Annotated in this window: 51 protein-coding genes and 2 pseudogenes (2 of these 53 cut by a window edge); 25 read left to right on the forward strand and 28 right to left on the reverse strand. The window is 49.1% G+C overall.

The genetic code is table 11. The features are described 5' to 3' along the window. The 8 genes and pseudogenes from E5354_RS06950 to E5354_RS06985 form a co-directional block, all read right to left on the reverse strand. Positions 1-69: the beginning of a HEPN domain-containing protein gene (locus E5354_RS06950; RefSeq protein WP_123394755.1), read on the reverse strand. It extends 1,260 nt beyond the left edge of the window; the window shows 69 of its 1,329 coding nt (coding positions 1-69); the start codon lies at positions 67-69; its stop codon lies beyond the left edge, outside the window. Positions 70-126: 57 nt separating this feature from the next. Next, positions 127-936 (reverse strand): hypothetical protein, encoded by an 810-nt coding sequence (locus E5354_RS06955; RefSeq protein WP_123394756.1) that lies wholly within the window; start codon positions 934-936, stop codon positions 127-129. A gap of 9 nt (positions 937-945) precedes the next feature. Then, positions 946-2,916 carry a site-specific DNA-methyltransferase gene (locus tag E5354_RS06960; protein WP_123394757.1) on the reverse strand — a complete coding sequence of 657 codons (1,971 nt, stop codon included), beginning with the start codon at positions 2,914-2,916 and terminating at the stop codon, positions 946-948. Next, positions 2,903-5,617 carry a DEAD/DEAH box helicase family protein gene (locus E5354_RS06965; protein WP_123394758.1) on the reverse strand — a complete coding sequence of 905 codons (2,715 nt, stop codon included), beginning with the start codon at positions 5,615-5,617 and terminating at the stop codon, positions 2,903-2,905. Before E5354_RS06965 ends, E5354_RS06960 begins: the two co-directional genes overlap by 14 nt. Before the next feature lie 23 nt (positions 5,618-5,640). After that, positions 5,641-5,856, reverse strand: a complete 216-nt coding sequence (locus tag E5354_RS06970) for a helix-turn-helix transcriptional regulator (protein ID WP_123394759.1) — start codon at positions 5,854-5,856, stop codon at positions 5,641-5,643. Between the two features lie 815 nt (positions 5,857-6,671). After that, positions 6,672-7,304 (reverse strand): flavodoxin family protein, encoded by a 633-nt coding sequence (locus tag E5354_RS06975; protein ID WP_123394760.1) that lies wholly within the window; start codon positions 7,302-7,304, stop codon positions 6,672-6,674. Between the two features lie 125 nt (positions 7,305-7,429). Then, positions 7,430-7,987, reverse strand: coding sequence for a sugar O-acetyltransferase (locus E5354_RS06980; RefSeq protein ID WP_135946887.1), 558 nt, complete (start codon positions 7,985-7,987; stop codon positions 7,430-7,432). A 109-nt stretch (positions 7,988-8,096) separates the two neighbouring features. Then, positions 8,097-8,222 (reverse strand): annotated as a pseudogene (locus tag E5354_RS06985) (nitroreductase); the annotation flags it as partial. A gap of 122 nt (positions 8,223-8,344) precedes the next feature. On the opposite strand from E5354_RS06985, the gene E5354_RS06990 reads away from it, so the two are divergent. The 3 genes and pseudogenes from E5354_RS06990 to E5354_RS07000 all read left to right on the forward strand — a co-directional run bounded on the left by E5354_RS06990 (position 8,345) and on the right by E5354_RS07000 (position 10,166). Next, the gene (locus tag E5354_RS06990; RefSeq protein WP_123394762.1) at positions 8,345-8,839 is read left to right on the forward strand and encodes a hypothetical protein; all 495 of its coding nucleotides are present in this window, start codon (positions 8,345-8,347) and stop codon (positions 8,837-8,839) included. Between the two features lie 88 nt (positions 8,840-8,927). After that, positions 8,928-9,242 (forward strand): annotated as a pseudogene (locus E5354_RS06995) (helix-turn-helix domain-containing protein); the annotation flags it as partial. A 150-nt stretch (positions 9,243-9,392) separates the two neighbouring features. Beyond that, positions 9,393-10,166: a M48 family metallopeptidase gene (locus tag E5354_RS07000; protein WP_369699068.1), complete on the forward strand. Its 774-nt coding sequence runs from the start codon at positions 9,393-9,395 to the stop codon at positions 10,164-10,166. Between the two features lie 54 nt (positions 10,167-10,220). Here E5354_RS07000 and E5354_RS07005 read toward each other — a convergent pair whose 3' ends face one another. From E5354_RS07005 to mscL, 6 genes are all read right to left on the reverse strand, one after another. Then, positions 10,221-11,288, reverse strand: a complete 1,068-nt coding sequence (locus E5354_RS07005) for a lysylphosphatidylglycerol synthase transmembrane domain-containing protein (RefSeq protein ID WP_168353841.1) — start codon at positions 11,286-11,288, stop codon at positions 10,221-10,223. A 149-nt stretch (positions 11,289-11,437) separates the two neighbouring features. Continuing rightward, positions 11,438-12,409 carry an AEC family transporter gene (locus tag E5354_RS07010; protein WP_135946889.1) on the reverse strand — a complete coding sequence of 324 codons (972 nt, stop codon included), beginning with the start codon at positions 12,407-12,409 and terminating at the stop codon, positions 11,438-11,440. A 46-nt stretch (positions 12,410-12,455) separates the two neighbouring features. After that, positions 12,456-14,183, reverse strand: coding sequence for an oxalyl-CoA decarboxylase (oxc, locus tag E5354_RS07015; RefSeq protein WP_135946890.1), 1,728 nt, complete (start codon positions 14,181-14,183; stop codon positions 12,456-12,458). Positions 14,184-14,282: 99 nt separating this feature from the next. Next, a complete protein-coding gene (frc, locus tag E5354_RS07020; protein ID WP_135946891.1) occupies positions 14,283-15,578 on the reverse strand; it encodes a formyl-CoA transferase in 1,296 nt (431 codons plus the stop codon). Between the two features lie 248 nt (positions 15,579-15,826). Next, positions 15,827-17,035 carry a saccharopine dehydrogenase family protein gene (locus tag E5354_RS07025; RefSeq protein ID WP_123394766.1) on the reverse strand — a complete coding sequence of 403 codons (1,209 nt, stop codon included), beginning with the start codon at positions 17,033-17,035 and terminating at the stop codon, positions 15,827-15,829. Positions 17,036-17,063: 28 nt separating this feature from the next. After that, on the reverse strand, positions 17,064-17,495 hold the full coding sequence (gene mscL, locus E5354_RS07030; RefSeq protein ID WP_135946892.1) for a large-conductance mechanosensitive channel protein MscL: 432 nt from the start codon (positions 17,493-17,495) through the stop codon (positions 17,064-17,066). Positions 17,496-17,776: 281 nt separating this feature from the next. Between mscL and gap the strand changes: the two genes are divergently transcribed. Together gap and E5354_RS07040 are read left to right on the forward strand one after the other, a co-directional pair. Then, positions 17,777-18,787: a type I glyceraldehyde-3-phosphate dehydrogenase gene (gene gap / locus E5354_RS07035; RefSeq protein WP_135946894.1), complete on the forward strand. Its 1,011-nt coding sequence runs from the start codon at positions 17,777-17,779 to the stop codon at positions 18,785-18,787. Between the two features lie 195 nt (positions 18,788-18,982). Beyond that, positions 18,983-19,663, forward strand: coding sequence for an SGNH/GDSL hydrolase family protein (locus E5354_RS07040; protein ID WP_135946896.1), 681 nt, complete (start codon positions 18,983-18,985; stop codon positions 19,661-19,663). A 10-nt stretch (positions 19,664-19,673) separates the two neighbouring features. Here E5354_RS07040 and E5354_RS07045 read toward each other — a convergent pair whose 3' ends face one another. Further along, on the reverse strand, positions 19,674-21,260 hold the full coding sequence (locus tag E5354_RS07045) for a mechanosensitive ion channel family protein (RefSeq protein WP_135946897.1): 1,587 nt from the start codon (positions 21,258-21,260) through the stop codon (positions 19,674-19,676). Positions 21,261-21,354: 94 nt separating this feature from the next. On the opposite strand from E5354_RS07045, the gene E5354_RS07050 reads away from it, so the two are divergent. From E5354_RS07050 to E5354_RS07080, 7 genes are all read left to right on the forward strand, one after another. Then, positions 21,355-21,846, forward strand: coding sequence for a hypothetical protein (locus tag E5354_RS07050; RefSeq protein ID WP_168353842.1), 492 nt, complete (start codon positions 21,355-21,357; stop codon positions 21,844-21,846). 51 nt (positions 21,847-21,897) lie between these two features. Further along, positions 21,898-22,200 carry an FtsB family cell division protein gene (locus E5354_RS07055; RefSeq protein ID WP_123394772.1) on the forward strand — a complete coding sequence of 101 codons (303 nt, stop codon included), beginning with the start codon at positions 21,898-21,900 and terminating at the stop codon, positions 22,198-22,200. Positions 22,201-22,233: 33 nt separating this feature from the next. Beyond that, positions 22,234-22,617, forward strand: coding sequence for a hypothetical protein (locus E5354_RS07060; protein WP_135946900.1), 384 nt, complete (start codon positions 22,234-22,236; stop codon positions 22,615-22,617). Positions 22,618-22,746: 129 nt separating this feature from the next. Then, positions 22,747-23,478 (forward strand): type III pantothenate kinase, encoded by a 732-nt coding sequence (locus E5354_RS07065; protein ID WP_123394774.1) that lies wholly within the window; start codon positions 22,747-22,749, stop codon positions 23,476-23,478. Then, positions 23,465-24,724 (forward strand): hypothetical protein, encoded by a 1,260-nt coding sequence (locus E5354_RS07070; RefSeq protein WP_135946902.1) that lies wholly within the window; start codon positions 23,465-23,467, stop codon positions 24,722-24,724. Before E5354_RS07065 ends, E5354_RS07070 begins: the two co-directional genes overlap by 14 nt. A gap of 4 nt (positions 24,725-24,728) precedes the next feature. Continuing rightward, complete coding sequence (lptC, locus tag E5354_RS07075) at positions 24,729-25,526, forward strand: LPS export ABC transporter periplasmic protein LptC (protein ID WP_246863760.1); 798 nt, start codon at positions 24,729-24,731, stop codon at positions 25,524-25,526. Next, the gene (locus tag E5354_RS07080) at positions 25,523-26,803 is read left to right on the forward strand and encodes a hemolysin family protein (protein ID WP_135946903.1); all 1,281 of its coding nucleotides are present in this window, start codon (positions 25,523-25,525) and stop codon (positions 26,801-26,803) included. Before lptC ends, E5354_RS07080 begins: the two co-directional genes overlap by 4 nt. 30 nt (positions 26,804-26,833) lie before the next feature. Here E5354_RS07080 and E5354_RS07085 read toward each other — a convergent pair whose 3' ends face one another. After that, positions 26,834-29,632, reverse strand: coding sequence for a sugar-binding domain-containing protein (locus tag E5354_RS07085; RefSeq protein WP_135946905.1), 2,799 nt, complete (start codon positions 29,630-29,632; stop codon positions 26,834-26,836). A 641-nt stretch (positions 29,633-30,273) separates the two neighbouring features. Here E5354_RS07085 and E5354_RS07090 point away from each other — a divergent pair. From E5354_RS07090 to E5354_RS07120, 7 genes are all read left to right on the forward strand, one after another. Next, on the forward strand, positions 30,274-30,882 hold the full coding sequence (locus tag E5354_RS07090; RefSeq protein WP_135946906.1) for a riboflavin synthase: 609 nt from the start codon (positions 30,274-30,276) through the stop codon (positions 30,880-30,882). 4 nt (positions 30,883-30,886) lie between these two features. Continuing rightward, positions 30,887-31,447, forward strand: coding sequence for a TIGR00730 family Rossman fold protein (locus tag E5354_RS07095; protein WP_123394778.1), 561 nt, complete (start codon positions 30,887-30,889; stop codon positions 31,445-31,447). A 13-nt stretch (positions 31,448-31,460) separates the two neighbouring features. Next, complete coding sequence (locus E5354_RS07100) at positions 31,461-32,258, forward strand: DUF4271 domain-containing protein (protein WP_135946908.1); 798 nt, start codon at positions 31,461-31,463, stop codon at positions 32,256-32,258. A gap of 24 nt (positions 32,259-32,282) precedes the next feature. Further along, positions 32,283-33,035: a uroporphyrinogen-III synthase gene (locus E5354_RS07105; RefSeq protein WP_135946910.1), complete on the forward strand. Its 753-nt coding sequence runs from the start codon at positions 32,283-32,285 to the stop codon at positions 33,033-33,035. Positions 33,036-33,140: 105 nt separating this feature from the next. Beyond that, positions 33,141-33,530: a ribonuclease P protein component gene (locus E5354_RS07110; RefSeq protein WP_135946911.1), complete on the forward strand. Its 390-nt coding sequence runs from the start codon at positions 33,141-33,143 to the stop codon at positions 33,528-33,530. Next, positions 33,527-33,751: a membrane protein insertion efficiency factor YidD gene (yidD, locus tag E5354_RS07115; protein WP_135946912.1), complete on the forward strand. Its 225-nt coding sequence runs from the start codon at positions 33,527-33,529 to the stop codon at positions 33,749-33,751. The genes E5354_RS07110 and yidD overlap by 4 nt, the downstream gene beginning before the upstream one ends. Then, a complete protein-coding gene (locus E5354_RS07120; RefSeq protein ID WP_168353843.1) occupies positions 33,748-34,377 on the forward strand; it encodes a TatD family hydrolase in 630 nt (209 codons plus the stop codon). The genes yidD and E5354_RS07120 overlap by 4 nt, the downstream gene beginning before the upstream one ends. Positions 34,378-34,769: 392 nt before the next feature. On the opposite strand, the gene serS is transcribed toward E5354_RS07120, so the two are convergent. Both serS and E5354_RS07135 read right to left on the reverse strand, forming a co-directional pair. Then, the gene (gene serS / locus E5354_RS07130) at positions 34,770-36,041 is read right to left on the reverse strand and encodes a serine--tRNA ligase (RefSeq protein WP_135946918.1); all 1,272 of its coding nucleotides are present in this window, start codon (positions 36,039-36,041) and stop codon (positions 34,770-34,772) included. Positions 36,042-36,070: 29 nt separating this feature from the next. Then, positions 36,071-36,520 (reverse strand): GatB/YqeY domain-containing protein, encoded by a 450-nt coding sequence (locus E5354_RS07135; RefSeq protein WP_135946920.1) that lies wholly within the window; start codon positions 36,518-36,520, stop codon positions 36,071-36,073. 318 nt (positions 36,521-36,838) lie between these two features. Between E5354_RS07135 and E5354_RS07140 the strand changes: the two genes are divergently transcribed. Further along, the gene (locus tag E5354_RS07140) at positions 36,839-38,128 is read left to right on the forward strand and encodes an ATP-binding protein (protein ID WP_135946922.1); all 1,290 of its coding nucleotides are present in this window, start codon (positions 36,839-36,841) and stop codon (positions 38,126-38,128) included. 3 nt (positions 38,129-38,131) lie between these two features. On the opposite strand, the gene E5354_RS07145 is transcribed toward E5354_RS07140, so the two are convergent. Together E5354_RS07145 and E5354_RS07150 are read right to left on the reverse strand one after the other, a co-directional pair. Continuing rightward, positions 38,132-40,648 (reverse strand): glycoside hydrolase family 2 protein, encoded by a 2,517-nt coding sequence (locus tag E5354_RS07145; RefSeq protein WP_135946924.1) that lies wholly within the window; start codon positions 40,646-40,648, stop codon positions 38,132-38,134. A 24-nt stretch (positions 40,649-40,672) separates the two neighbouring features. Beyond that, positions 40,673-42,325, reverse strand: coding sequence for an alpha/beta hydrolase (locus E5354_RS07150; protein ID WP_135946925.1), 1,653 nt, complete (start codon positions 42,323-42,325; stop codon positions 40,673-40,675). 122 nt (positions 42,326-42,447) lie between these two features. Between E5354_RS07150 and E5354_RS07155 the strand changes: the two genes are divergently transcribed. The 3 genes from E5354_RS07155 to E5354_RS07165 are packed head-to-tail and all read left to right on the forward strand — an operon-like array spanning position 42,448 to position 45,263. Further along, entirely contained in the window at positions 42,448-43,197 is a 750-nt protein-coding gene (locus E5354_RS07155; protein WP_123394789.1) for a 4-hydroxy-tetrahydrodipicolinate reductase, read from the forward strand. A gap of 60 nt (positions 43,198-43,257) precedes the next feature. Then, positions 43,258-44,661, forward strand: a complete 1,404-nt coding sequence (gene lepB, locus E5354_RS07160; RefSeq protein WP_210433139.1) for a signal peptidase I — start codon at positions 43,258-43,260, stop codon at positions 44,659-44,661. Beyond that, the gene (locus tag E5354_RS07165) at positions 44,658-45,263 is read left to right on the forward strand and encodes a WbqC family protein (protein ID WP_135946929.1); all 606 of its coding nucleotides are present in this window, start codon (positions 44,658-44,660) and stop codon (positions 45,261-45,263) included. Before lepB ends, E5354_RS07165 begins: the two co-directional genes overlap by 4 nt. Here E5354_RS07165 and E5354_RS07170 read toward each other — a convergent pair. The 8 genes from E5354_RS07170 to E5354_RS07205 form a co-directional block, all read right to left on the reverse strand. After that, positions 45,260-46,030 carry a hypothetical protein gene (locus E5354_RS07170; RefSeq protein ID WP_123394792.1) on the reverse strand — a complete coding sequence of 257 codons (771 nt, stop codon included), beginning with the start codon at positions 46,028-46,030 and terminating at the stop codon, positions 45,260-45,262. The two genes, E5354_RS07165 and E5354_RS07170, sit on opposite strands and share 4 nt — an antisense overlap. Positions 46,031-46,164: 134 nt before the next feature. Further along, entirely contained in the window at positions 46,165-47,598 is a 1,434-nt protein-coding gene (locus E5354_RS07175) for an alpha-amylase family glycosyl hydrolase (RefSeq protein WP_123394793.1), read from the reverse strand. Positions 47,599-47,842: 244 nt separating this feature from the next. Further along, positions 47,843-50,344 (reverse strand): hypothetical protein, encoded by a 2,502-nt coding sequence (locus E5354_RS07180; RefSeq protein WP_135946930.1) that lies wholly within the window; start codon positions 50,342-50,344, stop codon positions 47,843-47,845. Positions 50,345-50,363: 19 nt separating this feature from the next. After that, positions 50,364-51,314 (reverse strand): FimB/Mfa2 family fimbrial subunit, encoded by a 951-nt coding sequence (locus tag E5354_RS07185; RefSeq protein ID WP_123394795.1) that lies wholly within the window; start codon positions 51,312-51,314, stop codon positions 50,364-50,366. Between the two features lie 157 nt (positions 51,315-51,471). Then, complete coding sequence (locus E5354_RS07190) at positions 51,472-52,644, reverse strand: fimbrial protein (RefSeq protein ID WP_135946932.1); 1,173 nt, start codon at positions 52,642-52,644, stop codon at positions 51,472-51,474. Positions 52,645-52,697: 53 nt separating this feature from the next. Continuing rightward, positions 52,698-54,188, reverse strand: coding sequence for a DUF3868 domain-containing protein (locus E5354_RS07195; RefSeq protein WP_123394797.1), 1,491 nt, complete (start codon positions 54,186-54,188; stop codon positions 52,698-52,700). Positions 54,189-54,201: 13 nt separating this feature from the next. Further along, complete coding sequence (locus E5354_RS07200; protein WP_123394798.1) at positions 54,202-54,777, reverse strand: DUF3575 domain-containing protein; 576 nt, start codon at positions 54,775-54,777, stop codon at positions 54,202-54,204. A 109-nt stretch (positions 54,778-54,886) separates the two neighbouring features. Next, the gene (locus E5354_RS07205; RefSeq protein WP_135946933.1) at positions 54,887-55,084 is read right to left on the reverse strand and encodes a DUF3575 domain-containing protein; all 198 of its coding nucleotides are present in this window, start codon (positions 55,082-55,084) and stop codon (positions 54,887-54,889) included. 647 nt (positions 55,085-55,731) lie between these two features. On the opposite strand from E5354_RS07205, the gene E5354_RS07210 reads away from it, so the two are divergent. Beyond that, positions 55,732-56,316: a DUF3575 domain-containing protein gene (locus E5354_RS07210; protein ID WP_135946935.1), complete on the forward strand. Its 585-nt coding sequence runs from the start codon at positions 55,732-55,734 to the stop codon at positions 56,314-56,316. 49 nt (positions 56,317-56,365) lie between these two features. After that, positions 56,366-57,671: the 5' portion of a hypothetical protein gene (locus E5354_RS07215; RefSeq protein ID WP_246863761.1), read on the forward strand. Its footprint extends 92 nt past the window's final position; the window shows 1,306 of its 1,398 coding nt (coding positions 1-1,306); it begins with the start codon at positions 56,366-56,368; its stop codon lies off the right edge, out of view.

A 57,671-nucleotide genomic window follows, 5' to 3' on the forward strand; every position in this document is an offset into this window, starting at 1 on the left:
TCCGGCAACAGCTGTATCCGGAGAAGAAGGAAGCCACCAATACCCTTTAATTATAATTTGTTCCGTCATTTCAGTAAATCTCAAATATTAAATTTTCCGATTTTATGACTCTAATGTACATTCACTTTACCCACAATCATCCGATAAACAATCCTTTTCCCTCGAACATTCATTATTCCGCTGACCGGGAGAAAACATCTGACTCATTTGATTTACAAGCATATTCTGATTTTGCATATTTTGATATGCAACGTAATCCCAAAATAGGCAGTTATCCCATAACCCTATTTCTATCTCGTTTATTAGATTTTCAATTATACCCGATTTCAAGTTGCCATTATCTTCATAGAACATATTATCGTGTACCCTAAAATAAAACACTAAAATTGCCTGAAGTTCTCCCGGAGTAAAATATGAAATCCAGTTATTAGGGTCGGAAATTTTATCATTTATGTACCGACTATGCTTCATCACACAATTGACATAACGTTTTGCCAATTCACGTAATGTATTCAATCGCAAATTAGAGGAAAAATGATTCTCTGCATCTTCATAGAATAAATAGTCACAGTTGCCTTTATTCAACTGAGCTATTATACTATCCATTTCCTCGTTCAAAATCGTACTATCTGAGAATTTAATATTCGATATCTGGAAAGATGATGAAGCTGGAACTATTATAGGTACTCCAAGTTTATGAAGCGCAACTATTACAGCACGTTTCTCTGATATACTTAATGTTGTATTGAAATCGTGTTGGGCATTGGAGAATGGTTGACCAACATATTTTTTTAATAATTCAATAGCTTTTATTGCAGTTTTACGAGTGGCAATTTTTCCTGATTGTTGAAACTCATAGAGTTTCTTGGAACCGTACATAGTTCCTATAAAAGCTCCAATTGCGGTGGTTAATATTGTTATTATAGCTGTTTCCATATTATCGAATTAGAAGGCGAAGAACTTGTCTTGCATTCGGTTTTTGAGGTTGAACTTTTGGGTAGAGTTGAGGGCGCGCTCAATGCAGATGAACTTGGTGTCGGTGTTCTGCATAAAGTAGTCAACTGTAGAATCACTTAGTGAGTTGTCAACACAGATATATGCTTCTTTTGTGCTATCAGTAGCGAGATATACTGTGTTATCAGTAAATGATGGTTGCAATTCCAGTTTGTATGTAAGCATAAATCCACGGGAAATGAGTATTTCTGTGATTAGCTCTTGGTCATCAAAACCCATAGAGAGCTGTTGCTCCTTTTCCGCAACATATTTGCGGAAAAGTTCAAGATTCTCTTCCTCTGACTTCTCCGGGTCGGGGGCAAAATCAGTCCGGGGGAAAGAAGATTTTGCAAGAGTAAATACCTTGAAACCGAGTTGATTCAACTGTTGCTGATCTTCAGTGGTGAGAATCCTTCCATTAAAATCTGCTTTAACCTTTTCTGCGACAGCCTTGTTTCGTGCAATCGTAATATCACTGATTTTCTTGAATCCTCGATTAATAGCTTCTTTATTTTCAGGAGATAAGGCAACTGGGAACTGAACAAGAATAAACTCTCTTGACCCACCATCTCTAAGATTAAGATTAGTTACAGCATGACCAGTCGTTCCAGTACCCGCATAAAAATCGAGTATAATACTATCTTTGTTGTTGTTAAGTTTTAGTATATATTCTAAAAGTTGTGTAGGTTTGGGATATCGAAATCCATAAATACCAAGACTCTCGAGTTCAGATGTAGCAGTCTGAGTCCCTCCTAAGTTTTGAAGGACAGAAATGACATGACTCTTGATTCCTCTATCTTTAATACAGTCAATTCCTCCTGCATTGGTCAGCACGAATCTTGTATTTTGATTTTTAGTATCTTTAACCGGTTCCCAATTATTGTCTTCACTCATGAATTGGTCAAGCTGCGCACGGGCTGCCCAACCACTAGTGATTTCGACATCATTTTTGACCTTAAAGTTTTCTACTACTATATCTACATCGTGGTGGGGCCAATGATTAGATTGAGCTTTAAACACCATATTTTCCACTTCTGCAGGGAAACCGGCTCTAAGTGTCAAAGTCTGAATCGGATTTTTGGGACCATTTTTTACAATCGTATTACGTATAAATTGGTTATTTAGTTTACTCCCATCTCCGACATTTGGATCCACAAGGTCTGGGAAGTCAAATTTATTCGCATCCTTAGCGTATAACAACACATACTCGTGGCAACTCTTGATTTTTGCTTGATTATCAAAGTTCCCGTCTGTAATCCATACGAATTGAGCAATAAAATTCTCTGGCATAAAGACTTCTTCGCATATCTTTTTTAGATGCGCGACCTCTTTATCATTAATCGAAATAAGTATTATGCCATCTTCTGAAAGTAAATCCCGCGCCTTTAGTAGGCGCGAGTAAATATCACTCATCCAAACACTATGTTTTCTTCCTTCTGGGACGGACATTGAGTCAATGAGAACGCCATCTTCAGTAATATTGGCATCTTCCCAATATTGCGTACGACTTTCTGAATAATTGTCATTATATGCCGTGAGTGCATCTGCATTATACGGAGGATCTATATAGATGACTTTTATTTTATTACGATAAGATGATGTGAGTATCTTTAAGACTTCAAGATTATCTCCCTCAATTACCACATTTTTGGTTGTATCGGCATTTACACTGCGTTCTTCATCATAATGCAGTGTAGCGCGAGTAGGCATAAAGGCGTTTCGTTTGGCCTTCGATTTGCCAAACCATCGGAATTCATAGCGTTCTGTCTCGTCAACGCTATCGGGATTTACTGCCTTTTTGACTTCATTGAGGTCAAGTTTACCTTCTTGCGTAAACCAGTCCGGAAACATTTTGCGTAATGTTTCAAGACGTTCAGCATTGATGTCTGGCGACTGTATGATGTGGTCTTTATATGTTTCCATTGTTGTTTATTGTCTGGTTGGCTTGCGCCTTGAAAGTATCATATTCTTTAATCGGTGCTTTATAGTAAGCCTCGATTCCGAGTGATTTAAAATGTTTGACAGCACACTTTATACGTCCGATTTCATGGGGCGTCAAAGCTCGCGTGTCATTAATATCATCTGTGCCTTTTATCTCGACAACGAAATAATATTCTTTATCTTCATTAGGGCTGCTCAATAGTCTTTTGTGCAAAACCACCCCAAAATCAGGTTCATAGTTCCCTATAGGGGTCGGTATTTTATACCATGACGGGAATTTGAGAAAACACAGAACTTCAGTATTTGTGATTTTGTCTGCCTCTTTCGCAAATTCCTTCTCGTATAGACTGTCATAAAGGGACTTATCCCATACTCCATGATTGGGAGTGGCTATCCAATCTTCGCATCCGTCTTTGGAAAAATCATCGAACTTAAACTCATAGATGTTTCCGGTAGGAGTGTATTCTATACAACGCACCAATTCGTCAAGCTGGACCTGCCGAATCTTAAAGACAGCCTGCTCCATGAAAACAGGCGGATTCTTGATATATTGACCCTGATTGTTGATTCCAGCAACAATCTTGAGGACAGATGTGTAACAGAGTCCCGTCTTTTCGCTGATTTCCTCAACAAGATCATGAGGATTGAATCTTGCTCTACCTGCATAAGATTCAGAACCATAATACTCGGCATTATTCAGATTACTGATATCAGTTATCCTCATGCTTTGGACCTCAAGGATATAGTCATTGATTCGTATTTCATTCAGAGATTCTATACTTCTTCTGATTAACTCATCCTCGTCCATGTGGATTCGGTAAACGGTTTTCTGCGCAACGACATTCCAAAAGCGACGGAACACGCTCATGAAAGTTTTATCTCTTTTTAATTTGAATGTCACACGGTTTAACCGTTTACCCTTATGGGTATGTTTCGGTTTTGGAATGTTGCCTCCTATTCCATATTGTTCCTCGTATTCTTGTTGATAGCTACGAGCAAAAGTCTCGTAAGTTTCATTTGGGACAATTGTGAGTTGGTTAATTTGCTCTTCTTCTGGCGTTTCAGCACTATCGTAAACACGCTCTCCGCTTTGGTTTACGCAAATGCGAAGTCCTCTGCCAATTTCCTGACGTTTTTTGTTTTCAGAATAGCTTTCATTAAGCGTTGCAATACCAAACACGTTGGGATTATCCCAGCCTACACCTAAAGCGGAATGGGAAAAGATAAAATCAATCGGACTTTCAAAAGAAAGAAGTCTCTGCTTGTTATGCAGAATCTCATCAAAAATCTCTTTGTTCTTTCTGCAAGCATCCTCTTTATCGGTATATTCGCCTTGTGTGGTCTTGGCAAAATAAAAACCTTGTGCAGCCAGTACATCGGAATCAGCCGGCTGTTTGCCATCATTAAATTCAGCATAGACTTGGCGATACTTCTGCTCAAAAAGTTGCTTTATTATCGGTCGTTCAGGACTCATATAGTTAGCAACTCTATCAATGAATATCAATGATAGATTTTTAATGCCCTGCGGTCTTAGCCTATTTCGATTCTCAAAATGGCGTCGAATTAACCATTCAAGCTGCAATGCCCAAACTTGTTCTTTATTTGAAGATGATGAACCCTCAATAATTTCAGACCCATTTGTAAATACAACGTGCCATTTACGGTCGGTCATTGATTTATAGATGCGGCTTATGGTATAGTCTCGATAAGACTCATTGCCGGATTTGTCGGCAAGGTTATCATCTTTTTTCAACAAGCCAGACTCTTTGAACTCAAAGCGACCTTTGGATTTATTCAGCTTCCATAGTTTTAACTTGACCTTTACCTGAGTTGCTGTTGATTGCACCTGACTAATCTCTAATTTCAAGGTTGCCTCATCATTGCTTTCCGATACGGTTAAGACTTCCAACTTTTTTACCAATCCGAGTCGGTAACTTTCAGCCGGAGTAAGTTGGTACAGCACATTCTTTTTAACGGCATGGGTAGCTGAATAACGAAGTTTAAACAGAGGCTGGAGTTTGGCTATCCATTGTTTAGAATTGTCAGTATCCATACCCTCCTGAGGCTCATCCATCAATATTATCGGATGTGTCTGAGCAAGAGACTCAAGATGTGGAAGATTGTTGAACATGTCTTCACGATCAACCTGATTCAATATATTATTCTCAGAGTTGAATGATGCCATTGTAAGCACCATAATCTGAAGATTGTCAGAGGTGATAAAATCGTGAAGTAAGCTTATTTTTGAACTATCATAAACAAATACATCAGGGGTTACATCATACTTATCCGATAGTTGTTCTTTGAAATTCTCAAAAGTATCAATAACGCCCTGGCGGATGGGGACAGAAGGAACAAGGACAATAAATTTGCTTAGACCATATTGCCTAAATAGTTCATATGCAGTTTGAAGATATGTAAGCGTCTTTCCCGTGCCTGTCTCCATTTCAATACAAGCATCATTCTCATTTACCAAAAATGCCTGTGTATCTGAAACGCCATTCTCATGGATGATACTTTGTATGTTATCAAGTATTTGTTGGCTTGATAAGGAGCATACATTCATGTGAATATCCTCATTATGGGCATTATCGTAAGTATTACGTTCCATGCCACGAAAGATGTCAGCCACACTTTGTATGGCCGTTATCTGGTGTTGAGGATTTTCAAGTTTGAATTTCATAAGATACTATAAAGAATAAACGACTATATAGATTCTACGAATTCCTTATTCAGCAATTCATCTAATTCAACATCAAGCAGTTTCGCAATCTTCACCAATAATGCAATATCAGGCTGTGAAGAGTTGGTACACCACTTGGAAACAGTCGATGGATTTATGCCTAACTCCGAAGCCAGCCATTTATTCGTTTTTTGTTTTTCTGCCAAAACTACTTTTATTCGATTTATCCTTTCAATCATAACATAAATTCTTTGACTGCAAAATTAATGAAAAATTTTCAGTCCACAATAGCCAGATGAAGTTTCAGCCTATTATAAGTGCCTAAAAACCGATTTTTTACTGAGTAGCGAAGTAATGGTAAGATAATCGAAATAATGGCAAGACAATATAGGTAGGGAAATCTGAAGTGGGAGGTGTCTAAAAATGAAGATAAGGAGGATAAAAGGCGCAAATCAACGCAGTTAAAAATCTCTAACGGATAACAAATATCTCAAATCCATTTGCTCCGAATGGCCGCCATCTTCTCTCAAAGTACACTGTTAGTACACTGCAATCTGTAGATATTACTGATAATCAGCACGGTTAATGTCGTATATGGAAATTTACCAGATTTCACCGTATCAAACAAAAGCCGTAGGCATATAGCATTTTGCAAATGGTTATGTTCCCGGACTCTTCCGTGAAGATTGACATTATGTCCTAATTGCAACAAAATTATCAATAAATTATGAGTTCGTTGCAATTGTTTGCTATGTTTTATAGCATATCGGGCCATTTAGCCTTACGGCTTATAATGGCGTAGACTTTCCCAACGCCCAAAGTTAACAACGAGGTCGCCAGTGTTTTTGGCGACCTGCCAATTTTATTGTCAATTATTATCAGGGGTGGTGGATAGAGGTTATTGGGCAACTACGTAGCCCTTTTTCTATGATACGTTATACCCTGTGCCCTGTACCCGTGCTGCGGACGCCTAACGGCGGCCTTGCGCGGGCCTAACATTATTAAGCTGCTCTGCAGCTTTGGCGCTAACGCGGGGATTTGGGTGGAGCGTTTGTTACTGCTCGGTGTGGAAGCTTGTGAAGGACTCTCTTTCCTGCGTCGGCAGGCCGTCAGTTTGGGCTGCTGCCTTTATTGCCTTTATAAGGAATGCCATATTTCTTCCGAGATTTCGCATTGTCTGGAGCCCTTCAAGATCGTCCTCTACATCGGTGGCGGTGAAGCCGTGCACTTCATTCCAATAGGTGGATGAAACAATCGGCATGGCACTGATGGTAAAATATTTGTTGATTTCGTCAAAGGCTGAAGTCGAGCCGGCTCTTCGGGATGAAACAACGGCTGCTCCCACTTTCATGGTTTTATTCACAACACCGCTTGTGCTGTAGAAGAGGCGGTCAAGGAATGAAAGCACCTGTCCGTTGCACCCGGCGTAATATACCGGACTTCCGATTACAATACCGTCAGCCCCGGCAAGCTTGGGAGCGGTTTCATTTACAATGTCATTGAAAACGCAATGCCCGTGCTGACGACAGAAATTGCAGCTTATGCATCCTCTGACATCTTTACTACCGATGTTGACTCTTTCGGTAGCAATACCATTGTCGTTAAGAGTCTTTTCAACCTCTTTCAGTGCGCGGTCAGTGCAGCCTCCCTCAATATGGGGACTGCCGTTAACGATAAGAACTTTCATAAGATAATATTTACATATTGCAAATATACTATTTTTTGACATATCTCTCCGAGTCAGCCTACATGGAAGCGCCCCCATCCCCTGAGCCTCATGCTAATATAGGCTATTTCACTTTAACATATTTGCTATTTAATTTTCTTTATTACTTTACACGGATTTCCGACGGCTACCGAGTGAGGCGGAATATCTTTCACCACGACGCTACCGGCTCCAATTACACAATCATCGCCGATGGTCACTCCCGGCAGAACGCATACATTGCCACCAATCCACACATCATTGCCGACAGTTATCGGACGAGCATATTCGAGGCCCTTGTTTCTCTCGGCGGCATCGATCGGATGACCTGCCGTATAAAAGCCACAATTAGGAGCGACAAACACGTTGTCCCCAAATTTTACAGTAGCCCCGTCAAGTATCACTAAATTATGATTGGCGTAGAAATTATCACCTATATGTATGTTGTAGCCATAATCGCATAGGAACGGCTGCTCTATCAAGAAGTTTCCTTTTACACTGCCCAACAGTTCCATGATAATTTTTCTTCTTCCCACGACATCCTTTGGCCGAAGATGATTGTAATCGTGACACAATTCCTTGCATTCGGCTCTCTCGGCTATAAGTCGGGGGTCGTTGTTGGCATCATATATCATGCCTTTCAGCATCTTTTCTTTTTCTGTCATATTGAATAACCATATCTTATATTTAATTTTACAAAGTTAATTACTTGCAACATAGTGTGCAATGATTATAAATAACTCTCCAAAACGAAATACTCGCCAAACTGCAAGCAAGATGGTCGTTGGTCGGAGCCTTGAAAGCTGCCGAGATTACTTTGTCGAGGATTTCATCATTCACTTCACGGTCAGAGTAGTCGCGGTAGGTGCGGCGACGATCCAATACTTCTGAAAATTCCATATTCTATGTATATTTTTGATGTTTATGTTTTGTAATGCAAAATTAAGGCGTCTGTTTGTCGGTCATTTGTTGAATTGTTTCAAATATTTGTTGTTTATTTGCGCAAATAAAATTACGATAATATGAAGTCCCTTGGTATTACGGGCCAGAAATGGCTTAAAACATTTCATCTTTTTGCTGCAATTCTTTGGATTGGTTGCGGAGTCGCTATGAATTTACTCCGAGTTGCAGTAACTCCAACCTCGCCTGAAGGAATGTCCACACTTTCCCTGGCAATAAAAATATTGGATGATTTGCTGATTTTCGGTGGAGTTATTGGCATATTGGTTACAGCTATAGTGTATGGCATTTGGACAAAATGGGGATTCTTCCGACAACGATGGCTGAGTGTCAAATGGTTGTTGACAATTGTCATGGTACTCATAGGATGGATAATAATGGGTCCGGCTGTCAAAGGTAATGTACAGTCGCCTGAATGGTATCTCTCAAACATGGATACCTACGATGCCAACCTTGCAACAAGTGCGGTATGGGGGCCTGTTCAGTTGCTGTTGCTGACCGTGGTATTGATAATCTCTGTATTCAAGCCCTGGAAAGCAAAAATAAAGCGCCCATAAGCTAATAACATACGCCATAATGGACGATGCAGTAATTCCCTATACATTGCCCGAGGTGAAATTGCCGTCGGAGGCATTGAAATACGGCTCCGGCAGCTCCGTTGAAATCAAGCATTCGCTTATGCGGATGAAAGACCTCGATGACATAGCCGCCCATATAGGCATGAACCGCTCGGCGTTCTGCACTTTCTTCAGGCGCAACAAAGGTATGACCTTTTCGCAGTTTGTCACACAATATCGGCTGGAAACAGCCTGCGAACTGCTCAAAACCTCACAAAAACAGGTGTCAGAAATATGCTTTGCAGTGGGCTTCAATGACCTGCCGCATTTTATACGTGTATTCAATAAAGAAACGGGGCTCTCTCCTACAAAATACCGAAAGCAGGCAAAAAAAATGAGCTGACAGCCTTTTTAAGAGCCGGCTCGACAATAAATATGTGAAATTAAAAATTTTGTCATGCAAGGGAAATTCGCTTACTTTGCAGTACAATTTGAATTCCTAAATCAACTATTTAACCATATTATGAAGACTATCAGCAAATTAATTTGTGTAATGTTGTGCGTTTTCGCCACAACCCCGGCATTTGCTCAGTTCAACCTTAAGAAAGCCGTAGGCGGAGCCGCAAAGGCTGTTCAAGCAGCCACGTTAACCGACGAACAGATGACTGCCTATGTAAAGGAGTATATCGACTGGATGGATACCCACAACAAGGTGTGCGAACCTGACCACCCCTATACCCAGCGTCTTAACCGACTCACCGAGGGACTTACCGATGTTGAAGGAATACCCTTGAACTTCAAGGTCTACTGGGTAGTCGATGTAAATGCATTTGCTTGTGCCGACGGAAGCGTGCGTGTATTTGCCGCTCTTATGGATATAATGTCTGACGAAGAGCTGCTCGGCGTAATCGGTCACGAAATAGGCCATGTAGCCCACAAGGATTCAAAGAAAGCCTTCCGCACCGCACTGCTCACTTCGGCACTGAAAGACGGCATTTCGGCAAACGGCGGTACAATCGCAGCCCTTACCGACTCGCAGATCGGCGACCTCGGAGAGGCTCTCGCCAACGCCAAATATTCACAAAAGCAGGAGAACCAGGCCGACGACTACGGCTATGAATTCCTTAAGAAATCGGGCAAGAACCCCTGGGCCATGGCTCTTTCGTTCAAGCGCCTCAAGGAGATTCAGGGCGAAGGAAAGCAGAGCAAAATCAACCAGCTCTTCTCATCGCACCCCGACCTCGACAAGCGCATCCAGCGCATGGAGAAGCGTGCCACCGACGAAGGCATAACACCTCCCGAGGTAAAAGCCGAGGAGAAGAAGTAACATCAACCCCTCAACGATATCAACATGAAGCCGCGCTCACTCCGAGTTGCGGCTTCACTGTTTTTCCGACAACCGGCGGGCATCCCTGCGCGACAGCATGATGTAGAATGCACCGAATATGCCCGACGCCATAAGCACCATCGCCTGGAAGCTCCAGAACACTATCGAATAGGCCGCGGCATCATTGTTTCCGATTCCAAACAGGCTCAACGCAAATATGACCGCGATGTTCCAAGGCCCAAGACCGCCGTTGGAAGGAACGGCCATGCTGCACGACCCGAAAACAAACACCACCAGCCCCGGAATCAGCCCCAGGGCATAGCCCTCGCCCGTTATGAGATGTCGCGTAAACGGGAAGGCGAAGAAGCACAAATAGGTTTCAAGGAAGTAGCATATCCATATTCCGAAAGTGAACACGATGTAAAGCCCCGTACCCTTCATGTGAAACAGGACGCTGAAACCGTCCCACATTCTCATGACGCTTCTTTTCACACCGATTACAAAACTCGTGTTACGGAACACATAACCCACGACCGCTACCACGATTGGGGCAAGGATGATGAAAATCCACAGTGTACCGTCGGTCGTAAAGTGGTCAAGCGCCTTGCCCATCGGGTATCGGTCAAGAAACTTGTCGATATAGCCCCGCGCCACTATCAGGGTCAGGATTATCAGCATCAGTATCATCACCGCATCCGACGCCCGGTCGCCAAGGTCGGTGCCTACAACCGTCGACAGCTTGCAATTCTCGCGCCGGGCTATGTAGACACAACGCCACGCCTCACCAAGATAAGGAAACACCAGATTAAGCGCATAGGCACCGAATATCGACACACTCTCGGCCACAGCCGGGATGCGGGGTATTCCGGCTGCACGAAGCTGAATGCCCCAGCGCACACCCCTTATAATGTGCGACAAAACGGTAATAGCCATCATCGCAGCGATGTAACGGTAGTCGACACCCTGCTCTATGATAGACTTCACCTTGTCTATGTCGACCTTGTGAAAAAGCCACACGACAAGCCCCGCCGAAATAGAGAGCGGTACAGCCACCTTCAGCACACGACCCAAAATATACCAACGGTCATGTCGATGCGACGGAGATGTAACATTTTTATCCACAATTTTTCAACAATCCAAACCCCGCTATTGATTAACCGCAGGCCCATTTTTCATAGTAACATGAAAAAAAACAGTGCATGAATGTGCAAGTCAATGACTCAAGCACATCCATGCACCGGATTTCGATGTATAGCTGTTACTATTTCTTATCAGAAAGACTTTAGGGCCATGTCGGTAATCCATATCCAGAGCGGACAGAATCCGATGAACAGAATCACACTCAATGTCAACGAGGAGGTACCGGTGGCCACATAGGTGTTGTATTCGTCGGCAATGATGATTCCCGAAAAAGCCGGGGGAAGAGCACATGCCACGACAAGCATCTTTATGTTAAGCGGATCCATGTGCCACAACAAGCCGGCTATCAATGCCAGTACAGGCATTACGATAAGCTTCAGTATTGAACCGAGCAGAGCCTGCCAGTTGATGACAATCTTGACCGATGAAAGAGTGATACCGGCCGAGAACACCGCCATCGACGCATTGGCCTTGGCTATCAAGTCAAATGAAGGGCTTGCCCAATCGGGCCATTTAAGGCCGAGAAGCACGAGAATCACAGCGAGTATAGGAGCCCATGCCACAGGCTGTTCAAGAGCGTGAATCACAGGTTTCCACGCACTCTCCTTCTTGCCCGCCGCAGCAGCCTGAGTGCCGTCGAGCGAGGCGTTAAGCAGCGACAGTCCCACAGGGATGCCGACAGCATTGACCACGATTCCCACTATAGCCACTACAAGCGCAACCGACGGATTGGTACCGAAGATAGGCTCCAATACGGCAAATCCGAGGAAGCCGATAGTAGGCGAACCGCTTATCAGCGCCGAAACAGCAGCATCGGCTCCGGTGTTCTTCTTGAAGCAATAACGGTATATGAAATAGACCGCCATGAAGCACACCATGATTAAGACAAGCGACACAATCGACAGTTTCAAGTCACGGGCCAGCATCTCACGGTCGGCCTGCACAATCGATACAAACAAGGCAGCCGGCAATGCATAGTCAAGCACGACCTTGTTGAATTTCTTGGAATCGTCACCGTTGAAGATGCCTTTTTTGCCCGAAATGAATCCGGCCAGCATCACCACCACAATAGGCACGATGGCATATAAAATAATATGTAACATAGTAAATGCGTAAAAAAATGCGTATTCAAATACAACCGCCTACAGCCTATACCTTTACCGATATAAGAGCCGCCGGATTAAGATAGCCTATGTGGCCGCTCTCCTTGCCTGAATCGGCAGCAAGTTGCACATCGATCAGGCATGGCTTCTTGGATGCGATGGACTCGGAAAGAGCCGTGGCAAGGTCGGCCGGCGTAGTGACATAGTAGGTCTTGGCGCCGAATGCCTCGCCGAGCTTGTCGTAACGGGCATTGATGTTGAGCGTGGTAGGAGCTGGATCGCCGTCCTTTGAGAGGTTCTCACCTATTCCGTTATATATTCCTCCATTATTGAAAATGACCACGGTGACAGGCAGGTTGAAACGGCATATAGTACTGAAGTCCATGCCGCTGAATCCGAAGGCGCTGTCGCCCTCGATGGCCACAACCGACTTGCCCGAAGCTACGGCGGCACCTATTGCCGAACCCATACCCATGCCCATGATGGCCCATGTGGCACAGTCGATGCGGTGACGCGGCAGCATCATGTCGATGGCGTTGCGCGTGTCGTCGAGCGTATTGGCACCCTCGTTCACAAGCACGACATCGGGATTGGATGCAAACACCTTTCTGACGGCACTCAGCGCGCTCCAGTGGGTCATAGGCACGGTCTGAGGCACGAAGCGCTCGGCAAACTTTGCATTCTTGGCCTTAGACGCACTCTGCAGCGAGGGGACCCAATCGGGATCCATCGACATTTTGTAGGATGGCAACGCGGCAAGCATCGCGTCGATCGACGACTCGATGTCGCCCACCACGGGAGCTGCTATAGCACGGTTTATGTCAATCTCCTCGGGGTCGATGTCAATCTGGATGAACTTGCCGTCGGGATTCCACTTGCCGTGACCTCGCGACAGCAGCCAGTTGAGGCGTGCGCCTATGAGCATCACCACATCGGCCTGCTCCATGAAGTAACTGCGCATGGAGTTAACGCTCAATTCATGATTGTCGGGCAACAGACCCTTGGCCATCGACATCTGGTAGAAAGGCACTCCGGTGGCTTCGATAAACTTCCTGATCTTGTCGTCGACCTGAGCATAGGCGGCTCCCTTTCCAAGCAGGATGACGGGCTTCTTGGCTCCGGCCAGCAGCTCCATGGCCCTTGCCACCGACTGAGGCGACGGAACCACCGCCGGACACAAGTCGACAGGAGTATATAATGTGGCTTCAGCTGCCTTGCGGTCCATCACCGCGCCAAGACACGGGGTAGTGACATCGAGATAGACACCGCCCGGACGGCCCGACACAGCCGCACGATAGGCACGCACAACGCCGGTCATTATATCCTCGGGACGGTTGATGCGGTAAGCCGCTTTAACAAGAGGCTTGGCGATGTTCAGCTGGTCGAGTCCCTCGTAGGTACCCTGCATCAAATCGATGGGCTCACGCTCGCTCGAGCCTGAAATCTGAATCATAGGATAGCAGTTGACCGTGGCGTTGGCCGTAGCGGTCAATCCGTTTAGGAATCCAAGCGACGACACTGTGAGCAGCACGCCCGGAGTCTTGGTGAGGAATCCGTGAGTGGCGGCAGCCATACCGGCCTGCTGCTCGTGACGGAAGCCGACAAACTTGATGCCTTCGCCCTGTGCGATATAGGCGAACTCCGTGACAGGAATGCCCACCAGGCCATACATAGTATCGATGCCGACTCTCTTTAACGCTTGTGTAAGAATCCACATTCCCGTAACTTCATTGGCTGTTGACGGGTCGGTGTGAGGTATTGAATCTATTGACATAATAGTTGCTTTTTTTATGTTAGGCTTTGAAAAATCCATAGTGACATGTCGGCTGCTGACTGTCACTATGGAGAGAAATATAATGAATTCCTTGCAAGGTTACTTGGCAGGTGCAGGCATGGGCGCGGTAGTGCCGTTGGCCTTGAATCGTGCCTGCTCATCGGCTGTGTAGCCGAGCGATGTGAGCACCTCGTCGGTATCGCCGCCGAGAGTAGGACACGGACCGTAGACAGGCTGATAGTTGGAGATTGTGAACGGTACACCCACGGTTACAAACTCGCCTATCTTGCCGCCCTGATTGATCTTGACAAGTGTATTGCCGTCATAGAGGCTCTCGTCGCTCATGATCTCCTTGGTCGAAAGCACGGGACCTACCGGCACACCGGCCTTTGACAATATTTCGGTCACCTCATACTTGGTCTTGTCGATGGTCCACTTGCCGATACGCTCATATATTGCCTGTTTGTGCTTGTCACGAGCATCGGCGGTATTGAAGTCGGGATTGGTGAGCCAATCCTCAAATCCGAGTGCCTTGGCAGCGAGCTCAAACTGCTTCTCGCCGCGCTGAAGGATTACATACACGTAGGCATTGGGGTCGGTTTCCCAGCCCTTGCACTTGTAGGTCCATCCAAGCACTCCGCTACCCTCCTGATTACCGCTTCGGGGCACAAAGTCGCCAAACTTCTGGTCGGGATATTGCGGGAACTGGGTAAGATAGCCAAGACGGTCGAGTGTAAGCTGGTCACGTGTCTTTATACGGCACAGGTTAAGACAGGCATTGTGCATCGATTGATATATGAAACTTCCCTCGCCGGTGCGCTCACGCTGCATCAATGCGGCAAGAATACCGATGGTCAAGTGCATACCGGTGTTTGAGTCACCGAGCGCGGCTCCCGACTGAGTGGGAACATCATCGGGGCCTTCCCACCATCCGGTAGTCGAGGCAGCTCCGGCGGTTACCTGAGCCACAGGCTCGTAGGCCTTCAGGTCCTTATATTTTGACGACAGAGGGAATCCCTTTATAGTGCCGTAGACACAGCGCGGATTAATCTTGTGTACCTCTTCCCAACTGAATCCGAGCTTATCCATAGCACCCGGATGAAGGTTTTCGATAAACACATCGGCACCGGCAATTAATTTTGTAAGGATAGCCTTACCGTCGGGGGTCTTAGCATCGAGGGCAAGCGACTTCTTGTCGGAATTTAACTGTAGGAAATAGTAACTCGGACAATCGGGGTCAAACTGCAATTCGTTACGTGTTGCATCGCCCACACCCGGGCGTTCGATTTTAATAACTTCGGCACCAAGCCATGCAAGAAGCTGTGTACATGAAGGGCCTGACTGAACCTCGGTGAAATCTATCACTTTGATTCCCTGTAAAGGAGCTGTGTTCATAATTTTCTTATTTATATCGTTAGAATATTCGTGTGTCATTTAGTACGATGAGTATCACAATAAGTAATAATTCACAATCTAATCAATACAAGTTCAACATTCTCTATTTTCAAAAGTTTCCACAGCATAGGTTCTTATCATTATTTAACAGCATTTACCCATAACGACACAGCTTCCTCAATATATGTAAAAAAATAACGGAACCACCCGTCGCGGGCAATTCCGTCAATCTATTTTGATGATATTGTTTATCCAATTTTATTTACCTCAAGGTCGCCGTTGAACACTTCGTTCCAGGGCAGACCCTGCTTTGCGATTACATCCAGGAACGGATCGGGATCAAACTCCTCGACATTGTGCACGCCGGGCTTAACCCACTTGCCGGTAAGGAACATCATGGCTCCGGCCATTGCGGGCACACCGGTGGTGTAGCTTACGGCCTGCATTCCTGTTTCCTTGTAGGCTGCCTCATGGCTGCAGTTATTATATATGTAGTAGGTGAGAGGCTTGCCCTCCTTGTCCTTACCTGAGATGCGGCATCCTATCGATGTTTCGCCGTGGTAATTCTCGCCAAGATCCTGCGGATTGGGAAGCACGGCCTTAAGGAACTGCAACGGAACAATCTTGGTGCCGTTGTACTCTACCTCGTCGATACGAGCCATGCCGATGTTCTGGATCACGCGCAGGTGAGTAAGATACTCCTGGCCGAAAGTCATCCAGAATCGCGCTCTCTTAATGGTGGGGAAGTTCACTACAAGCGACTCGAGCTCCTCGTGATAGAGCAGATAGGAGTCGCGCGGGCCTATATTGGGATAGGTGAGCGGAGCATGTATTTCAAGCGGCTTGGTAACCACCCACTTGCCTTCGCTGTAGTAACGGCCGTTCTGGGTTATCTCGCGAATGTTGATTTCGGGGTTGAAGTTGGTTGCAAACGCCTTGCCATGATCACCGGCATTGCAGTCAACGATGTCGAGATACTCCATCTCGGAGAAATAGTGCTTGGCGGCGTAAGCGGTGAAAACACCCGACACTCCGGGGTCAAATCCGCATCCGAGTATTGCCGTCAATCCGGCTTTCTCGAAACGTTCGCGATAGGCCCACTGCCAAGAGTACTCAAAGTGAGCCTCATCCTTAGGCTCGTAGTTGGCAGTGTCAAGGTAGTTTACGCCACATTCAAGACATGCATCCATAATCGTAAGGTCCTGATAAGGCAGGGCCACGTTGATTACAAGGTCGGGCTTGTGACGGTTGAACAGAGCCACGAGCTCATCAACCTTGTCGGCATCGACCGAGTCGGTGGTGATGTTGGGAGCACCTATAGCCTTGGCAATCGCATCGCACTTGCTCTTGGTGCGCGATGCAAGCACTATCTCATTGAACACATCGGGATTCTGCGCACACTTGTGAGCAACGACGGTTCCTACTCCGCCTGCTCCGATTATAATGACTTTCGACATCTCTTTAAACTGAATTTTGAGGTTATGACTATTTCTTGTCGGCCTGCTGCTTGAGCAAGTCACGAATCTCGGTTAGAAGCATCTCCTCCTTAGTAGGTTCGGCGGGAGCTGCAGGAGCTTCCTCAACCTTCTTCTTGAATCGGTTCATGAATTTTATAGCCATGAATATACAGAAAGCAACAATGAGGAAGTCGACAATGTTCTGGATGAATACACCGTAGGTCATGGCCACTTCAGGAGTCACCACTTCCTCGCCGTTCATCACGGCAGCCTTCAGTATAAGTTTGTGTTCCTTAAAGTCAAGCCCGCCTGTGGCAATGCCCACTACAGGCATGATGACATCATTGACAAGCGATGACACGATTTTGCCAAACGCACCACCGATGATTACACCGACGGCCATGTCGACCACGTTGCCCTTCATCGCAAACTCTTTGAACTCACTGAGAATTTTACCCATGATTGTGTAGTGTTAAATAAATGATTAAAACCAGTAAAAACGGGGTCGGACACTATCGTCCCCCGTTAAAAAACGCTCTTTTCGCAATTTTGGCTGTTGAAAAGAACTAATTTCGTACAAAATTAAAGAAATTTTTCCTTTATTTTGCTTCCACAATGACTTAATTAAAAAAAAAATAGTAATTTTGTGATGCAAAATTTCAAGGTTCAGTTGTCACCAAGCTTGTAGCTGAACCCCACAATAGTAGATGTTAATCATAACCCAATAATTATTAAACAATTATGACAAAAGTAGGTATTAATGGTTTTGGCCGCATCGGACGTTTCGTTTTCCGTGCTTCCACTAAGAGAGATGACATCGAAGTTGTCGCTATCAACGACCTTCTCCCTGTTGACTACATGGCTTACATGCTCAAGTATGACACTATGCACGGCAAATTTGACGGCACAGTCGATTTCGACATGGAAAAGAGCCTCCTCATCGTTAACGGTAAGGAAATCCGCGTAACTGCATGCCGCGACCCGAAAGAAATCAACTGGGGCGCTGTAAACGCAGAATACGTTGTTGAGTCAACCGGCTTGTTCCTCACCAAGGAAAAGGCTCAGGCTCACATCGAGGCTGGTGCCAAGTATGTGGTTATGTCAGCTCCTTCTAAGGACGACACCCCCATGTTTGTTTGCGGTGTAAACCTTGACAAATACGTAAAGGGTACTCAGTTTGTATCTAACGCTTCTTGCACAACCAACTGTCTTGCTCCTATCACCAAGGTGCTCAACGACAAGTTTGGCGTTGTTGAAGGTCTTATGACTACTGTTCACTCTACTACTGCAACTCAGAAGACTGTTGACGGTCCCTCAATGAAGGACTGGCGTGGTGGTCGTGCCGCTTCAGGCAACATCATCCCCTCATCAACCGGTGCTGCTAAGGCTGTAGGTAAAGTAATCCCCGAACTCAACGGTAAGCTTACCGGTATGTCAATGCGTGTCCCCACCCTCGACGTATCAGTTGTTGACCTTACTGTAAACCTTGCAAAGCCCGCAACTTACGATGAAATCTGCGCTGCCATGAAGGAAGCTGCAGAAGGCGAACTCAAGGGTATCCTCGGTTACACTGAAGATGCAGTCGTTTCAAGCGACTTCCTCGGTGATCCCCGCACTTCTATCTTCGACGCTAAGGCCGGTATCCAGTTGACTCCGACCTTCGTTAAGGTTGTTAGCTGGTATGACAACGAGATCGGTTACTCTAACAAGGTTCTCGACCTCATCGCTCACATGAAGAAAGTAAACGGCTAATAAACCGTAACACTTCGATAAAGAGTCGGCGACCGTCCATTCAGGACAGTCGCCGACTTACTTTTTATCAGGTCAGTATCGCTGAAAGCACACACACGTGAAGGCGCGGGAATTTTTGCACGGCATTTTTTGTTTTATTCCGAAAACATGACCATCTTTGCAAAATCATAACCAAAATCACATCATCACTTAGCAATGAAAAGATTAATTGTCATTATTGCGATTGTGGCTTCGCTGGCAAGCATGTCGGCGCAGAGTCGCAAAGGCGTGTCGATTCTCGGCGACTCCTACTCGACATTCCAGGGATTCGTAACCCCCGACTCCAACTTCCTGTGGTACTTCACCACACCCAACCCCGAGCTAACCGATGTCAACGCCGTGACGCAGACATGGTGGCACCGGCTCATCAAGGATCAGGGCTGGAGGCTGTGCCTCAACAACTCGTTCTCGGGTTCTACGATATGCAACACGGGCTATAACGGAGAGGACTATTCGGGACGGTCGTTCATCGCAAGAATGAAAAATCTCGGTTCGCCCGACATCATATTCATATTCGGAGGCACCAACGACTCATGGGCCAACGCCCCCATAGGCGAATATGTGTATGATAACTGGACACCCCAACAACTCTACAGCGTAAAGCCTGCCATTGCCTATATGCTGTCGACAATGGTCGACTACTATCCCGGCACCGACATATACTTTATAATAAACAGCGAACTGAAGCCTGAAATCAACGAGTCGATAACCTCGTTATGCGAGCGCTACGGAGTAACGCCCATCATGTTGCACGACATCGACAAGAAGGCGGGACATCCCTCGATAAAGGGCATGGAGCAGATTGCCGAGCAGGTAAAACAGCACTTGAAGCAATAGCGCCCCGGCATCACTTGTCCTTGGGAGCGTCACTTTGCTTTGCGGCGTCACCGCCGGCAGCCACATCACCGTGAGCAGGAGCTGACGGAGCAGGAGCGGCCGATGTCGGTGTTGTTGCCGGTGATGATGGCATATTGGCCTTCACCTCGGCATCGGCCACCATGTCGGCGATATTGGCCGGATAAACGGGATGCTCGTTGAATGCGAATCCGGGGTCGCCCGAAGTGTTTGGCGGAATCACCCAATTGGTCTTCGGGTCATAAGCCGGCATAGGCACGGGCGAATTTCCGTTATATGGCATCGCCTCGGGCTTGGGATTGCCTATGTTGACGACATCGCGGCTCGACGGCGCCGAGTAAGCCGACAATCCGAAAGCCGGCACAGCCGCCATCAGATGCTCGAATATGTCGCTCTGTATGCCCTCATACTTCACCCAGTCGGCGGTATTGGTGTAGCAGAACACTTCAAGCGGCTGAGCCTGTGGAGTCTGCTGAAGCTCACGCACCATGCATGTGAGCTCGCCCATCGTAATCCACGGGTGATGATGCAGATAGAGTCCGGTATAGGCTCGGAACACACCGAGATTGGTGTCGATAGAGCCGTTGACCTTTATGTCGTCGCGCATCAATGACGTGGCCTCGCCCTCGGCTGCATATTTCTGCATCTTCTCGATATAATCCTTCATGAAGGGAAGTTTCTTGAAATCCTCAAGCATCTCGGGGGTCGTGGGGCGTATCGTGGATATGTCTATTAGTATCGAGCGCTGTATCTGACGCCGTCCGCGCTGCTTCATCTTGTTCCAGTTCTGAAGCTGCGTCGACACAAGCGTGTAAGGCGGCACCGTAACGGTGGTATTGTCCCAGTTACGCACCTTTACAGCCGTAAGCGATACATCGGTTACTATGCCGTTTACAATAGTTCCCGGAATGGCAATCCAGTCGCCCACGCGCAGCATGTCGTTGGCCGACAGCTGCAATCCCGCCACAAAGCCGAGAATTGAATCCTTGAAAATCAACATCAGTGCCGCCGCAAACGCGCCGAGTCCCGTGAGCAGAGCCGCCGGCGACCGGTCGACCAGCAAGGCCACCGATATGATGGCTATTATAATCCACACGAGCCCCTTGGCCACATTAAGAATGCCCTTGAGGGGCAAATTCTTGGTATTCTCCCTCCTGTTGTAGTTCACCCAGATGACATTGAACACCGAGCTTATCGTCCATCCCACCGTCAGCACGAAATACACAAGCACTATGCGCATAAGAATGTCGAGCGCATGGGAATCGGTCTGGAACGCAAACGGGATAAACGCCATAAATACAAGCGGCGGTATTATGTGGCTACTCTTGTTGATCAACTGCTCATGCTCCATCTCCTCGGTGAATATCGTTCGCCGGGCATATACGATGTGCTGAGTTATCAGCACCACAATCTTACGCGTCAACCATCCGGCCAGCAGTGCAATGCCGACAATGATTATAGTGTAGACGACCTCCTCGGCCATGCTCGACTTAGTGAGTCCGAGCCACGACAGGATGGAGTCGACCAAATCCAGCAGCCATTGCGCAACCTTGTGGGTAGGAATCCAAGAGTTAACCATAAGAAGAATAGTACAATAAAAAAGTAATATAACCTAATAACAGTCTAATAATAACATAGTCGGGATTGAATTGGTTTGAAAAAAATGCGTATCTTTGGCAACGATGGCACTATCATGGATTGCAATAGGGACTGTTGAGCTATGTGTACTCGGATTCATTGCCGCCGCAGCGGTGATAGCACTCATAATGAAGCCGGGTTCACGCAACGAGGCTGTGACTGAATTTGCCGCCGGACTATTGTCGCACGAGGGAGTGCAAGCCCGCAGCTTCGGCATCGAGCTTACTTGTCATGACGACTATAGCGTAGTCATCAAGCGTCAGGGATTCGGAGGCTTGCTGTCATCCGACGGCTCGGTAAGCCTGGCGATTACGATAAAGGATTGCGACATAACAATCGAAGAACGCATCATAAGCGGACACGGGACATCGGACGACACACCCGACACCGCCACATTCAATCTTACATGCCTCAAGCCTCGCCTGCACTACCATTTGCGCTACACATCGGAAGCATTAAGCCGCTCAGCCACTATGTCGTTTACCGTGGCTCCGGGCTTGTCGATAGTCAAGGAGCTTGTACAATAGATTGTTAATTATATTGTCTATATCACAACGTTTGACTACCTTTGCACAGTCATGGGCTCATCAGTAAAAAAAATATGGGAGTGGTGCCGCCACTACATTTCAGTCACATTCATCATCGTAGTGGTGTTTGTAGTCATCGTGCTGTTTTTCAACGAAAACTCGATACTCAAGTCGATGGAATACAACCGACAGATAACCGACCTGAAAGAGGAGATACAATCCAACCGCGACACGCTCGAATACTACAACAAGCTGAACCACAGCCTTGACACCGATCCCGAAACAATGGAACGCATCGTGCGCGAACGCTACCACATGCAGCGCGAAAACGAGGATGTGTACATTGTCGAGTAAAAAACCACACCCCAACCTCACAACTTTGACACAATGCAGAAATCAGGAATAACATCCAGGAATTCAAGCCGACTGTGGCCGTGGGTCACTTCGGCAGGACTTATATTGATAGCAATAGGCGTGCTGATGCCCATACTCGCCATAGGCGGCCCCGCCTTCAAATGGGTTTACGGCGCAGGAGCCGTGGTGTCGCTGACAGGGCGCATCATGACACCCTACAAGGGCGACATACTCCGCGTAAAGCGGTTGCACCGCATCGAAACATGGTCGTCGATATTCTTCTGTGTAGCCACATTCTTTATGTTCTATCCCGGAGCGGGAGCATCGGACTGGCTTGCATTCACCCTTGCGGGAGGCTGCATCCTGCTCTACACCTCAATCATGATTCCGCGTGCCGCAAAGTCATCGCGCAGCTGAAAAGCAACCGCGAGAAAGCCAAAAATAGGTTAAAATCGGCATTTTGGTTCCAATAAGTCATTCATGGGTCGAAAATCACCGCAGTTTTAAAGCGTTAATTCACGCGGAATTAGTAATTTTGTCACCGCAATGGGTCATAACTTAGTCATAGACCAGGGCAATTCAGCCGCGAAAGTCGCCATTTTCAGGGGACCGGCTCTCGTACGCTCATGGCGTTACGAGGAGCTGACACCTCGCATACTCACCGACATCGCAGCCGATTACGACATAACGGCAGCCATCTACTGCTCGGTATCGCGCCACGGCGAGGACATAGTCGTGACACTTCGCGGCATAGCCCCTCGGGTATACGAGCTTACATCGATGCTGCCGCTGCCTATAAAGATAGGCTACACCACCCCTACGACCCTCGGCCGCGACCGCATAGCCGCAATAGCCGGTGCATGGGCATGCTATCCCGGACGGTCGGTGCTCGTGGTCGACGCAGGCACCGCCGTAACCTACGATGTGCTCGACACCGACGGAACGTTTATAGGCGGCAACATAGCGCCAGGACTGTGGATGCGCGCACAGGCACTTCACGACATGACGAGCCGTCTGCCGCTTGTCGATGTGGAGTCGGAGCACAATGTAGCCCTGTGGGGCACCGACACCGAAGGCGCCATAATGTCAGGTGTGGTGAGAGGCGTTGCCGGAGAGATAGCCTACTATCGCTCGCAGCTGCCCGACGACACCATAGTGATGCTTACCGGCGGTGACGCTGTAAGACTCGCGCCGCTGATCGACGGCAATGTCGAGATTGACTCGCTGCTGGTATGTAAAGGATTAAACAGTATATTGACATATAATGAATCTCGTTAAGAAAATCTTCGCTGCGACAGTTATAGTCGCAGTCACAGTAAGCGCTCAGGCGCAAAACCCGATGAGCCCTTACTCAAAATACGGATACGGTATCCTGAACGACAACGCCACATCGGCTCAACGGGCCATGGGAGGCGTTGGTTACGCAATGAGTTCGGGCCGACAGATAAACGCCATGAACCCAGCAAGCTACGCAGCCATCGACTCGCTGACATTTCTCTTCGACATGGGACTCACCACCACCGCTCTCTGGAGCAAGGAGGGCAACACCTCGGGCAAGGACTTCGGCGGCGGCCTCGACTACATCACAATGCAGTTTCCCATCACCAAATATCTTGGCGGAAGCATTGGCCTTGTGCCACTGTCGTCGGTAGGCTACTCGTTTGGCTCCAAAGTCGACAACGGCACCTCGCTGCGTCAAGGTTCGGGCGGCCTCAACCAGCTTTACTTCGGACTCGGTGTGCGTCCGTTCACCGGCCTCACCTTGGGAGCCAACATAGGCTACCTCTTCGGCACCACCATCAACGACTCATACGTTACCACTTCAGCCGGCTCGACCACACTCTTTGAGCGCGTAATCGAAGTGCGTGACTACCGCCTCCAGTTTGGTATTCAGTACGCCTTGCCCATAAACGGCCGCGACAAGCTCACCGCGGGTGTCACCTACACCCCCGGTAAGACTCTTCTCGGTCACACCTGGGGAATAAAGTATGATGTCAACGCCGACACCGACGGCTCAGGCGCAGCGGTTCCCGACACGGTAGGCTACACTTCGCTCAAGGGCAAGTATTCGCTTCCCGAAACATGGGGTATCGGCTTGAACTACGTGTGGAATGAAAAGCTCATGGTAGAGGCCGACTTCACCTACCAGCCTTGGAAAAACGCCGACTTCGATCTCAACAAGGAGTTCAATGAATCGACCGAGTTCAACAACCGCTGGAAATTTGCCCTCGGCGCACAGCTCACTCCACGAGCACGAGGCAACTACGCGCAGCGCGTAAACTATCGCCTTGGCGGATTCTACTCCAACGACTATATAAAGGTGCGCGGCAACAATGTGCGCGAATACGGACTCACGATGGGATTCGGACTTCCCGCTCCCGGCTCGAAGACCGTCATCAACCTCGGCTTTGAATGGCGTCACCGTCAGGCCAACCCCATGCCGCTAATCAAGGAGAACTACTTCAGCGTGACACTGGGCGTAAACTTCAACGAACTTTGGTTCTATCAGAGCAAGATACGTTAAGCAAGTGACCCTGTCGGACATTGCACATAGATTCAGCGGCCTGCGGCTGTTTCCTGTAGCAGCAGTGACCGGGCTTGTGATTCTGGGAGCCTGCTCTCAGGAAAAGACCGATGTCGTGCATCGTGAAACCGACGGCGAGCTCGTGCCGACAATGATAACCCGCGATGTCGTCACGATGATCTCCGACTCAGGCATAACACGCTACCGCATCACGACTCCCCTATGGCTCGTCTATGACGAGTCGAAGGAGCCCAAATGGCGATTCCCCGAGAGCCTGTTTCTTGAAAAATTTGACAACAACTTCAATACCGATGCCACAATACGTTGCGACTCGGCCACCTACTACCGTGACAAGTCACTGTGGGAACTCAACGGCAACGTAAGGATATTGAACGTGCAGAATGAGAAGTTCCTGACCAACCAGATATTCTGGGATCAGCGCAACCACAAAGTCTACTCCGATTCATTCATCCACATCGAGCGAAGCGACCGCATAATCGAAGGCTACGGATTTGAATCAAACGAGAAGATGACCACCTACACCGTCACCCGACCGTCGGGCATATTCCCCGTATCGGATTTCCGCGGCGGCGCACGTGACTCATCGGCCACCGACAGCGTGACCGCAGAGCCGGAGCCCGAAGCAGCACCGGCACCCGAGAAGAAGGCGGCTGATGAGCAGCCAGTTCAATCCCGTCCGCCCAAACGTGCAATCGACGGCAAGCCGCTACCCTCGCGTCCGGCACCGGTAAATCGTATTGATAGAGAAGAACAACTAAAGCTCAAAAAGGATTTGAAATGACGCTTACAACAGTGTGGCTCATAATAGCTCTCGTGTCGCTGACATTCTCCGCCCTCTTCTCGGGAGTGGAGATTGCCTACATATCGTCCAACCGCGTCAAAGTCGAGATCGATGTAAAGCGCGGCGGATTCATAGGGCGCATAATCAACCTGTACTACAAGTATCAGGATCTGTTCATATCCACCATCCTGGTGGGCAACAACATCATGCTCGTAATCTACGGTATGGGTGCGGCCGAGCTGCTCGACCCGTGGCTTAAGGGCATCTACGACAACGAGGTGTTCATCCTGCTGATGCAGACTCTCATATCCACAGCTATAATATTGATAACTGGCGAGTTCTTTCCCAAGACAATATTCCGCATCAACCCCAATTCATCGTTGCGTTACTTCGCATTGCCCATATTCTTTTTCTGGGTAATACTCTACCCCATCTCCATATTCACGGCATGGCTGTCGAAGACACTCATGAGAATGTGCGGTATAAAGAATGAGAACCACTCGATGGGAATGCTTACGGTAGGCGAGCTCAACCAATATATCCAGACATCAATCGACGAGCAGGCAGCCAAGGATGAAGTCGAAAACGAAGTGAAGATATTCCATAACGCCATCGACTTCTCGTCGACTCACCTGCGCGACTGCATGACACCCCGCAACGAGGTCGTGGCAATCAACATCGACACGACGACACGCGACGAGCTGTCGGCGCTCTTCACAACATCGGGACGTTCAAAAATCGTAGTGTACCGCGATGACATAGACAACGTGCTGGGATACATACATGTGAGCGAGCTTTTCGACCCCAAGTCCAATTGGAAAGAGGCGATAAAGCCCGTGATATTCGCTCCTGAAACTCTACTCGCCAACAAGATGATGCGACGACTCCTTGCCGAGAAGCGCTCAATGGCCGTTGTGGTGGATGAATTCGGAGGAACCGCCGGACTGGTATCGCTCGAAGACCTTGTGGAAGAGATATTCGGTGACATACAGGACGAACACGACAACCGCCGCCTGACCGCACGCGAAGTGCAGCCGGGTGTATATGAAATATCGGGCCGATGTGAAATAGCCGACCTCAACGAAACATTCAATCTCGATTTGCCGGAATCGGACGAATACCAGACCCTTGCAGGATTCATCCTTAACAATCTCGGCGAAATACCTTCACAAGGCGACACATTTGACATAAAGGGGATGACATTCTCCATCATCAAGAAGTCGGCGACGCGTCTTGAACTGATACGCATCACCGTAAACCGTCCCGAAGAGGATTAGACCATGTTCAAATATTGGGACAGGGTCTTGTTAATCGTAGGAAATGTTATGCAACGCATCGATCTGCAATGACGATGCCGGCACCGTGAGCAAATCCTCAAGCTGCTTCATGCTGATGCTCGTGGAAGGTAAAAAGCCATCACTGTTCATGTAACCTATAAGCGACTTGAAAAGCTGACGACCCTCTATCGTCGAAGAAGCCTTGTCGATATCGGCCATGACAAGGAGCAGCTTGCCCTTGTCGACATTGAACTCCATCACAAGTCCAAGTCGATGATTGCGCTCCACATTGTCTATCACTTGAACCAACGGGCGATAATCGATGTCGTTGAGAGCGTCGAGTATCAGCGGATAGGAGTTCTTCACTATTCCATACCACTGCCATGAAGTGTGATAATCAGTGGGAAACTGAGCCAGCGCAGGATGTGACGCATTGATGAGCAATCCCATTGTTCCCGGCGACACGGGGCGGTTGTTATTCTCACTTATGGTCTTGAACATCCTGTAGTTCCAATAATCGGTCATAAACAGGCCGCCCACGGTGGTGCTGTCGACAATGCTGCGTGAAGGCGCGAGAAGCACACTCGCACCATTGCGCAAAGCCTTTGTTACATCATCGGAGAGCGACGAAGCTATAATCACATCGCCGACCGACAACTCCCCGCCCGCAGGATAGACCCAAAGCGGATAACTGTTGGTTATATCCGTTCCGACAAGCTCCAGCCTGAGATCCATGCGACGAGCCTTGGATCTTGCGGCCAGCGGCACGTTAATGTGTCCTGCATCAAGCAGTCCCCGGCCCTCGGGGAGAACCATGCGGCCATTCTCGACCACCACATCGCCGTGACACAGCTTCCACACAAGGGTGTCACCTGCCAAAGCACGATTGCCATAATCGGCGACAGCCAAATCCACTTCAAGCATTTCGCCTTCATTATAGGTGTAACGCGGCATCTCGGCAAGAAGCACCACTTCATCACACCATCGCCGCCACTCTTCGGGCGACACGAGCCCCTTGTTGTCCATAAAGGCATCAAGAACGCCCACAAGCGCGGTGCCCTGTCCGGGATAGTCCTGGAGGTCGAGCAACTGGAATCCGGCCATATCGGGTGTGCGAAGGTTCATCTCAATGTCGGCACGGTAAAGCTCCACGGCCCAAGCTCCGGAGGCCCGATGAAAGTCAAGAGCCTGAGCGCCCAGCCTGGCAGCTTCAAGCCTACGCTTGAACTCGGCGAAATTGTCGGGGCGCAGCACTCCCGTGTATTTTGACATCTCGGCATAATCGGGATATATCTGATACTGTCCGGTTTCATGTCCCACGACAGGAACGGGAGACAACTCGACGGCCTTTTGAAAATTCATAACCGTGTTGGGCGGCGTGTTGTTAAGGTAACCGCCTTCATCAGCATCATAGAAGCTGAATGAGGCACGAGTGTGGGTAGAGTAGCCATCGCCTCCGCCTACGCGGCATGTCACCATGAAATCCTCACCGTCGATGTGACCGTTATAACCAAGATAGATATTGGAACCATAGGCATAGAGATGACGCGAGTCAATGCCACGGAACGTTTCTATGAATTCCGACATCACCGGAATTTCACCCCACAGTTCATTGCCAAGCGCAAACATCACGAACGACGGATGATTGCCATACTCCTCCTGTATCCTCTTTCCGTCCTCAAGCAGAAACTGCATCAGCTCCTCGGAGTCCTTGGAGAATACACCCCATATAGGAAGCTCGGGCTGCAGGTATATGCCTTCCATGTCGGCAGCCTCAAAACAGGCTTCGGGAGGACACCACGAGTGAAAACGCACGTGATTTAACCCGTAATCCTTTATTGTGCGGAAATAGTCGCGCCATGAATCGACATCCATTGCCACGTGGGCCGTAAGCGGCCACACACAGGCATCATGTCGTCCGCGCAGGAAGGTGATGGTGTCATTTATCGACATCTGCCGTCCCTTGGCCTTAAAATCACGCAATCCCGCCTTAACCGAAGTTGAATCAACACCCGGGATTACAGCAGTGACGATGTGACGCACAGGAGTCCATTCGCTCCAAAGAGATGCAGTGTCACCGAGCGCGACTACAGCCTCATAACGCCTGACTCCGTCACGCAGAGGCAATGTCACACGACGGTCGCCGACACCTATTGTCATGCTCTTACCGTTAAGCGACTTGTCACGCGACAAATCGGCCACAACCTTAAAGCTGCGTGAGTCGACATCGGGCCATGCCGAAAGCGACGACACGTGAAACGGATTGACCGCCTGAAGCTCAATTCGTCCGATTATACCGTTCCAATTGGTCTGAGTCGACTCGGTGCAGGCGTGAGAGCTCGACTTTATCTGTTCGGGGATAGCATTGCCGTTATCAACCATAACCGTAATGATGTGACGGCCCGGCGACAACGCCTCCGACAGGTCGTAACGATGAGGCGTCGACAAATATCGGCATGAACCGATCATAGCTCCGTCGACCCACACCTCCGACGGACGAGTGCGTTCAAGCATCAGAGTTATGTGACGACCCTTCCAGTCGGCGGGAATGTCGACTGCACGGCTGTAATAGGCCTTGCCCGAAAATGTAGTGCGACGGGTAAGCTGAGTAGTTTCACCGTGATTGTCATTAATGACGCCCACCCCGTTGGTATCGGTCGTTCCGGGCAACTTCACCGTAATCACCGAGTCACCTGCAAGCGATGTCGAAAATTTCCATTCGCCGGCAAGATCGACAGTAGCACGCCGAGCATTTACACCATTAACGCATAACGCAAAGCACATCAACAGCATGAAAACACTGCATTTCAATCCATTCAAAAGAGTCATCGGAATGTTGTTTTTATTCAGTTACAAATATATAAATTTCATTTCACATTGCTGTCTTGAATATTGCGTAATATCGACTATTAAGCCGACGAAAATTCTTGAATTTATGCTCATTAATGCCACATGTGGCGTTTTAACTAAAAATACATAGTTAATTTTTCAATTCAAACTCTTAAAACGCAATTTCCCAAAGCCATAATATCCGCATTTACAGCACATTACACCATTGTTCATGCCCATTGTCGTTTTTTAGATTTATTATAGTATTTAATACGCTCGTTTTCAAAACTTTGAAGTAATTTTGCATCAGCTTGAAGAAAGTCATATACTTAGAAAACACAGTCACTAATTTTGCCATGATGAGCTTCAACACTCCACGTTGATTATCGGCTTTTCATAAAAAAAATCGTCACTCTATATTAACTACATCTACTCGGATGTGGCTGTAAGTTCTAAGCAACAACAAAAATTGTTGACAGTTGGCAACATTTTGTTAGACAACAAGAAATATATACTTGAATTTTGGTTATGAGGGAGTGTGCTTCTGTGAAGAAGTGCACTTTCATTTTATACTAATGGCAATATTTCGTAAATTTGCAATGTATAAACAACAATATTCAATCCTCAACACCTTACAAAATATGTTTTCAGGAATTGTAGAAGAAGCCGCTAAGGTCACAGCCATCAAGCGCGACGGCGGCAATGTGCACTTGACACTCTCATGCTCGTTTGTCGACGAGCTAAAGATAGACCAGTCGGTATCGCACAATGGAGTGTGCCTTACCGTAGTGTCGCTTCCCGGCGACGGCACCTACACCGTCACCGCCATCCAGGAAACTCTCGACCGCAGCAATCTCGGCGATCTCAAGCCCGGCGACCTCGTGAACCTTGAGCGCAGCATGCTCATGAACGGCCGTCTTGACGGACACATCGTTCAGGGACATGTCGACTGCACGGCAGTGTGCGACGACATCGAGGATGTCGACGGCAGCCGCTACTTCCGCTTCCGCTATACGGTGCATCCCGAAATGGCGCGTCGCGGCTATGTGACGGTCGAGAAGGGATCAGTGACAGTGAACGGCGTCAGCCTCACGGTGTGTGACTCGGAAATCGACTCATTCCGCGTGGCCATAATTCCCTACACATTCGAGCACACCAATTTCTGCAAAATCGAGAAGGGCACCAAGGTCAACATCGAATTTGACATAATTGGCAAATATCTTAGCCGCCTGATGGAGGTGAGCCGTTGACGCAATGGAACGCAAGGGCATAGCTGTTTACTGCGCATCAAGCGCCGACATAGACAAGACATACTTCGCCACAGCCCGTGAGATAGGCCGTGGAATAGCGTTACGCGGCTACGATGTAGTGTGCGGAGGAGGCTGCATGGGACTTATGGCCGCCGTTATCGACGGAGCGCTTGAGGCCGGAGGCAACGCCATAGGCGTGCTGCCCCGATTCATGATGGAGCGCAACTGGAACCATCAGGGACTCTCACGCACTATCGTCACCGAATCGATGCACGAGCGCAAAGAGTGCATGGCCTCACTGTCGTGTGCAGCAATAGCACTGCCCGGTGGCGTAGGTACACTCGACGAGTTATTTGAAATAATAACCTGGCGTCAGCTTGGCCTTTACGACGGCAACGTGGTGATACTCGACGACCACGGATTCTACTCTCCGCTGCTCAATCATCTGCAACACACCGACGAGCAGCACTTCATGCGTCACGGAAGCCGCACCCTTTGGAAAGTAGCTGAAACTCCCGAAGAGGCCCTTGACCTTGCCCTAACCGACAATGAGCTTATAAACTGACACGATACCGACGATGCAGCAGGATTATTCACGCCCGTTTGACACCCAGTGCCACTATATCGATTCGCCCACGGCGGTTGACGCCGAAGGCCTGTATAGCGGCGTGACCGCCTATTCGCTCGGCGTGTCGGCCGATACGCGACCCGAACTTCCGGGCTACAACTCGGGAGTGCTGTGCATAGTCATAGCCATGCTCCTGCTCGTAATCTTCAATGTCAAGCACTACGCACTCTTTTTCAAGACAATGTCGCAGAACCTGCTGTCGGTGCGCGAGCGTCCCAATGCCTTTGACGATCATACTCTCAACGAAACCCGAATCATGGTCGTACTCGTAATCCAGGTGTGTGCATGCGAGGCGATTCTCATATTCTCAGGACTGCTGCTTGCCGGCATCGACATTCCTCCCAATCGCTTTTCAGCCGTAATAGGAGTTCTCACAGGCTTGACCTTGACATATTATCTTATACAGCTGCTCGCCTACCGCACGATAGGCTATGTATTCACCGACGCAACCGGAGCTTCACATTGGCTAAAAGGATTCAATGCCACACAGGCGCTTCTCGGATTCCTGCTGCTTGTACCGGCTCTCGCCGTGTTGTTTTATCCGGCAGCGGCGTTAGTGCTCATTTCCATTAGCGCATTATTATATATTACGGCCCGTATTGTGTTTATCTGTAAGGGTTTTAGAATTTTTTACCACAATTTTTCATCCTTGCTTTATTTTATTTTGTACCTTTGCACCGTGGAAATAATTCCGGTGTTATTAGTGTACCGAGGAATATTTTCACTTTGTCGTTTATTATTAAATTAGCCAATCCTATAAGCCCCTAAAAGAGTGAAAGTAAAAAAAGTACTTGTTTCACAACCGAAACCTACCTCTGAGAAATCCCCCTATTACGAAATCGCTGAAAAATACGGTGTCGAAATAGATTTTCGCCCTTTCATAAAGGTTGAAGGACTGAGTGCAAAAGAATTTCGCCAGTCACGTATAACGATATCTGATTTCACAGCGGTCATATTCACTGCACGTACTGCGGTAGACCATTTTTTCCGCCTTTGCGAGGAGATGCGTTACACCGTACCCGATACGATGAAATACTTCTGCACTACCGAATCGGTAGCCAATTATTTACAAAAGTACATTCTCTACCGCAAGCGTAAAATTTTCTTTGTCAACACAGGCAAGATAGACGATCTTCTTCCCTATCTGCTCAAACATAACAAGGAGCGTTTCCTCTACGCGATAAGCAATGTTCACAAGGAGGACCTGAACATCCTCGACCACAACAACATCAACTACACAAAAGCAGTGATGTACCGCACGGTGAGCAACGATTTCGGCCCCGATGAACCGTTTGACTACGACATGCTGCTCTTCTTCAGCCCGTCGGGAATCGACTCTCTGCTCAAGAACTTCCCCAAGTTCAAGCAGGACGAAATCAAGATAGGATGCTTCGGTTCAACCACGGCACAGGCTGTGCGCGACGCAGGACTCCGACTCGACATGGAAGCCCCCACGACCAACGCTCCGTCGATGACGGCAGCCCTCGACCTCTTCCTTAAGGAGGATGCCGCACAAGAGGCTTAAGCCATTGCCAAATCCAAACAAAACAAATAGCAAAACAGATAACAAAGCCGTTAAATTCATCGTCATGGTGCATTTAACGGCTTTTAAAGAAAAAGACCGAAATCCATGTCATTACGGCTCTATAAACGCGAAAAGCTATGCTCGGTGACAGCTATAGAGAATCTGTTTGCCCGCAAGGAGGGCAACGGTTCAGCTATGGCCTATCCGCTGCGTGCCGTGTGGCGTGTGAGCGAGCGTAACGGAGCATCGATACAATTCCTGATATCCATACCCAAGAAGCGCCTGCGCCATGCCGTAGACCGCGTGACAATGCGCCGACGGGTACGTGAAGCCTATCGCCTCAACCGCAATGCGCTCACCCTTCCCGAAGGGGTAAACATCGACATGGCTTTCATATATGTAGCCGATTCCATGCAACCCTACAGCCGCATAGAGAGCGCCGTGATAAAGGCCCTCAACAAGATTTCGTCAACATTTGTGACCGAAGAGCAATGATAAGGCGACTGATTACGGGATTGCTTATACTCCCCATACGTTTTTATCAGGGCGCCATATCGCCTCATTTCCCGCCTTCGTGCCGATATTCGCCCACATGCAGCCAATATGCAGTGGAGGCGTTGCGCAAACACGGCCCGATAAAGGGGCTGTGGCTTGCCGTGCGCCGCATTTTGCGCTGTCACCCTTGGGGAGGCAGCGGATACGACCCCGTACCATGAAAATTCTCGACATACACACCCACGATTCGAGCCGCGAAAATGCGATAATAAACCTCAGCAAGGAGGTGACGCTGCAACCGGGGAAGCTCTATTCAGCAGGATTGCACCCGTGGGACACTGACGCTCCCGATGCCGACAAGGCAATCGACCGGCTTGAAATCGAAGCCGCGTCACCGCTCATTGCAGCCATAGGCGAAGCCGGACTCGACCGCCTGCGCGGAGCCCACCTTGACAGACAAATGCAATTTCTGCGTCTTCAGCTCGAAATAAGCCGGAAGACGCAGAAACCGATAATACTTCATATCGTAAAGGCTTTCGCCGAAATCATAAGACTACATAAGGAACTGAAGCCCGAAGAGCCTTGGATAATACATGGATTCCGAGGCAAGCCCCAACTCGCCAGGCAGCTTGTCGACGAAGGATTCTACCTGTCGCTCGGCGAGCGGTTTAACAGCGAGTCGGCTTCGGTGATTCCATCAAGCCGCCTACTGGTGGAAAGCGACGAGAGTCAGCTGCCCATTGAACAGATAGCCGCGGCATTCCCGCAACTCGACCCCGCGCTTCCTTACAGGCTTCTTAGAGCCGATTCGACAATCAATATTAACGGCAGGGCGGTCAATTGTTGAGTGATTTTCTTTAGCTCTTGAGGGAGCGATGGGGTTCCATCGTGACCGAAAGAGATGAAGAAAAGCACCAACGAGTGGCCGAGTCGAAGGTAACTTTCGTCCCATCAAATATCGGGGCAGCATCTTCCACTGACATCCGGTGTAAACCAGATATGCAATAGCTGTGAATATCTTATAGAGGTCTGTCCGTTCCTTTCCATGGAAGCCTGACAAAAACTTACGGATGCGCTTCCGCCGGCAATGCCTAAACTTTATTTTCATGGAGTCAATGATTTATGTTACTGAGATATAACACAAATCAAACCTTTTCCCCTTTTGGTTGAACCGAAATTGCCATCGCCTCGCATATTGCGGAGCGACCCTGCCGTTAATATTTATTGTCGAACCGGCTCTTAATCTATGATGTCGAAGCCTGTGTATTTGCGAAGACATTCAGGGATGACGATTCCCTCGGGTGTCTGATTGTTCTCGAGCAACGCTGCCATGATGCGGGGCAATGCAAGAGCCGAACCGTTGAGAGTGTGACACAAGCGTGTCTTCTTGTCCTCGCCGCGATAACGGCATTTAAGTCGATTGGCCTGATATGTTTCAAAATTTGAAACCGAAGAAACCTCAAGCCAGCGCTTCTGAGCGGCAGAGAATGCCTCGAAGTCAAATGTGATAGCCGAAGTAAACGACATGTCACCGCCACAAAGACGAAGTATGTGCCAGGGCAATCCAAGTTTTTCAAGCAATCCCTGAACATGAGCCTTCATTTCCTCAAGAGCGGCGTAGGAGTTCTCGGGCTTCTCGATGCGCACAATCTCCACTTTGTCAAACTGATGCAGGCGATTAAGTCCGCGCACATCCTTACCGTAGCTGCCGGCCTCACGACGGAAGCATGCCGAGTAGGCACAATTCTTAACGGGAAGCTGAGAGTCGTTGAGTATGACATCGCGATAGAGATTGGTTACGGGAACCTCAGCGGTGGGGATGAGATAGAGGTTGTCCTCATTAACATAGTACATCTGTCCCTCCTTGTCGGGCAGCTGACCTGTTCCGTAACCTGAAGCCTCGTTCACTACATAGGGTGGCTGCACTTCAAGATAACCGGCCTTACCGGCTTCGTCAAGGAAGAATTGGATGAGAGCGCGCTGCAAGCGTGCACCTTTGCCAAGATATACCGGGAATCCGGCACCTGTAATCTTTACACCAAGGTCAAAGTCAATGATATTGTACTTTCGGGCAAGCTCCCAGTGAGGCAGAGCATCCTCGGGAAGGTCGGGCATGGGACCTCCGGTCTTTTCAACCACATTGTCGGCTGCCGTCTTTCCTTCGGGAACCATGTCACACGGTACATTGGGAACTGAAAGCAATATATTGCGGATTTCATCCTCGGTTGCTGCAAGCTGCTCGGCAATGGCCTTCTGCTCGTCCTTCAAAGCGGCCACGGCAGCCTTTGTCTGCTCAGCCTCTTCACGAGCGCCATCCTTCATGAGTTTGCCTATTTTTGCGGCGAGTTTATTAAGTTCGGCCGCTTTGGTGTCGTTGGTGAGCTGGCACTGACGACGCTTTGCATCGAGTTCAAGAATGCGATCAATAGTTTCTTGAGCATCGAATCCCTTAACGGCAAGTCGCTTTACGATGCGTTGGGGATCTTCCTTTATTTGCTGTATTGTAAGCATATAGTGATTATATTATTTTTCTTGCATAATTAAGCGAGCAGCTCCTTTACCTTAGCCGAAATGGCACGCCCGTCGGCACGGCCGGCAAGAGCTTTTGAGGCAACGCCCATCACCTTACCCATTTCCTTGGCCGATGTGGCACCCACCTGCGAGATGATTTTACGCAACTCCTCGGCAAGTTCCTCATCGCTAAGCTGCTTGGGCAGATACTCTTCGATAACAGCAACCTGAGCAAGCTCGTCGCCGGCAAGGTCGACACGATTCTGACTGCTGTATATCTCGGCGCTTTCACGACGCTGCTTTACCATCTTAACAAGGATTTTCACGGCTGCATCATCAGTAAGAGTGCCGTCGGCACCCTTGGCAGTCTTGGCTTCCAAAAATTCTTTCTTTACACCGCGCAATGTTTCCAGACGAACGCGGTCTTTTGCGAGCATGGCCGACTTTATATCGGCACTGATTCTATCAAAAAGGTCCATATCCGTGATAAATTTAGGTGCAAAAATAACGATAAAATGCGAGATAGGGAAAAATATCATCACAGAAATAACCGATTATTAACTTAAACTCAACCAATTGTCACACAATGCCCGACACTAGAGATTAAAGAGGAAGCCAAATCGCGCCAAGTACGGAAGTAAAATCGCGCCAAGTATGTAAGTGAAATCGTGCCAAGTACGGAAACAAAATCGTGCCAAGTACGGAAACAAAATCGTGCCAAGTACGGAAACAAAATCGCAAAATATTTGTTTATTCAATTGAAATATAGTACATTTGCAGGCATAAAGCAAAAAACGATGGACGACTACAGAAAAAGAATAATCGACAACATACTAAAAGATGAACTGGATGCCATGGGAGCCGTAGTATTGGAAGGCCCCAAAGCTTGCGGAAAAACCACCTCGGCACAGCAAGCATCAGGCAGCGTAATATATATGGACGACCCACTTAGGCGCACCCAGTATCTTCAGATGGTAGACACCGACATGAATTACATTTTGTCGGGAGCCACACCACGCCTTATCGACGAATGGCAGATAGCCCCCAAAATATGGGACGCCGTGAGATTTGAAGTAGACCATCGAAGAAAAGACGGTCAATTCATACTCACCGGCTCGGCCGTACCGCCAAAAGAGGACAAAGAGCTGATGAAGCACTCAGGGACAGGGCGCTTCTCATGGCTGAGAATGAGGACGATGTCGCTGTGGGAATCATCGGACTCATCGGGTGATGTAAGTCTGTCAAGCCTCTTCAAACAGTCGGACGACACACCGATAAGGGGACAAAACCGACTGGCACTTTACGACATAGCATTCATCATGTGCCGCGGCGGATGGCCCAAAGCCGTAGACAAAGGCATGAACAAGACCGCATTGCGTCAAGCCATAAACTACTACGAGGCAATTGTGAGGATAGACATCTCACGAGTTGACGATGTAGAGCGCGACGAGCACAGGACACGCAGAATAATGCGGTCATACGCCCGTCATCAAGGAACACAAGTGAGCGCAAAGACAATTCTGGACGACATCGCCGAAAACGACACCGTTGAATTGAGCGACAAGACCGTCTACTCCTACATCAACGCGCTGAAGAGCATATTTGTAATCGAGGACATGCCGGCATGGAATCCGAATCTGCGAAGCAAATCGGCGATACGAAGCTCCGACACCCGATACTACTCCGACCCGTCCATTGCCTGCGCGGCACTCGGGCTCGGCCCCGACGACCTGATAAACGACCTGAACACTTTCGGACTACTGTTTGAGTGCTTGTGCGTAAGGGATCTAAGGGTTTATACACAAGCGCTGGACGGAACCGTGTATCACTTCCGCGACAAAACGGGTCTTGAGTGCGACGCAGTAGTTCACTTGCGCAACGGCAGCTACGGACTTGTAGAGATAAAATTAGGCGGTGATAAGCTTATCGACGAAGGCGCGAAGAGCCTGCTCACCCTGAAAAGCAGAATCGACACGACAAAGATGAAGGCTCCGTCGTTTATGATGGTGCTGACCGCAGTGGGCGATTATGCATATCGACGCACCGACGGAGTATTGGTTGTCCCCGTCGGTACCCTCAAGGATTGATTGTCACAGCACACCCTTGACACTTATTCCCGAAAGACGGGGAAGGGTTGCACCCGGCTTAAAGGAGAGTCGCAGAAAACGTACGCGCATGTCTGACGCTTTAACATCATCGACCGGATGCCATGTCACGTTGTCGGCCGAAGCCTCCATAACGGGATTGCACTCATGTCCGTCGACAAATTCCACATTGACATCACGCAACAGCAATCCGCGCTCGGTGTCGAGAGTGAACGACGGATTATTGTCGGACGCGTCAGGCTGCCAATATGTGTGCCGGTTGCCGTCGGCAGCATAACCCGCTGCATGTCCGGCTGCGGCGCTTGAAGCAAACGTGGGGCTGTTCACCCCGAATGTAGCCAACCGCTCACCCTTGTCACGCACATAACGCACATAGGGACGAGGTGAAACCGCATGACATGACGCGTCATATTCAGGCCCGTCTTTAAATTTAAGAGATATACGCTTTGACGGCAGTCCCTCCGACCGAGCCTCAACCACAGTATTGCCTTGCTGGTAAGCGCGAAGGGTTATGGCCGCCTTGCCTTCGATAATAGGAATGTCGGTGCCGTTGCTGAATGTAATTGCGCGTCCGGTTGGGAACTCTCCGGGCCCTGAAACAATTTCAAGAGTGACATCGGGCGAAGCGGTCACTTCATTTCCCTCTCCGTCAAGAAGCGTGACAAGCAGATGTATGTCATCGGTGCCGTCGGTCGACGCTTCGATTGACGACGGTGTTATGGCTATGGATGCGGGCGCGTTGTCAACTGGCCATTCAGGAGGAGCGATGCCGCCGTATTCATTGCGATACCAGTACCATGAGCGCTTGGGAATGCGGAAGTAGTCGATTATGCCCATGTTGCCAAGAGCCGGGCCGAAGATGCTGCCATGGTCAAATGCGCACCATATAGCCTGTCCGCTTCGCCAATCATGTCCGCGCCAATGGTCGTCCTTCCAAAGGTCACCCCACCCCGGATCATATTTTCCGGGGCGAAGGGTCGCCGTCACGCCATATTCGCTGACGAAATTGGGTATTCCGGGGTTCAGGAAATCAGCAATCGTGCCTCCGTCGCCGTTATATCCTGCAATATCGCCCAAGAAGTCTATTCGATCATCTCCAAGCGGTCGTTGTGCGCCGCCTATTGCAGCGGGGCGCGTCGGGTCAAGCTTGTGCGACAGTTCAACCATTCTTGTCAACAGTTTCTTTACGCCCGGCAATGTTCCGTCGGCGCAGAAAAACGGCTCGTTACACATGCTCCAGACAACTATTGAGGGATGATTGCGGTGAATGCGTATCATCTCGGCAAGCTGATCCAATGCACTCTGCTCAAACTCCTCACAATCCTTTTCTACAATAGGATAGCTGCTTGCCGTCCACGAACCATCGTCCTTCGGTCCGGCGGTAGCCCAGTACGGAGCTTCCGACCAAAACAGAAGACCCATTTCGTCGCATGCTTTCAAATAGGCCGGAGAGTGAGGATAGTGGGAACCTCTTATAAAATTGAATCCCGCCTCCTTAAGCATAGCCACATCGCGGCGATGAGCTCCATCGGGAACTGCGTCACCCCATCCTGCCTGGTCCTGATGGGCATTAGCTCCTTTTATGACATAATGCTCACCGTTAAGGAAAAATCCACGGTCGGCAGTCCATTCAAACCATCGGAAACCGAAGTCGGTAGTGACATTGTCAATCTCACGCGAACCTTTGTATATCTTTGTATCGACCGAGTATAGCACCGGAGTCGACGGATGCCATAAACGAGGCGATTTCACGTTGTCAAACGACTGCTTGACAATCGTCAACGAATCTCCCGAAAGCATGACCCTGGACAGGCACTCGCCTATGGCATTGCCTTCGGGCGACTTCAAAATCGACTTAACGGTGTATTCACCTTTCTCGGCTCGCGTATTGGCCAATTCAACATCAACGTTGACCGATGCCGACTTACCGCCGGAAGCCTTAAGGCCATCGGTTGTTACACCTACTCCGTACCATGCCACATGTACGGGCGAGCTCTTTACCAATCTAACGTTACGGTATATGCCACCGCTGAACACATGTTCTCCTCCTCGGGGTGCGAGGGTCGGTCGCCAAAGATTGTTGACACGCACAGCCACGACATTGTCGCCCTCATGCAGAAACGGAGTCATGTCGACATTAAAACCGGTGTATCCGCCTCGATGCACTCCGGCCTTTTGTCCGTTGACATATATCTCAGCCTCCTGAAACACTCCGTCAAAGTCGAGCGACAAAACGCCTTCCAGCTCTTTCTTGTCAACTTTGAAATTCTTGCGATACCATCCGTAACCTTCATAGAAGTCGGTCGACAAAAAATAGGGAGTGCTGAACGAATGGGGCAAGCCGATGTGCTGCCAGTCAGAGTCATTAAAATCGGGATGTTCGGCGCCGGCGACATCGCCCGACTCATAACGCCAGTCGCGGTTGAAATTATCAATCACTCGCGATGCACTGCAATTAAGTGACGCAATAATAAGAAATAGCCAAAGGATGTTTAGTCTCATAAGCAATAATGTGTATTTACAATCCTATTTAGTTTTAACCATGGTATCCAAAATGAAGTCTATGATTCCTTTGGTAGCCTTTTCGTGATGCTCATAATAGGGGAATCCGTGTGTGCCGCCGGGAATCATCAGCTTGGTGCAGCGGGTATATGTGTCGGATGCCTTATCCATCATTCCTCCGGCTGTCACGGGGTCCTTATCGCCATACACGATAAGCACATTTCCCTTATATTTTCCTGTCATGTCAAGGATATTCATGCCGTTGATTTTGGCATAATAATCACGACCGAGTTTCATGCCCATCACATCCTGAGGATTACCGTTGTCGGCATCAAAACGCTTAAGCTGAGCCGGAGCGGTTGCCGGGATAGACAATGCGGGATATACAAGAACAACCGACTTGAACATATCGGGATTTACTGCCGAGGTGAGAGCCGCAACAAGTCCTCCCTGGCTGCAGCCAAGAAGAGCGACGCGCTCGGGATCAACGAAGTCCCACGACTTCACAGTGCGGGTTATGTCCTCGACATTATCCTTCTCGGTGAATATTGTCATGTCGGTAGTGGCACCTTCGCTCTTGCTGTTGTTGCCACCGCCGCAGAAGTCGAATATGTAACTTGCCACACCGTGCATGGCAAGACTCTCGGCAAAAGCCTGAGGCTCGCCGTGACTGCTGTTGTAGCCGTGGGCCATTACGACCAGCGGCTTCTTTGCCTCAGCGGTGTTGGGGATGTAGACCTTTCCCCAGATATCCTTGCCGTCACGACTCTTGCAGTGCTTTTCACGCACCGTGAAGGGATCGTTGACGGGAGCGTCGAAGTTCTTTGCCTTCATCGTATAGTCGGGGAAGTCGTCAATGCGGTTTTTCAGGAACACATCAAGCTCTTCAGGCTTATTCTTGAACTGCCATGCAAGCCAAGCGCGGGCCAGTCGCGAGCATGAGCCGCCATATTGTTCATGGAACGTACCTCCGTGTCCGGCTCTCAGATGATTGGCAAAAGCCACGGGTACGTTATCGATGTTGGCATAGTCTATTTCAGCGTTAGCATAGGCCATGTCACCGTCACCTCCGGCGATGTAAAGGATGGGGCCGTGCAGATTTTTCAACGACTCCTTGGAAGCATCGGCCATAGATATGTTTCCCATGCCCGAATTGAACATGATGCAGGTTTTCACGTGCTTGTCAGCGCAGTTGGCAAGAGTCTGGGCACCTCCGCAGCTATGTCCGCCAAACACTACCTTTTCGGTGTCAATGCCCTTATAGTAGTCACTGCCCTTCTTGCCGGTCTGAGCCTCGGCCCATTCAATGGCACGTATCATGTCGATGTTGGGCGATGTTTTCAGCTCACGGTCATTGACGCTGTCCTGCATTTCGCCGAGTGCGACAACCATGTATCCATAGGATGCGATGTCATTGAGCATCCTTTCATAAGGGAGCGAGGTATCGTGACATGCTCCGTTGGCAAATACAAACAGAGGCAAAGCCGCACCCTCGCCTTTCACGGCACCGTCGATGTCGCATGGACGATAGACTACAAATCCGGGCAATGTCGGTTCGGAAATAGCCTCAGCCTTGTAAGGGCCGCTGCCGCCGTTGTCAATTACTTTTCGTGAAGGCGCTGCGAATGTCGTAACACACAACGATATGAGCGCGAAACAGGTAATAAATCGTTTCATATTTGTGATAATGTTTGATTTAAATGTAAAATTATAATTTATTTTGGTATTTACACGCTATACTTATAAATTTTTGCGCTTAGAGGTAAAATGCGTATTTTTGCAGTAAATAATTATTGATTATGAAAATAGCCCTTATAGGATACGGCAAGATGGGCAAGGCGATAGAGAAAATAGCCTTGAGCCGAGGACATGAGATAGTGTGCAAGATCGACATCGACAATCAGGACGACATGGATTCGCCCCTTTTTGCGTCGGCCGATGTAGCTATAGAGTTCACCACACCCGCCACCGCGGTGGCCAACTACAAGCGTGCATTCGCCCAGGGAGTGCCCGTAGTTTCGGGAAGCACCGGCTGGCTTGAGAGCATGCCCGAGATAAAGTCGATGTGCGACCGCGGTGAAGCGACTTTCTTCTGGACCTCCAACTTCTCGCTCGGCGTCAACATATTTTTTGCCGTCAACCGTTACCTTGCGGCGATGATGAGCGGATTTCCGCAGTATCACCCCTCGATGACCGAAATCCACCACATCCACAAGCTCGACCATCCGAGCGGCACGGCCATAACCCTTGCCGAAGGCATAATAGCCAAAGACAACCTCATCAAGTCGTGGAGCGAGGATGACGACGCTGCCGATGTGCTGCGCATCGACCACGTGCGCGAAGGCGAAGTGCCCGGCACCCACATAATCAAGTGGGACAGCGAAGTCGACACCATTACTATCGAGCACTGCGCCAAGAGCCGCGAAGGCTTTGCGCTCGGTGCGGTAATCGCTGCCGAGTGGACTGCGGGTAAGAGCGGATTCCTTACGATGGACCAACTTATGCACGGCCTCATCGCCGACTCACATCTGCTCGATTTGATAAAATAACATCCCTACGTTACGATGGCTGAAAACAATCAATCCTTTGCCGACGACCTGCGTCGGCGCATACGCGAAACCAAGACAACGCGCTGGATACGCTTCACGATAGTAGCCCTCATCTTCATAGCATGGGTGGCATGGCTCGGCAGCTGGTGGGTACTCATATTCCTGCCGTTGCTCTTTGACATATACATAACGGGCTACATCCCCTTCACATGGTGGAAGAAGAGCAAAAACAAGAGCGTGAGGGCCGTGATGAGCTGGGTCGATGCAATCGTCTATGCACTGATATTGGTCTACTTCGTATTCACATTTGTAGGGCAGAACTATCAGATACCATCATCGTCGCTTGAGAAGTCGCTTCTCGTGGGCGACTACCTGTGGGTAAACAAGATGGCCTACGGCCCGCGCGTGCCAATGACTCCGGTGCACTTCCCGCTCGTGCAGAACACGCTTCCGGTCATCAACACCAAGAGCTACACCGAGTGGCCCAAGTGGGGCTACAAGCGACTGAAGGGGCTGGGCAAGGTGGAGCGCGGCGACATTGTCGTGTTTAACTTCCCGGCGGGCGACACGGTGACAACCAAGGTTACCAATCCCGACTACTACACGCTCGTGGAGATGCTCGGCCGATTTGCGGTGCATAACAACAAGGAGCAGTTTGGCGATGTGATATACCGCCCTGTCGACCGTCGCGAGAACTATGTGAAACGCGCCGTAGGACTGCCCGGCGAGCGCATAAAGATTGTTGACGGAGTGATCTACATCAACGGGGAGGCTATCGAGCAGCCCGAGAACGTGCAATTCAACCACTTCTTCCAGGTGCGCGGCGGATTGACTCCCGATGACTGGGACCGCCTCGGCATCAGTGTCGACGACCGTAACCAGGTGCCGGTGAATCCCGCCGACATCGCAAACATAACGGCACTCGGATTCTCGGTCAATCCCGACGGCACAGTGCCGCCAATATATGTGGCACCGCTCACTCCGGCAATGAAGAGCGCCCTCAAAGCCGACCACCGCGTGACAAAGGTGATGAAGGTGCCCGCCTCGGAGCAGGTGGCCATGTTCCCCGCCGGCGCATCGGAGGGCTGGACCCGCGCCGACTACGGCGAGCTATGGATTCCCGCCAAGGGAACGACAATCGACCTTACGCCCCGCACATGGGCTATGTATGAGCGCTGCATCCGCAACTATGAAGGCCATGACGACGCCTACATCAAAGACGGCACGGTCTACATCGACGGAAAACCGGCCAAGACCTATACATTCGGCATGGACTACTACTTCATGATGGGCGACAACCGCGACAACTCGGCCGACTCGCGCTACTGGGGCTTCGTGCCCGAGGACCACATCGTGGGCAAGCCGTGGAGAGTAATCGTGTCGTTTGACAAGGACAAGAGCATTTTCAACGGCGGAATACGCTGGAACCGCATTCTTAAAGCCGCCAACCCCGACAAGCAGTGACATCGCCCCTTATACGATACCCCGACACCACATTGGTGCTTCCGCCGGTCTACTGCGGAAGCATCCGCTACTATGCGGCTATGGCAATGTATGGTGCGGTGACAATCGACACGCAGCGGCGATTTAACAAGCGGGCCAAGGAGTGTCACCGATGCACCATCGAGGGCGCCAACGGCGTGCAACGGCTCACCGTGCCGCTGGAGAAGCCCACAGAATGGCACTCGACAAGAGTGTGTGACATGAAGGTGTCGAGCCACGGCGACTGGTGGCACGTGCATTGGGGTGCGATATTTTCGGCCTACGGGCGCACTCCCTTCTTTGAATATTACGCCGACGACCTGATGCCGGCATTCAGCGGCGACATAGATAGCCTTGTTGAGCTTGACGCGGCCATTGACCGATTCTGCCGCAACGCTCTCGGCATCAATCCGCGCGAAGTGACACTTGACGATGCTACATCCACGCTGCCTCAAATGCGTGATGTGAAGTATTATCAGATATGGGCTTCGCGCTACGGCTTCACACCTGGGCTGAGCGTGCTCGACCTTATATTCAACATGGGCCCTGAAGCGCCTCTCGTGCTGAAGGCGATGCAGCCTTAAAATTCATCGGGCGACACTACAATGTCGCAGCTGTCGCCGGTCAGCGCGCTCCTGTATCTTATTACAAGGTTTGCACCGGCCGCCATAAGAATTTCCTTGAGATCGTCAGCCTCGATTTGCGACACAGTATCGCTTTTAATCATTTCAGAATGTTCATGGATGTCACATAATAAAGTAGGCATATCTTGATCCTCAAGCATATAATTTATAATGACGCAATTATCCCCCCATTCATAGCCCGACAATGTAAGCAGATCGTCGATTTTTTGTGGCGTGTCGCAGTTCAAGATCAGCACCATCGCCTCAAGAGTCATAGCCCACCGCTCGGAATCGCTTATGTGATAATCATACAGACTCTTCAATTCATCGAGATTCAGCCCATAGCTTATAGAATCGCCCGAATCGACATAAAAACAGAAGCTGAACATTGCACCGGCATCAATAATGTTCTTTAAAAGGAATCGACGCTCGGAGCCCAAAATATAACGCGTCATGACGATCTTGGCATAACTGTCACCTTCATCCCTTAGAAACATCCACAATGGAAACTCGTCGGTGTTGACCAGAACCATGGCCGAAAAGATGTTTTCATCCCTATCGTATGAAAATGATGTAATTGTCGACGCAATGTCGAGCTCAAAGGGACATACACCGGTCGCCGTTTCAGCATTCTCAGCGAGTATGTCGGCTGCCTCACCGGCAGTATAAGCCGACAACCGAGTGACGGCAAGCGCAAGTGTGAAAATGAGTAGTGCTATTCTTTTCATGGGCTGACTTATTTGAGGATACAAAAATAACGAATATCGGCATATCGACAAAATCGGGCATAAAAAAGCCCCGTGACGCAGGCGTTCCGGCCTTGTCACGGGGCTGTGATTCAATTATTATTTAACAGGCATTATCAGCGATTAACGTAGATGTAGTATTCACCGGGGGCGAGCTTGACGGGGAACTCCTCGGTCTGACCGGTGAAGAAGTTGACCGTGGTGGCGTTTCCTTCGGGAACCTTGCCCTTATAGGTTATGTTCTTAGTCTTGTTGCCAAGGTTGGTAAACACATAGACGGTGGTGTTGTCGACCGAACGGCTGAATATGTACAGGTCGTCGCTCGTGGTGGGGTAACGCACTATCTCGCCGCCATGTACTCCGGCCTGCAGAGCGGGCTGGGTGTGCTTGAGGTGGTTAAGCTTCTGGTAAAACTCGAAGTAGCGGTTGCGCGGTTCCCAAGTGGGAGGCACATCCTTCTTGAAAAATTCCAATGCGCGGTTGAGTCCTGTTTCCTGACCTGTGTATATGAGCGGCATTCCGGGAAGCGTGTAGCTCAGCACGGCAAATGCATCGGTGAGATTGCCAAGACGCTCTTGTGCGGTGCCCTCCCATGAGTTGAGGTCGTGATTGGTTATCATGTTCATCAGATAGCTGTCGGTGGGATATTCCTCAGCCTGACGCTCAAGCAGCGAGTCGATTGCCACAGCCGACTTGGCGGGAAATGTCTTTACGGTGCCGTCCTCGCCCTTGAATGTGTATTGCCCCTGCGTGGCCGCGATTTCGCTGAAGAGGTCCTTCATGGGCCAGTTATAACCCATGTTGAATCCGTTGACCTGAAGTTCGGGCTTGCTGGCTTCGGCGAGCATGAACACTTCCTTTACCTCGTCGAGCTTCGGGCGGGTTTCGTCCCAGAAGTCGGTAGGCACTTCACCTGCCACATCGCAGCGGAAGCCGTCGACATCGACATCGGTGAGCCAGAATTTAAGCGCGTCGACCATTGCGGCACGCATCTCGGGATTATTGTAATCGAGTTTGTAGACATCGGTCCAGTCGTAGGGGCCTACCATGTTTCCGAGCGAGTCCTTCACATACCAGTCGGGGTGCTCAGTCACCCATGCATTGTCGCGGCCTGTGTGGTTGGGGACCCAGTCGAGGATCACCTTCATGCCGAGGTCATGTGCCTTGTCGACAACCTTCTTGAACTGGTCGATTGTACCGAATTCGGGGTTGAATGCCTTGTAGTCCTGTACGGCATAGTAGCTGCCAAGCTCTCCCTTGCGGCCGTCGACCGATATGGGATGGATGGGCATGAACCACAGAATGTCGACACCAAGCTCCTTCAATCGCGGAAGTTCTCGCTCAAAGGCGGTAATTGTTCCACTGTCGGTGTATTGGCGCAGATTTACTTCATAGATGACAGCATTCCTGCTCCAATCGGGTTGTTTAAGATTGGTATAGGTACTGTCGGCCTGAGCGAGCGCCGCATCACTTTTTTTACGTGTAGTGCAACTCGCTACGATAAGTGCTGCCGCTCCGGCAGCCAAAGCTAAAAATAAAATTTTTCTCATGATTGTACCGTTTTTGAAGTTGTAATCGCAAATATAGCGATTATATCGATTTTCTACAATGCTTTATAGCAATAAATTAACAAAAACATTTGCGCGATATAAAATTGGGGACAAAAAGGCCAATATCAACGGAAAATAGATGGGTGATTGGTCGATAGGAGCGGGGGAAATGAAAAAGCGGCTTCGTGAAGCCGCTTTTTCACCAAATCAATTATTTAATCCGTCATTATGTGGAATTGAGGTGTTAATTTTCAGGTCGAATGTTAATAAGTCGATAGCGCAACATCGAGGTGCGGGGCAATAGCAGATAACCGGGATACAAGTCGTTTTCAGTTATCTTGTCCAAGCCCATATCAAACTGATAGGCAAACGAACGTGTCCTTCCGTCAATATTCAGCTCGGGATATTTGTCTTTCAGGTCCAATGCACCGAAATTGGATGTCCAGTAGGAAACCCACTTGGTGATAGGATACTTTGGATCAAATCCGCGGTCATTAATGTTGTGAGCTTTGTAGAACGCATCAAGCTTCTCCATTACCTGATATCCCACTATCGAGGGCACACACCATGAGTAGCTGTAATCATTAGCGGCGCCGGTTCCCGGCGTAGGACGAGAGGGAAGCGTTGTCATATTAACTAAAGATGAAACAGACACATTATTGCCGGGATAGGGATAATATTGCTGGAAATGGTTTTCCATCGCTGCGTGCATCATGCAGCTGCCTCGCGAGTAATCAATGTGCTTGCCATCGTTCCAGCCTTTTCCCGTAGGCAGATAATTCTTGGCATATTCCACATGCCCCATACAATTATCACCCTCAGGTTTTGGGTCGATAAGATGGTAGACATTCTCAAAGCCGGTGTCCTGATTGCTGTCGAGCAACACACCATTGAATCCCCACTGCATGGGATCACGGTCGACGCGGTCGACATAGAACACGAAATCTTTTCCCGTGCCAAAGTCATGATTATAATACTTTTCAATCATGGCCTTGGCCTTAAGCAGGTTTTCATCAGTAGGATAATTATTCAAGTCAGCCTGCGTGATTGAGAATGTAACAGGTCGATACTGTGTAAATTTAACAACAACCTCAGTCTTATCGCCACCGTTACCAACACCCGAAAACGTAACTTCACAAGAACGTTCATTAGCTGTGGTCGAATTATCATTAGGCAAAAGCGGTTGCACATAGAACCACATCTGCTTGTCGTCAACAGTTTCAAAATCATTGGCTCCACCGGTGTTAGATACCTGTGCCCATTCATAAGTGTTACTCGGCTTTGCTCTTACGTATACAAATGTAGCTGTCGGGCCGCTCATTTTCATTTTTTTCATAATTTCCGAAATGTTGCCGGTGAACTCGACACAGAACATCTCGCCGCCACCGCCGACAACCATATTGGCATCTCCGACAACCTGCGATGTCTTAGTTTCAGCGTCAACTCGCCATGTCTGGTTATTTTCAGTAATTCCCGTGCCTGAAAGAGTCAAAGAAAGCTTATAATGGGTATTACGCTCCACATCGAAGTTGCGGAACTCATTGCGTCCAAGGAAGAAACGCCATGTGGCAGTGCCTTTCTCGCGAATCTCAGGACTGCCATTGTACTCTTCATATCGCATATAGTCGGCATTGATTTCGATATAGGAACATGCCTTGGTGTTGGCCTCGATTGAGGCCTTGTCACGATCCACGCCGGCAGGACGCTTGTAGCGCTGGTCGGTTTCATCGGCACCGAAAGCATCGCCGCCGTGCATGTTCTCATACAGGAACAGCGGCTGTACTGTCACATCGTTGTAATCGCCGTCGGTATAGTGCTTGCCTATAGTTGTCCTATAACCCATTTCATTTCCAAAATCGGTCCAACTTTGTGTATCGGTTCCCACCAATCGGTAGCCGCCCGATATCAAAGCACCTCCTTTTCGGTCGCCATACTCGCTTACCGAACCTTCTATCGGCACAAGGGGAGAGGCCTCAGCGGTTATTTTGTTTTCACGGCCTATGGTGCAATATACAGGAACGTTGCGCAGACTCACATCTTTCACATCAATCACCACGCCTTTGTACAACCCCGAGCCGTCTATGACCAGCGTTACCATCGCCGCCGTACGATTCAGCTCGATTTCCACATTACGAGTAACCTCGCCCGGCTTATCGGTGGGCGTAGTATAGTCACGCTCTATCTCTCCAAACATTCGGTTGGACATCACTACCGTGCTGTGGGGATTGCCGTTTATATCGGTGCTTGTTGAGGAAGTCTTTAGATTTCGCAACTGCGTCACCGTGTTTGCATCGTTGGGTTCTATGGCTCTGCCCCAATTGGCCACGGCATATATGAGGCAAGTCTTTAAAGGTATGGCAGGATGATTCTCCCAATATTTGTCGGTGAAATTGAGATGAAACTCCCGGTACTCATTGACATCCTCATAAGTAATGGTGACTCCGGGGACTATTTCATATCCGCTCGCATTGACAGAGGCAAAGGGCAGGTATATGCGGTCGCTTATTGCATCGCCTATGGCGATAAATATGTTTATATCGTCCATTGTATCAAAGTCCGATGCAACAGCACGTGAGCCGGGAGCGGTCACCGACAGTTCAGGCATCTTGACCTTGATAGTGACCGAACTACAATCAGCCGACCCAGACTCGTCGGCAAATTCATCCCTGACGCATGAACTTGTGGTGAACATCATCCACAAAAGCAGCATCACAGGCATGATATATCTGAAGTTCTTATATTTCATAGTCAGTTGATTTTCTATATTATAAATCCGGCTCGATTTCTACAGCTATCCATCCGTTTATCGTAATGACAATAGAAGATTCACTTATCTTCACCACTACGTTATAATTTAGTTCACGGTCAAAGTCTTCCTGAGTGTTGTAGTGACCGGTGGCCATCATGGTCTGCACCAGGTCCTTGTCAAAGACTTTCTTTCCGTTCTTATTCTTTACAGTCAACCCAAACGGGCGTCCTATCACCAATCGCAACAGATTCAACTCCGACACAGCCTTGCCGGGCGATGTATATGTGTTATATGGCTGATTTATGATGGTCCGGGCCTTCTTGCCAAAGCTGTTGTCGGCCAAGTAACGGGCGTTGGTGCCCGTACAGTACACTTCATAGGGAGCATCGGTTGCGTCGGCCCGATTCCTGCCCACCGACTGATCCTCGACCGTAACGGTCAAGTGCTTGGTGTCCTTTATCAAATCGACCACGGCGGCCGTTTCAGGATTGAACGTGGAAGTCACTTTCTTCAGGCCGTGGTAAAGGTTGTCAAGATCAATCAAAGGCTCTCCGTTGTTCTCGGCAGTGAGCATGAAGTTGTCAATGTGTGTAACCCCTTTCTTCAGCTCGCTCTGAAATACCGTTTCATCAGCGTTTTTCTCGCCGATGCTATAGGTCGTGAGTGGGCCTGCCCATGTCACGGTGGTGTAATTGCCCGGAGGTAAAGGCAGCCGCATCTCCCAGTCGTTGGTAAGATGCTTGCCCGCGTCGGAAAAGCAATCGTAGTAAATGCCGTTTTCGTCAAAAACATAAACGGTGACTTTACCTACCTCAGCACCGAAAAGGTTGGTGGATTCCGGATTTAGCGAGTAATCATACTTCAACAGGACTCCGGGGTTACATTCGGAGAGATCTTCCCTGATGCAGCTTGACGCCAAGCATAGCAACGAGGCCGACAGAAGTATTGTCTTAAATGGATATTTCATCGCAAGTGATTTATATATAAATGCAATAATTCATTAAAAATGGAAGAGAAGGAGAAGAGAGGCAAGGATGGCATCATGAAACAAGGACGCACATCCTTGCCTCTGCTTTGTCAGAGATAATCACTTTTGCTTACAAAAGCAATCTACGGCAATTTAATTAGTTAAATTCAGGTTCAATAGGAACACCGGTCCATTGTGCTACTGTTACAAGAGCTTCTATGGTAACGGCTTCCTCATAAGGATTTTCGGTAAGATTAGTAGCATCGAAGGTGCAATTCTCGATTTGATAAGCGTGACCTCTTTCGATAGATTCCAATTTATCTTTTCCTTCAGCACTTGGAGTCTTAAGCTTGTAAGAAGCAACGGTCAAGAAACGAGTTTGTCGTGCTTCGATATTGGCATATTTAACATCCAGCTTGATGACCATGTGAGGAGGAACACCACGCAATGCTGAATAGCCCCACCATTTTGTAGTAGCCTTAGGCGACACTTTCCAGATTTCACCTACGGTAGTTGATGCTGCCGACACGGCATTGCCATTGGTTGCATCATAAGAAGGTTCATTGCACATGAAATCATAACCGTCTGCTGTGTATTTAGCAAGTGTATAATTATCAGCTACACTGCCGTAATCCTTATGAGGTCTATTATCATCAAGGCTGCCCTGTAGCTCACCTTCGGTATAGAAATTGTTCATGTAGATACCCAATACATTGAAATTCTCGATGTCATTACCGAGATAAGTGTCAGGAGCTGTCTTTGCGATGAAATTCTTAACCTCCATACGTGCGGCGATAGGAACCAATTCAACCTCGATAGGCTTAGAAAGATCTTTGCCAAAGTAAGATGTCAAGCCTGTAAGGGTTGAAGATTCATTTGAAAACTCGGTAAAATCTTCCTTATATTGGTTTTTTAAGAAAATCTTAGTTGCACGGGCCTCGCTCAATGTACCTGTTCCAATAGGATTGTTGCTCATTTCATTGGCGATGATGTATATGGACTGTGCCGAAGCGGGTACACCTTCCAAAGTAATGGTTGTCTGGTGAGCGTCTGATTTCAAATCTTCGATTGCCTTTGCACGTGCAGCGTCATCCCATGCATAGGGTACATACTGTTCGCTACCGTCGTAGAACATGATTTTCAGATTTTCAATGGTGTTATACTTGCCAACGGCAGATTCACCCAATGAACGACTCTTGGCAGTTCCAATCGACAGGGACACATATACCTTACTGTCCTTATCGGGAAGTTGAGCATCGTTGTCATCACTACTACATGCTGCGAATGTCAAACCGAGCAATCCCAGCATAAATAATTTGTTAAACTTCATAATAAATTTAAATAGTTAAAAAATAATTAGGAATGAATATGTATTTGGTAAAATCAATAATCAGCCATGACACCTTCCAGCTGGCTCAGATTAGCAGCCGCTTCGGCCCATCCGGCATTCTTGGCTCGCGACAGAGCCTCACGCGCCTTGTCGAGCTGCCCGTTGCGGGCATAGGCCACGCCGAGCGCATTGAGCACCTGTGGATCGCTGCTGACCTTCGAGCCCTCAAGCAGCTTTATCGCTCCGGCAACATTACCTTGCTCCATTTCCATACGTGCCGCATTGACCACCACCGACGCATCGTCGGGATAGATGCGAGCCGATGTGAGAATGGCCTCGCGATAGCCGTCGGTGCCTTCGCCGTAGGAGTCGGCCACCTTGTATATCTCGTCCACGCTCAGGAGGTCGGGGCGTGTCTTAAGCTGCTTCTTTGCCTCGTCGATGTCGAAGTTGCACACATTGTACTCTACACGGTACTCGTTGCGGCGCAACGGCCCGTACATTTCGTTGAGCAGTCGCTGATATATTTCAGGGGGAACGAGATTCTTCAGCTTCGCCTCGCAGTCATCGCGGTCGCCGTCGCAGTCATCGATTATTTTCAGCACCTCGTCCACCTTAAGCAGTCGGGGATGCTTCATGACCTCCTTACGCAGTCCTTCCCAGTCCTCGCCTACACCGGTGACATGCCACAGCGAGTGGTCGACACTGGTGTTTTCCTTCATGTAAGCAGCCAGCGCGTCGGCGCGTGTCTGCGAAAGCTTCAGGTTGTAGGCCTCCGATCCCTCGGGCGAGGCATAGCCTGTGATATAGATGCCGGTTATCGTGAGGTCGGGATTGCCGTCGACCATGTTGATTGAAGCAACCACGTTGTCGAGCTCCTGCCTGTTATCCTTGAAGTCGGGATCAATGTTAGAGCTGTTCTGACGGAACTGGAGTCGTGCCGTGCGAGTTTCAGCTCTCTCCTTCACCGGTTCGGGTGCCACGACAGCCTTGCTCACGCGGTAGTCGGGAGTAAATGGCGCCAAGGCCTTGTCGCCCTCGGCCATTGCCTGCTCGGCGTGCCCCTCCTTGCAGTTGGCGCAACCGTACACCACCTCTCGCAGCTCAATGCGTCCACCAAGCATCCATGGCTCATAGGGCAACGCCGCCTGATAGTCATAGCTTTGCTGCTGTCCGTTCTTGCGGTATATCACCGCCTTTGCGGTTCCGTCGTGATAGGGCGGCATGTCGACACTCTTGATCTGCTTGGCTCGCTGATACATCTTGTAGCGCGTGCGTCCGTCGATTACCAACGCGGGGAACGCCGCCTCACGGCTTCCGTCGTTCGACATCAGCACCGGAATCAGCGCCACCGACTGCTGGGTGCGCATCTTAAGCCTACTGAGGTCGACAACCATTTTGAGCCTGACTTCCCGATTCTGTCGGGAAACCTCGCGGTTGCTTATGTCGATATCGTTCAGATAGCCCGCGGCATTGTCGGCCTGAAGAGTCAGGTGGCCGAATCCCAATATCAGAAGAATTATGGATAAATATATGTATTTCATTATCGTTACACTGTTATTTAATAATGTATATCAAAGAGATGCCCGCATTGGTAGGCCCGAAATAGTGTTTATGACGGCTTGCCTTGAAAGCACCGCATGTGGCACAATCATATTGGTCAAACTTCGTGTAGACATAGCCTATGCCGATATTGGCCTCAATATTCCAGCGCTTGCCCAGAAGCCAGGAGTAGCCGTAGGAGATGCCTGCGCCTGTAGCCCAGCCCTGATAGCGATGATCCTTAGTCGACTTGCTGCGAAACGGAATCCTGATTCCGCTGACATTGTAATAGACATAGCCTGTGTTAACGCCGAAGAAATGTCCGTTGAAGCGTTCACAAAGCCAATAACGGTACTCAGGCATCACCATCCAATGCTTCAACTTCTTGTTGCTATCCTTGTCGAGAGTCCACGGATTGTAGCCACCCGCGATGTTAAAGGTGGAGTGCTTACCAAGACCGAATTCCATGCCAAGGTTAGGCGTAGTACTTGACCAATACAGAAGATTGGTCTTCAATGCGATATCCTGCGCGTTGAGGGCGTTCGCACACCAACAAATTGCAAGAAAAACACCGAAAATTAATCTTTTCATATAATACTTCTTATTGAGATATCACTTTTGTATTACCCACTCACAGGTACTTGTCATGTCACAGAACGACATGACAACGCGCATCCTTGCCAAGGGCAAAGACGGTTGCTTAGTGCATTTTGAATCGGGAACATAGCTGATTGCCCGAGAGGTCGAGCGACCAGCGGGGAGCGAGCTGAACTTCGGCACCGAGATTGACGGTGAGGAGTGCGTCATAGACGAGATTGGTCTTTAATGCCACCTCCTGAGCCTTCATGGTATGTGTCGAAGCCAGTAGCGCAAATAGCAAAAAAATAAATTTCCGCATTTTTATTTACATTTTTCAAGAATGAATAACAATAACCGTGTATAGATCAGATGATTGGTTTGCAATCGACTAATGTGTAAAAAACAAAACAATTTACGACCACCAAGCATCTCTTGCTTAGAGATACTTAAGTAACTTTTTTCATTGCCAACCAATAATTTAGACCGTTGGAAAGTGTGTGATTACATAGCAGGTGCCCGATTTTGGCTTTTAACAATTTTAATATACGATTTTCTGTGAAAATTTAAGAGAAAAATATTTCATCCCCGAAAGAAAAAATTTTTGGGCCATGAGTCACTCTTGCTTAGAGATACTTAAGTAACGGCAAAAATAGGCATTAACGCTGATATAAACAAGTATTTAGATTAAATTTAACACACAAAAATTTACATATTGTTAATTGTACAATTTGATTTCCGTATTGACAGTTGGAAATTACCCCTCCCTATAATTTATTGATATATAGGTAATTATGACGGATGTTCCTCTCTAAGCAAGAGATGCTTGGTAATCGTAAATTGTAACTCTCTCTCGGATGTTAATTTAAAGCCCATATCTAATCGTTTGATAACAAGGGCAATATCCCGGATTTTCGTCGCAATTTGACCAACATATCGTAAGTTATTTTTTGAAAATGTAATATAAAAATGAGAAGAATCATTTTTTTGCTATTTGCACTACTGGCTTCTACACACACCATGAAGGCTCAGGAGATAGCACTCAAGACCAATCTCGTCTATGACGCACTCCTCACAGTCAATCTCGGTGCCGAGGCCAAAATTGCCCCCCGATGGTCGATCGACCTTTCGGGTAATTTCAACGCATGGACTCTCGATCATGGCAAGAAGTGGAAGCACTGGATGGTGCAGCCCGAGGCTCGCTACTGGTTCTGTGACGCTATGGCAGGACACTTTGTAGCAGCCCACGCACTTGGCGGACAGTACAATGTGGGACACATCGACATGGGAAGCCTCAACTTCCTCGGAACCAATCTCAAAAACCTCAAGGACCACCGCTACCAGGGATGGTATGGCGGACTCGGCGTGGCCTACGGCTACTCGTGGATTCTGAGCCGTCACTTCAACATCGAGGCCGAGCTGGGTGTGGGTTGGATTTACACGAAGTTTGACACATTTGAGTGTGCCGGATGCGGCCGTCGCGTCAACACCGGACGCTCCCACAACTACGTAGGCCCCACAAAGGCCGCAATCAACCTGGTCTACGTATTTTAAATTCAACACCCCCCACTTCATCACAACCATTTCCACTATTCAGCTGATTATGAAGCAGATTATATTGAACTTGGCACTGGCTGCCTGCGCTCTGTCGGCAGCAGCAGCCGACCCGGTAAGCGACATAAATGTCGAACGCTCCGAGAGCAACCTCATCGTCAACATGACAGTCGACCCCCAGCAGGTGACCTCGCGATCCAACCGCGAGGAGTGGCTGCGTCCCGTGATTACCAACGGTGTCGACTCGCTGCGACTGCGACCCGTAATTGTGGCCGGACGCACACGCTACTACCAGCACCTGCGCGCCGACGGCAACAACGCCCCCTACGTGATGCTGCGCTCGGGCAAGGGCAATCCCTACGCCTACTCCGAGGTAGTGCCCTACGCCGACTGGATGGAGATGTCGACGCTCACCCTTGAGCGCGATGTCGACGGTTGCTGCGGCGACGCACTCGAGGCATCGTCATCAAGCGAGCTCGCCCGGCTCGACTTCACCCCGCAGACATTTGAGCCCCTCATGGTCTACGTGAAGCCCGCCGCCGAGGCCGTGAAGACACGTGAAATCCACGGATCGGCCTACATCGACTTCCGCGTCAACCGCACCGACATCGACCCCGGCTACCGCCGCAACCCCGAGGAGCTTGCCGCAATACGCGCCACAATCGACGCTATCAAGGGCGACAAGGACGTGACCATCACATCGCTATCGATCAAGGGCTACGCCTCGCCCGAAGGCCCCTACGCCAACAACGAGCGGCTCGCCAAGGGCCGCACCGAGGCTCTCGTCGACTATGTGCGCAACCTCTACAGCTTCCCCGCAGGGCTCATGACCACATCGTGGGAGGCCGAGGACTGGCAGGGACTCGTCGACTACGTGAAGAAGTCGACCCTCGCCGACCGCGACGACATTCTCGCCCTGATCACCGACAACAGCCTCGCCCCCGACGCCCGCGAGTGGCGGCTAAAGTCGCGCTTCCCCGAGCAGTATGCATTCCTGCTCAAGGAGGTGTATCCCGCGCTCCGTCACAGCGACTACGCCGTCAACTACAACATCCGCAACTACACCACCGTCGAGGAAATAGCCGCAGTGATGGCCTCGGCTCCGCAGAAGCTGTCGCTTGAAGAGCTCTTCCGCCTCGCACAGAGCCTCGACAAGGACTCGCCCGAGTTCCAGGAAGTTATGGAGGTGGCAGTGAGAATGTATCCCGACTCGCCCGTAGCCAATCTTAACGCCGGACTCACCGCCATAGGCCACGACGAGCTTGACATGGCACGCGCCTATCTCGCCAAGGCCGGCAAATCGCCCGAGGCCGACTATGCGCGCGGAATCCTTGAAGCAAAGGCCGGCAACTACA

The sequence above is a fragment of the Muribaculum sp. NM65_B17 genome (assembly GCF_004793735.1).
Taxonomy (GTDB): Bacteria; Bacteroidota; Bacteroidia; order Bacteroidales; family Muribaculaceae; genus Muribaculum; species Muribaculum gordoncarteri.

Bases quoted from the DNA above. Each gene is read 5' to 3' on its own strand.
- E5354_RS06955 (WP_123394756.1), bottom strand. From the start codon at position 936: ATGGAAACAGCTATAATAACAATATTAACCACCGCAATTGGAGCTTTT.
- E5354_RS06960 (WP_123394757.1), bottom strand. From the start codon at position 2,916: ATGGAAACATATAAAGACCACATCATACAGTCGCCAGACATCAATGCT.
- E5354_RS06965 (WP_123394758.1), bottom strand. From the start codon at position 5,617: ATGAAATTCAAACTTGAAAATCCTCAACACCAGATAACGGCCATACAA.
- E5354_RS06970 (WP_123394759.1), bottom strand. From the start codon at position 5,856: ATGATTGAAAGGATAAATCGAATAAAAGTAGTTTTGGCAGAAAAACAA.
- E5354_RS06975 (WP_123394760.1), bottom strand. From the start codon at position 7,304: ATGAAAGTTCTTATCGTTAACGGCAGTCCCCATATTGAGGGAGGCTGC.
- E5354_RS06980 (WP_135946887.1), bottom strand. From the start codon at position 7,987: ATGACAGAAAAAGAAAAGATGCTGAAAGGCATGATATATGATGCCAAC.
- E5354_RS06990 (WP_123394762.1), top strand. From the start codon at position 8,345: ATGAAGTCCCTTGGTATTACGGGCCAGAAATGGCTTAAAACATTTCAT.
- E5354_RS07000 (WP_369699068.1), top strand. From the start codon at position 9,393: ATGTTGTGCGTTTTCGCCACAACCCCGGCATTTGCTCAGTTCAACCTT.
- E5354_RS07010 (WP_135946889.1), bottom strand. From the start codon at position 12,409: ATGTTACATATTATTTTATATGCCATCGTGCCTATTGTGGTGGTGATG.
- oxc (WP_135946890.1), bottom strand. From the start codon at position 14,183: ATGTCAATAGATTCAATACCTCACACCGACCCGTCAACAGCCAATGAA.
- frc (WP_135946891.1), bottom strand. From the start codon at position 15,578: ATGAACACAGCTCCTTTACAGGGAATCAAAGTGATAGATTTCACCGAG.
- E5354_RS07025 (WP_123394766.1), bottom strand. From the start codon at position 17,035: ATGTCGAAAGTCATTATAATCGGAGCAGGCGGAGTAGGAACCGTCGTT.
- mscL (WP_135946892.1), bottom strand. From the start codon at position 17,495: ATGGGTAAAATTCTCAGTGAGTTCAAAGAGTTTGCGATGAAGGGCAAC.
- gap (WP_135946894.1), top strand. From the start codon at position 17,777: ATGACAAAAGTAGGTATTAATGGTTTTGGCCGCATCGGACGTTTCGTT.
- E5354_RS07040 (WP_135946896.1), top strand. From the start codon at position 18,983: ATGAAAAGATTAATTGTCATTATTGCGATTGTGGCTTCGCTGGCAAGC.
- E5354_RS07045 (WP_135946897.1), bottom strand. From the start codon at position 21,260: ATGGTTAACTCTTGGATTCCTACCCACAAGGTTGCGCAATGGCTGCTG.
- E5354_RS07055 (WP_123394772.1), top strand. From the start codon at position 21,898: ATGGGCTCATCAGTAAAAAAAATATGGGAGTGGTGCCGCCACTACATT.
- E5354_RS07060 (WP_135946900.1), top strand. From the start codon at position 22,234: ATGCAGAAATCAGGAATAACATCCAGGAATTCAAGCCGACTGTGGCCG.
- E5354_RS07065 (WP_123394774.1), top strand. From the start codon at position 22,747: ATGGGTCATAACTTAGTCATAGACCAGGGCAATTCAGCCGCGAAAGTC.
- E5354_RS07070 (WP_135946902.1), top strand. From the start codon at position 23,465: ATGAATCTCGTTAAGAAAATCTTCGCTGCGACAGTTATAGTCGCAGTC.
- E5354_RS07080 (WP_135946903.1), top strand. From the start codon at position 25,523: ATGACGCTTACAACAGTGTGGCTCATAATAGCTCTCGTGTCGCTGACA.
- E5354_RS07085 (WP_135946905.1), bottom strand. From the start codon at position 29,632: ATGACTCTTTTGAATGGATTGAAATGCAGTGTTTTCATGCTGTTGATG.
- E5354_RS07090 (WP_135946906.1), top strand. From the start codon at position 30,274: ATGTTTTCAGGAATTGTAGAAGAAGCCGCTAAGGTCACAGCCATCAAG.
- E5354_RS07095 (WP_123394778.1), top strand. From the start codon at position 30,887: ATGGAACGCAAGGGCATAGCTGTTTACTGCGCATCAAGCGCCGACATA.
- E5354_RS07100 (WP_135946908.1), top strand. From the start codon at position 31,461: ATGCAGCAGGATTATTCACGCCCGTTTGACACCCAGTGCCACTATATC.
- E5354_RS07110 (WP_135946911.1), top strand. From the start codon at position 33,141: ATGTCATTACGGCTCTATAAACGCGAAAAGCTATGCTCGGTGACAGCT.
- yidD (WP_135946912.1), top strand. From the start codon at position 33,527: ATGATAAGGCGACTGATTACGGGATTGCTTATACTCCCCATACGTTTT.
- E5354_RS07120 (WP_168353843.1), top strand. From the start codon at position 33,748: ATGAAAATTCTCGACATACACACCCACGATTCGAGCCGCGAAAATGCG.
- serS (WP_135946918.1), bottom strand. From the start codon at position 36,041: ATGCTTACAATACAGCAAATAAAGGAAGATCCCCAACGCATCGTAAAG.
- E5354_RS07135 (WP_135946920.1), bottom strand. From the start codon at position 36,520: ATGGACCTTTTTGATAGAATCAGTGCCGATATAAAGTCGGCCATGCTC.
- E5354_RS07140 (WP_135946922.1), top strand. From the start codon at position 36,839: ATGGACGACTACAGAAAAAGAATAATCGACAACATACTAAAAGATGAA.
- E5354_RS07145 (WP_135946924.1), bottom strand. From the start codon at position 40,648: ATGAGACTAAACATCCTTTGGCTATTTCTTATTATTGCGTCACTTAAT.
- E5354_RS07150 (WP_135946925.1), bottom strand. From the start codon at position 42,325: ATGAAACGATTTATTACCTGTTTCGCGCTCATATCGTTGTGTGTTACG.
- E5354_RS07155 (WP_123394789.1), top strand. From the start codon at position 42,448: ATGAAAATAGCCCTTATAGGATACGGCAAGATGGGCAAGGCGATAGAG.
- E5354_RS07170 (WP_123394792.1), bottom strand. From the start codon at position 46,030: ATGAAAAGAATAGCACTACTCATTTTCACACTTGCGCTTGCCGTCACT.
- E5354_RS07175 (WP_123394793.1), bottom strand. From the start codon at position 47,598: ATGAGAAAAATTTTATTTTTAGCTTTGGCTGCCGGAGCGGCAGCACTT.
- E5354_RS07180 (WP_135946930.1), bottom strand. From the start codon at position 50,344: ATGAAATATAAGAACTTCAGATATATCATGCCTGTGATGCTGCTTTTG.
- E5354_RS07185 (WP_123394795.1), bottom strand. From the start codon at position 51,314: ATGAAATATCCATTTAAGACAATACTTCTGTCGGCCTCGTTGCTATGC.
- E5354_RS07190 (WP_135946932.1), bottom strand. From the start codon at position 52,644: ATGAAGTTTAACAAATTATTTATGCTGGGATTGCTCGGTTTGACATTC.
- E5354_RS07195 (WP_123394797.1), bottom strand. From the start codon at position 54,188: ATGAAATACATATATTTATCCATAATTCTTCTGATATTGGGATTCGGC.
- E5354_RS07200 (WP_123394798.1), bottom strand. From the start codon at position 54,777: ATGAAAAGATTAATTTTCGGTGTTTTTCTTGCAATTTGTTGGTGTGCG.
- E5354_RS07205 (WP_135946933.1), bottom strand. From the start codon at position 55,084: ATGCGGAAATTTATTTTTTTGCTATTTGCGCTACTGGCTTCGACACAT.
- E5354_RS07210 (WP_135946935.1), top strand. From the start codon at position 55,732: ATGAGAAGAATCATTTTTTTGCTATTTGCACTACTGGCTTCTACACAC.